Origin of the sequence: Microcystis sp. M061S2 (assembly GCF_020245605.1) — a bacterium.
Classification (GTDB): Bacteria; Cyanobacteriota; Cyanobacteriia; order Cyanobacteriales; family Microcystaceae; genus Microcystis.
The window spans coordinates 57,672-115,342 of record NZ_JADBUP010000018.1 but is presented as its reverse complement, the minus strand read 5'-3'; the positions used below and the strand labels follow the sequence as shown (position 1 = coordinate 115,342).

The window sequence follows — 57,671 nt, the reverse complement described above, 5'->3', positions numbered from 1 at the left end:
AATATTGCTGCTTTTTGCTGATAACTTGCTACCACCGTCGCAGCGGGTAAACCTTGATTAATTTCTTTAGCTAAATTGGGACCGGAAAGAACCACAAGGGGATTAGCGGGAAAAGCTTGATTCCACAGATGAAAAGGGGTACGAGTGGTGATTGGCTCTAATCCTTTAGTGGCGGTGACGATAATTGTGCGAGAATTTAATTGTAATTGCTGTAATTGTTCGATCGTGGGAACAACTCCTTTAATCGAAACTGCTGAAATAATTACCTCAGTATCTGCTATAATAGCCCCTAAATCTTCCCCACTATGACGCGACCAAACCCTAACAGCTAAGTGATTAAGTCTAGCCAAATTAGCCAGAGTTTGCCCCCAAATTCCCCCACCTATAACCGTAATTTTCTTGGCATTTTCTAACAACTTTTATTCCCCTCCTTATTAGTGATCCCTGATCAGTGACTGGTTAGAAAGCATTCGATTTTAAGGTTATGAGTGTTAAATGAAATTATTCACCGATTACCGATAAGTAGGTAGGTGTTAAAAGTTGTCAGACACCCCCCTTATCAAGGGGGGCAGGGGGGATCAGAGGCAAAATCTATCTTCAATTTAATTATAACTACTTACTTAACTGTTCACTGACAACTGAAAAAAATGACAACCTATCGCAATCCTGCCCCTACTGTTGATATTATCATCGAACTGATCGACTCGCCCCACCGTCCGATCGTACTAATTGAGAGAAAAAATCCGCCCTTTGGCTGGGCAATTCCGGGGGGATTCGTGGACTACGGCGAATCGGTGGAAACGGCGGCAATTCGGGAAGCTTACGAGGAAATCAGCTTGCAGGTGCAGTTAATCGAGCAATTTCACGTCTATTCCGATCCTAGCCGCGATGCACGTCAACACACCATTAGTATCGTTTTTATCGCCACGGCAAAAGGAAAACCGATCGCTGCCGATGATGCCAAAAAAGTCGGGATTTTTCATCTCTGGGAATTCCCCCAACCTTTATGCTTTGATCACGATCGCATCCTCAATGATTATCGTCGTTATCGGGACTATAAAATCCGTCCCACACATTAAACCCCAACTTAGCTATAAAAGCAATCCTTGCCAAAAACGTCCCCGAAAAAACTTAAAAAATTATACACTTCTGAGGGCGACAATCGGTTCCAATTTAGAGGCACGATAGGCGGGAAAAACGCCGAAAAAGAGACCAATACCCGTGGAAACGCTCAAAGACAGGGCGACGGCGCTGGCGGAAACAGTGGCAGCCAGGGGAGAGAAACTGGAGACGAGAACGATCGCTCCTGCACCGAAGAGAATACCAAACGCACCGCCGGCGATGGAAACGAGAGTTGATTCAATCAGAAATTGTAAGAGAATATCCTGTTCTCTGGCTCCGATCGCTTTTCTTAGTCCGATTTCCCCGGTTCTTTCCGAAACCGAAACCAGCATAATATTCATCACCCCGATACCACCGACAATTAGGGAAATACCGGCGATTAGAGCCAAAAGTAGGGTTAGACCCTTGGTAATCGTACCGAAGATTTCGATCATCTGTTTAGCAGTTTCGACGCGAAAATCATCCTCAGCGACGATTTTATGGCGTAAACGCAGGAGATTCTGGATTTGGAACTTAGCGGCGCGGATTTCCTCCCCCGATCGCGCGTTGAGACTAATCCAACTCAACTCGACACCGTAGGGGGAGGTTTTGCCCACCAGTTGCGAGTTCATGGTACTAAGGGGAATAATCAGCATTTCATCCTGATTATTGCCAAAAAAGGAGCCTTTCGCCTCTAAAATCCCGATCACCTCAAAACTGAGATTTTTGATCCGCAGCTGTTGACCGAGGGGATTTTGGGTGGGGAAAAGTTGCGCTGCCACTTCACGGCCGATTACCGTTACCCGTTTGTTGCGTGCTAGATCGATATTATTGATAAAACGACCTTTTTCTAGGGTAAAATTGCGGACAGAAGCGTATTCTGAGGTGCTTCCCGTCACTAGAGCCGTCATGTTGCGATTACGATAGGAAATCAGGAAACGAGCGTTTATTTCCGGGGCGACTTCGGCGACGGTGGGAACTTGTTCGGCGATCGCCTGAGCATCGGCTAAAACCAGGGTTTTCGGTAAATCAACGGTGGTATTGCGTGCTTGTCGCGACCCCGGCACCACAAAAATGGTATTGGGTCCCAAGTTAGCAAACTGGTCATTGGCTAAGGTTTGCGCCCCTTGGCCAATACCGATCATGGCCACCACCGAAGCGTTACCGATGATAATTCCTAGCATGGTCAGGCCGCTACGCACTTTATTGGCCTTTAGGGTGGAGACGGCCATTTTTAAACTTTCGATGATAAACATATAGGGAAATTATGAATTATGAATTAGCAAGTGGGAAGTGGGAATTATGAATTATGAATTATGAATTATGAATTGGGACGTATTTTCAGTGAACAGTAATCAGTGAACTGAAAACTCACATCTGATAACAAAGGCCGAATCTAAAACCTAATTTGTTAAGCTAAAAGCTTTTGGGAGAATTGCCCGATTCTGTCTTTTGCCTCTTGCCTGTTGTCTCTTGCCTTCAGAAGCTGATTACTGATTACTGAAACTGCCATATCATAAAAAAGACAATTTGAAGATATTTGTTAAGAGAAATTATTGAGATTTTTTATTAGTTTTCGAGGTATCTTCGGACCCTTCGGGGAGATCGATAAAGACCTTTTCTCCAGCTTCCAAACCTGATAAAATTTGGGTTTTATCGTCTAGGACCAAACCGATCGAAACGGGTTTAAAACTGGGTTTATTTTCGGCATCGGGAACTAAAACCCCTGACTTGCCTTCCCGGGTGACAATGGCTACAGTCGGCACGACGAGGGCATTATCTAACTGCTGGCCGACAAAAGTTACATCCACATTCATTTTCGATTTGAGTTTGTCCCGTCCCGTCACCAAACCGATTCTGACCTCAAAAGAAGTAACATTATTCTCGATAATTGCTTCGGGAGCCACGAGAATAACTCGACCTTCAAAGACTTCTTCAGGAAAAGCATCGGCGACAATTCGCACGGGTTGGCCGCGCTGCAATAAACCCACATCTACTTCCGGCACTTTAGCAATTACTTCCAATCCCGATGCTAGGGCGATAATCGAGGTGGAAGTGGCGGAAGCGGTACTAGAGGCCGAAGTGGTGGGAGTGACAAAAGAACCCTCGGTGGCGTATTTTTGGGTGACGATGCCATCAAAGGGAGCAGTAATGACCGTATCGCGGTATTGAATCTTGATTTGCTCTAAATCGGCCCTGGCGGCCGCTACAGATGATTCTAGTCGAGCCAGCTCGGTTTCTTGGGTTTTTTGGCGTTGTTCGAGGGCAAATTTCGCTTCTGCGATCGCTGCTGCCGCTCCTATCATTTCCTGCTCAATTCCGGCCACTTCTGGGGAAGCGGTTTTATCCGCTTGTTCCAAACGGCGGATCGATTCGTCTAAATTGGCTTTAGCGTTGAGATATTCATTGAGGACGGCATCAAATTGGTCTTGAGCGATCGCCCCTTCCAGGACTAAATTTTCATTGCGTTTAACCCGATTTTCTGCTAGTCGAAAACGGGATTGGGCTGCTTGTACCTGAGCTTGCAGCTGGTCTAAATCTTTAGGAATTCTTTCTTTGGCCTGAGCTAAACGGGCTTCTAATTGCTTATAACTGGCCTGTGCCTGATAAAATCGGGCTTGTAATTGCCGGATATCTTCGGGAATGCTGCGTTTAGCCTGTTCCAGACTGGCTAGAGCTTCCCGCAGATGCGCTTCTGACTGCATCCCCTGGGCATACACCTCTAAATTATCCATGACGGCGAGGGTTTGTCCCTTTTTAACAATCATGCCCTGATCCACCAATAATCGCACTAATCGGCCGGGGTTTTTCGGGCTAATGTTAACACTTTGGATCGGTTCCACCCTACCACTAGCTTTAATTTCCACAGCGAGGGTTTCCCGTTGAGCAGGAACGGTCATTTTCGCCAATTCTAGGGCAGGAGGAGGAGTTTGCAGCAAGCGATAAGAAACCACTCCCACCGCCAGAAAACCACTAGCCATGAGTCCGAATATCCAAAATAGGGGGCGATTTGATTTTCCCAACACGGTTATTGCCATCGATCAGCCAAAAGTAATTGGTTATATACTAACGTCTCTAGAGTTGCCTTTGTTGTTTCTTTAGCCAACAACTCCCAAGCGAGATAGACTGATTAAAAAAGGCCTATCGCGGGGGTAAACTGTGCCAAAACTTCAATTAATCATTTCTTTGCTCATTTTTTTCGTCGCTGGCAGCCCGCCGGCTTTTTCCCAAGCGCTACTCCCCTACGCCATCGAACCGGAGTTAGAACAGATGGAACAAGCGGGAATTGAAATGGCCGAAGATGCCATCCAATTAGCTCGTTTTCGTCGTACCGATGCGGCCCTCGGACGGGCTAAGTTAGCGGTGCAGTTAGCCCCCCATCTCTATCAAACTTGGTTTATTCTCGGTAGTTTATATCTGCAAGACGATCAGGTGCAACCCGGCATTGAGGCATTAAATCAATCTTTGTCCCTTGCTCCCGCCGAGGCCCAAGCTAATATTAAATTTTCCCTCGGTAGTGCCTATTTTCAGAATCAGGATTACCAGTCTGCTATTGCCCAGATTGAAGCGGGTTTGCAAATTAAACCCGATATCTCCCCCGCTCTTTTTGATCTCGGTAATTCCTATCTCAAGTTAGCACAATATCCTGCGGCGATTGCAGCTTACGAAAAAGCTGTTAGTCAAGATAAAAATTTTTGGCCCGCTATTAATAATATTGGTTTAGTTAAATACGAACAGGGTGACAAGGAAGCGGCCCTTAAAGATTGGCGGGCCGCTTTGAAAATCGATCCTAAACAGCTGGAACCTCAGTTAGCTATTGCAGTGGCTGTTTATAGTCAAGGTAAAACCGAGGAGGGCATCAAATTAGCTCAGGCCGCTCTCACTAGCGATAGTCGTTATGTCAGTCTGGAATTTTTAGAGGAAAATCTCTGGGGTCAACGTCTTCTGCAAGACACGGAGAAAATGTTTAATCATCCTAAAATGAAAGATTTTATCGCTCGTTTACCACAACCAACCCCAGAAGCGGACGAAGAAAATTAAGCTGATAGCAGCAAGCATCAAGATAACCCCTTAGTTAATTTGCTAGGAATTCTTGAGGCTTGCTCTAACTAATTAGGGCTGGCTGAATATCGGTAGCAGCTTTGCTAAAAAATGGTTTTGGGACTTTATTAGCAAAACAACAAATTTTTTGCCGCAAACCCCACATACAGTACAATTATTACAGTTAAGGGTTTGAAAGGCCTAGGATGATGGCAAAGCAATCAAGGGCAATTGCGGTGACAGAACATGATAATAAATGTCCCGAATGTCTGCATATCTAAGACTCTGTCTTACATTTCTCTACTTTCTTTGCTGACTACTTTGCCAGACATTACAGACAATTTTCCTGATATAGATGAAGGGTTGCTTCCCCTTGATGACATCACATTTTAGAATGACATAGCTCTGAAATTTTATTGTTATAAATAGATTCGTTCAAAAGGTTCTTTTCGATAACGGCGATAAATATCAAAGTCACTATCTAAGGTAATAATTGCAGAAATATTAAGTCTTTCAGAAATAGTAATTAAAGATAGATCTGCAAAATCTCCTGGTAGGTCAGCGTATTGTTCATTGAGTTGTATAATTCTGGCAAAATCTTGTGGTAAAAGGGGAATACATTGATAAAGCTGGTGGGATAAATCACTTAAAAATTCATTTTGTGTTCGATAATCATGGCTTAAAAGATACATTACTTCTGTTATACAAGCAACAGTTGTAATCAAGTCGCTGGAACATTGTTCAAAAAAGTTGACGACAGCCCGATGATAATTATCTTGGGAACTGTAATAGGCGAATAGAATGCTACTATCTGTAATAATTTTGGGGGGATAATTTGTCATGAATGATCTTGCTGATGATGGTTTTGTATATATTCTGCCACTACTTTTTTGCGGTTTTCTCGCAATGACAAATCAGGTGGGGCATTTTCTAAAAGATGCTGAGGATGACCTCCCCGGCGTTGTAATAAAGTTTTACGCGGTTTTAAGCTTTGCCAATGTTCGTAAATGAGTTTTTTCAGAAGTTCTTCTGAGCTAATATTCTCTTCGGAAATGATGTCTGCTAGATAGTTCTCGGTTTCTCGATCTAGATTAATCGATAACATTGTTACCTCATGGGATAAATCAATATCTTTGATTATAGCTTAAAATCCATGATCGCACTACAGATAATCGCACTCACTCCCCCATCCCCAATTGAGTTTGCTAGAGAAAAATTCGGGGTACGGGCGAAGCATTCGGATAGGAAATCGAGGGTTTCAGTAATAGGTTATTGTCCGAATGCTTCGCCCCTACTTAATCATCTAACAATCCGTCTTAACGCACCACACCTATCATTAATTTAACTTTAATATCTAATCTTTAATCCCTAATCACCGTCACTTTTTTTTGTGTTGTTATCCATTTTTGACTAGGATAATTAGCCGGTTTTAAATTACGAATAGAGCTACCATTTTCATTAATAGTAGTTAGTAATACTTCCAAGGGGTTTTTAGCTTCTTCTAAATTTCTCAATTGCTTAGAAAAATGTGGCTGATCTAAACAAGGTAATTCTAACCAACGAAAATTAGTCGGATCAATAGTCGCAAAAGCTTTAATAATATCTACACCTTGCTTAAATCCTTCAGGAAGACTGGTTTGAAGTGTAATAATATCTTCTTGTCCTGGTTCAAATTCTTCAAATGAGCTAACTTCATCAGATGGATATATTTGAGAAATACTCCAATCTGGCTGTAAGACTAATAGAGTAACATTGAGACGTTTCGATGAATTATTTTTAATCCTCACAATAAACTGTTCATTAACCTTTATGTTTAACATATCACAAGGATTATGTAAGTCAGGACGGATTCCTGCTTGAAAATCGGGAGGAATTTCAAATAAATCGACTTGTAAAGCTTTTTTTAAAGGATTGAGTGAATCATAATTATTCAGTTCGTAAATTCCTTGATATTTTGCTAAGTGAATGAGACGATTAATGAGGGTAGTCGTAGCATTATGATCATTAAACTTTAGAACAGGTCTTAGATTAATTTTTTCTGTTCCTGAGTCCCAGATTTCATATTCTCCTGATTGATTGATAACTATTTGATAATGAGCATTTTCATTCTGTAAAACTAAATCTAACCAATTTGTTTCAGCTATTTTTTGATTAATCGTTTCTAAAAATGGTTTGAAATTGATACTTGAAAAATGGTAAGATTCTAAAAAAAGTAAGCGAACTTTTCGGACTAGGCTAATAGAGTTAGGATTGAGAAGAACCGCTTGATCTCCCTGAGTGATTTGTCTTAGCTGTTGTGGTTGCTCAGATAGAGGCTTAATTATAGCCCAAGAGGATGTTGCTCCCAAACTGGTAATATCAGCGATCGCCAATCGTTTTTCAATGTTAGTAAAATCTGTTCCTGACGGATAAACAGCTAACTGAGAACCCTGAACTAACCCATGTACTTGTCCCCCATTAATTTTAATTTGTTGTTGTTCCTCCTTCACCTCCATTATGGTAACAGCTTGATGTATAGGTCGTTTTTCATATCCAAATACTAAGCGGGTTCCCTCGCCAAATAACATCGGTGTTTGTTTGGAAAACTGGCTGTTAATTTTTGCTAAAAGATAGTCATAAAGAACTTTGTAGGTTAACTCTGGATTGGGATGATCTAAAAACTTTAATAACCAATAAGTCAAGACTCCATTACGTTTATTTTCCTCAAAGGCATACTCATAAGCAGACTCAGAGGGACGACAAGCTGCAAGTAAAACATATCCCTTTGCATCAGGTAACATTCCACCATTGACGGCAAGGTTTCGGGTAGGTGTTGGGCTGAGTTTTTGCCAAGCGGTGATTAATTCTTCTCTAGACGCAACTAAACTCTCACTGGATCGAATGGTCGTATCAATTGCGTTAATTCCTCGAATTTCTGTTTGATTTCCTCTAGTAGCCCCTCCTGAATGACAGCAATCTAGGACAAGTGTAACAATAAGTTGGCGATTGACTAAATTTTCCAGTAGAAAAGCTAGTTCAATATCCCGAATGTATCGGGTGTTAGGATTGCCAATATTAGTAGGCACTAGAGCTTCATCAATACCATCTTTTCCTTTAACCTCTGGATAGAGGGTAGTGGCGCGTCCTCCATGTCCTGAGTAGTGAATATAGACGCTGTCCCCCTGTTGTGCCATGTTAGCAAGCTGCTGAAATTTGGCTACTATATTTTCATAAGTGGGTAACTGTTCTGGTGGTTCAATAGGGTTATTGAATGTGTCCTGAGAAGCAGTAAGCTTGAGTATATTGTCAGACGGTAGTTTAAGCTTGTGTTGAAGAAACGCTTCTACCTGATTAATATCTCGGACACATCCTTTTAAGTTCTGATATAAGCTTCCATCTGGGAGTTGATTGGGCAGATAGTGGTCAATTCCGATAAGTAGCCCATATAATTGTGGAGATTTTTGTCTTGAATCTGTCATAGTAAGGTTTGCAAGGCTCTCTTGGTCTTTGGCAATTATAAAATCAAATCTTGACAGAGGGACAGGCTGTTTAAGATATTTACGTCACAGGCTTTTTGGAGCATGGAGCATTCGATCAAAAAAGTTCGATAAGGGTCAGGTCCTACAAAAATCAAAAATCAGTCAAGCCCATGCTGTGTCATAATTTGGTTGAATTATAGCAAAATTATCCTTCTCTGGAAATTCGCATGATCGAAACGCTGAAAGTTTTAATTTTCGTGCTTATTGAGAAGGAAACTGTGAATTTGGCAAGTTCTGAGATTTTATAAGCCCCTCTGTGACTGTTTGAGGCATCTGAATCCTTACAGGTCGAGGTAGCTCCTTGACAATTTTGGAGAAGTTGAATATAATAGCATCCACATAATGGCTCTCTTGGGTTTTGTCTGTAAAATGTATCATTATAATACATTTTGATAGGAAGCCAGATTTTTCAGGTGGCTAAAAAGCCTTTTTTAATTCAACACTACTGACGGATTAAATCCGTTACATAAAAAAATGATTCCTAAGTTTTGGTCAAATATAGGTGGAATTATTGGGATAGCTGTATGTGGGCTGATCTCGATTTTTGCTCAAAGTTTTTCAATATCTCATGCCATTTTGTTGGTAGCTGGGATTTTAGTTTTTATTGTTCATTCTGTTGAACTCATCCCAAGATTTAGAGAGGTTGTTCTAACAAAAAAAATAAATAGCTTACTTAATTTATCATCAATTTTTAATTTAGGGTTGATTCCCTTTTCTCTTCTCTTATGTTACTATCAAATCATAGGCTGGTTATCTTGAAATTGGTATGATATTTATACTGGATTCCATGGGAATTATTCTATTCTGATAATGATGAGTGTCCCATTTGTTGTTTTACAGGTGCTTGTTTACTTATATATAGGTATGTTTGAAGCCAAAGGGGAGTTTCATTGGTCAAGAGGTGAATATCTGCAAGCCCTTAAAGTGACCAACAGTAACATTGAGCGGTGTAAGTGGGTTTATGGCCAAAAGCATTATAATAGATCGACATTTATTTTTAACTTAGCTACTGTTTATCAAGAAATTGGAGAACAAGATAGTATAGATGTAAGGAGATTAGAAGAAGCCTTGAATAATTATACTAAAAGTAGTTTAGGTTATCGTAAAGATATATTAAAATTCTTATTATATATAGAAAAAAGATTGGATTTAGCTAATTTTTATATTTTGAGAAATAATGAATTGTATGGAAAACAGTATTTAGAAGAAACACTTCATGTGGTTCAGAAAGCATCTAACAATAAATGGTTGTCTCTCTTTGTTAAATTCGCTGTTATTTCGAGCTTAATTGGTCATTATATAACCCTTAATAATATAGATGATTGTCTAAGATTGATCTTCAACAAAGAAACAATAAAAGTTGAAAATGAGATTGAAGAAACTTTAACGCACTCCAAAAATAATTTATTAAAAAATATTTTATGCAATCCTTTTATAATGAGTTTTAAGGAAATAATTATAGCTTTAACATTAATTCTTCCATGTATTTACCCTTATCTAGATGAGAATGAAACTATTAGCGAACTATATATGTTGATTGTTCTTATACCAACTTTCCTACTTGTTCATATTCTTAATTGTTACTGGGATATAGCATATTTTGAATATCGTTTGAAAGTTCAGTTATTTTCACAATTTTTGAGTTGGATACAATTCAAAAATAACTTGGCTTCTATCGGAGAAAATGCTTCATTAATTGAGAAACAATATCAAAAAATTTCTAGATTTATACAAAAAATATCTAAAACTAAATTATTGTTTTTAGAGGCAATTAAAACCGTTATTCTTGCTGAATTGTATGTAATGATAGCTGAGTTAAAATTGAATCAAATTTCACATATTAATTTGTCTTTTCATGTTGCAGATGGAATGATTTATCCATCAAAAAAAATAGCCAAATTTTATCAAGAAGCCATAAAAAACTATGATAAAGCTCTCAGTTTTTATGAAAAAATTAATCACTCAAATATTGCCGAATTAAACATCAATTTATTTGGTGAGCCGAGCAAGCTTTCTGACAGCAAAATGATTTTCAAAAAACAACAATCTATGTCAGAAAGATATCGTACAGGATACGCCGAATGTCTTATAAACAAAGCTCTAGCTTATGCAGAGTTACAGGGTCTTAATGAGGCAGAACCAATAATTACTGCAAACTTTTCTAAAGCAAAGGATGTGTTAGAAATATCAACTAAAACTAGCTCTATAGATAGTTATAATTTTCAGTCTCGATTATCTTTATATGCTCAAGCCTTAAATAAATTAGGTTGGCTCTACTATGGTTCAAAAAGGTATGAAGATGCAGAAATTAAATATCAAGCAGCAGAGGAAATCTGTAACAATTTAGTTTCAATATTCTCTTTCGATTCGTTTTTATCGCCTAAATTTTTGATTGTTTTAAATCAAACATGGCTAGAAATAACGAAAGGCAATGCAGATGTAGCTCTTAACAAGCTTAAAGAGAGTCAACAAAAGTTTGAGCAACTTGCTTGGCTAATGATTTCTATAAGTAATGAGAGAGTAAGGCTAGATTGTTATATTCCAGTTCTTAAAGGTTGTGTATATCTTAGATTTAGTATTATCAATCGTTTTTTGCTTGGAGATATCTCAGAGATTAAGACACTCTTTGAAATTATTTTACAGGCTAAAGGAATCAGTACAGAAGTTCTATTAACTCAGAAAGATAAACTTTTAGAAAAGAAATATTCAAGATTGTAGTCCCAACTTGAGCAACTTAGATTACTCCGCAAACAAATTGCTCATAAAGAAATTAATGGTCTTGCACCATTAGAAACTATAGCTAATTTTAAGAAGACTTTAGAGCTATCTTATCAAGAAAAAGAAAAATTAGAACAACAGTTAGCTGTTGAGATTCCAGAGTTAAATTTAAAATTAAAACTCAAAAATGTAACTTTAACAACAATTAGCAAAGCTCTTCCTAAAAAATATGTTTTGGTTGAATTTGTTGTGTTATATGATCCAATAGAAGCGAAGGAAGTCAGAGAAGAATATTCTGATAATCCTCAAATGCTTTTAGAATATCAACCCTACTTTCGTTATGTAGCGTTTGTTTTATCATCGGAAAATCCTGAGAATGTTCAGATGATTGAAATAGGAGGAAGAGATCGAATTAACAAGATGATTGCCAACTTTAGGTCTTCAATTATAGGAGAATATGAAGAACGTAACTTAGAGGTTATTTCTTCTCAAAAAAACGATAAGAAAAAGCAAAATAGCAGAGAAAGTGGAATTGCTTTGCGTAAAGCTGTCTTTGATCCTTTAGTAAAAAATCTTGGAGATTGTCAACATATATTTATCTCACCTGATGGAGACCTAACGCGCTTACCTTTTGAAATTTTACCAACAGATAATGGTCAACGATTAATTGACAATTATTCTATTAGTTATCTAAGTTCGAGTAAAGATATTCTGCGTTTTGGCTTTAAAACTGATAGACAAGCCACAGATGCAATCGTCATAGCTGATCCAGACTTTGATTATGGTCTAGGTCAACATTCATTGGCAATAGATAAAGAACTAAATTCTTCTGGAAGACAATCTCGTGATTTGGATTTAGAGAAGCTAGAATTTAAAAGACTAGATGGAACTCGTCAAGAAGGAATTGAAATTGCTTCTTTGCTAGGTGTAGAGCCTTGGTTAGCAGAAAAAGCAGTCCAAGAAAAACTAGAATCTATTACCTCTCCCCTAATTTTACATATTGCAACTCATGGTTTTTTTGTAGAAGATCAACCAGAAACATTTCATCAAGAACAATTATTGAGTGCAGGTAAATCGCCAATTACTCAACAAGAAAATCCTTTATTACGTTCAGGTTTAGCCTTTGCAGGAGCAAATTGGAAACAGAAACAGTTTCGTCCTCCTTCAGAAGTTGGCAATGGAATTCTAACGGCTGAGGAAGTTTCTAACCTAGACCTTTCAGAAACAGAATTAGTGGTTCTTTCAGCTTGTGAAACAGGGTTAGGAGATGTTCATCAGACAGGAGAAGGAGTTTTTGGGTTGAGACGAGCCTTTGTCTTAGCAGGAGCAAAAACACTGGTCATGAGTCTCTGGAAAGTTCCCGATCAACAGACACAAGAATTAATGACAGAATTTTATCGTCGTCTGTTGTGGGGTGAAGGACGTGGAGAAGCTTTACGCAATGCTCAGTTAGAAATGAGAAAAAAATATCCTGATCCTTATTATTGGGGTGCTTTTATCTGTCAAGGCGAAATCAGTTCTATTTTGCGTTAAATGTCTATACCTAAACTTTTCTCATATAAATATACTGGTGAATTCACACAGCTAAAATAGTGTAATAGATAAGCTCAACTAAGGAGATCAATCATGGGAAGAGGTAGGCGAGATAAAGTTCATCTGACAGTCGAACAAAGACAAAACTTTTAACAAATCAGTCGCAGAGGATTTGCCCTATACTCCCCTAGAGTGTGAGTGGGTCGCCCAAACCTGGAATGTGCCTCGCCAACGGCGGCTACAGGGGCGCACAGTCACCCCCGACTCTTATCTGCAATTGCTGAAACAAGTGCAGGCGTTGCTCTCCAGCCACCACGCCACCAGCCGCCCCGATGATCCCCTCAACTCCCACCTCGTCCTAGACGGGGAGCAAAAAGTCACCCTCCGGGATTTACTTAGTCCCCTGTGGCGTTTCCCCGAATTGTTGGAAGTGTTTCTCTCCTGTTGTGAAACCGGTCTCAGTTTTGCCACTTCCCGAGATGAAGAGGGAAACCTGCGACGGGAATTACTGGACGAACCCCTCAGCTTGGGTACAGGCTTTCTGCTGGGGGGCGCTCGTGCTGTGATTAGTAGTCATTGGGCGGTGGCTGATCTAGCGACGGCGCTGTTTTCCCGGGAGTACCATCGCGCACGGCGGGCCGGAGAGGAACGCTTAACGGCTCTATATCAGGCTCGTCAAGCGCTGCGGGAGACTTGCCAAAAAGACTGGCGGGACCGTTTAGATGCCGATTTGAAGCAGGCTTTCCAGACTTGGCAACAAATGCGCCAAACTAAGGATCCCAACGTCAATGCTGCTCAAGCCAATTATCAGAAAATCGGCGAATTGATCAAGTGGCTTGACGAATTTGCTCCCGATGCAGTGCCTTTTCAGGATTATCGTTACTGGGGGGCGTTCTACTGTCTGGGACTTCCTTAAAATTATGAATTATTTCCTTGTTGCAAGTAACGCACCACACCTATCCCTTGTTCCAAGGCTCTGCTTTGGAACATAATATCTAAGGCTCTGCCTTAAAGTCGTATTTAGAAAAACCGGAATTTTAGGGAACAGTTATCAGTAAACAGTTATCAGGTAGAACCTGAATCAAGCGTTCCCAGGTTCTACCTGGGAACGAGATAAATAAAAATCTCGCAGCTCCCCACTGCCAACGGTGGGGATTTTTGCTAGGGGTTAACGGACAGATAAAGAGCGATCGCCTCATCAAGAATAGCCGCGATCGTTTTGCCTTCCCTCTCGGCCTTTGCCCGGATAATCGGATCATGCTCCTTGAGAAGCCGCAGAGCAATCGTCTTACTCGATCGAATCCCAGGATATTGATTAATCCCAAGCGGATTGTGAACCGTGCCTTTAGGGACTCCTTTACCAGCCATATTTTTACCTGAAAATCTTTAACACATTCCATACTAACACGGCTAAAAAAAATGTTGATTATTCCTTGCTGACGTGCTATAATAAATCTTATCAAACCAAAAGCAAAGCGAGGGCAAATGAAGAGCCACCGAACCGGACATAAGCGCGAGAGCCTAATCGGTGGTAATCCCATTATAACTACCCCACCCACCCCCAAAAAACCAAACCATCGAATGACTCGATCAATTCCCTAACTCGATCAAATAATCCCACTAACCCAAGCGCAAAAATCATGAACTGCCCACAATGCCAATCCTCAGAAATTTATAGAAAAAGCCTCGAAAGCCTTAACATTTACTGCGATCACTGCGGCCACCAATGGCAAGCGGAACAAGTAAAAAAATCTCTGGCAACGGCACAGAAGCGAAAAAAAGCTATCCCCGCCACCTACTAAATATCGATGTGTATATATGCCCAAGCGATCAAAATAAATACTCTTTTGCCATCAACAACGGCAATGGGATCGCGGCTTTTTACGAATTTGAATCAGACCCATATTTAAGCGGATGCTATGACTCGATCGAGGAAGCATTAGAATGTAGTGGACTGTTTCAGTTACTATTTTCTTGCACTAACATCAGATTTTAACAGGTCAAAAGCCCTATTTTAAAAGGGTTTTACCATTATTCAGCAGACCCTAATTAGGATAAACTCGCCCTTTCCAACCTCCCCCTTGACCGCGCCAATAACGCAGGGCAGAATCGACGGTCATTAAACTATAAAAGAGGGCAATTAGTGGTAAAGTTAAAGCCCGCAGGGGGGATAATTTATATAGTCTTAAAGTCGGGCTATAGGAAAGGGCTATTAGTAATAAAGTGACGGTGCTAATTATAATAATTGATGTTTCTTTTAAGACCAATCCCCAGATTAAGCCCAAGGGGGCGGCTAAATAGGTTAAAAACATCCCGAAAATTGTGCCAATTAACCAAAGTGTTGAGTAATTTAGTTGTGTAAATGCGGTGCGGGCTACCATATTCCAAATGCTGGCTAAATCCGGATAGGGACGGAGACTATAGGTGCTTTCTGTTAATCCTAACCAGATGGAATTCTCGGTATTTTCGGGGTGATTTTGCAGATATTTTTTAACCGCAATCGCCAAAGAACAATCATCGATCAAAGCTTGTTTAAGAATCTCAATACCGCCAATTTTTTCTAGGATATCTCGGCGAATTAAAATGCACCCCCCGGCGGCGGCTGCTATCGGGGAATTAGGATTATTAACTAGGGGAAAAGGATAGAGTTTCTCGAAGAAAAAAACAAAGGCAGGAATAAGAAATTTTTCCCAAAAACTGTCACAGCGTAGCAACACCATCAGGGAAACTAAAGCTTGTTTTTCCTGTACTGCTTTAGTAACTAATTGGGTTAAATTATCTGGCGCGTGGGCAATATCGGCATCGGTGAAGAGAAAATAATCGGGTGCAAATTTCTCGGTAGCCTCTGTTATTCCCTGTTTCATTGCCCATAATTTACCCGTCCATCCTATCTCTAAAGCTTGGCCAGAAATAATAGTTATCTGGTCAGATTTATGAGATTGATCGGCAATTTCTTGAGCAACTGTTCCCGTGTCATCACTGCTTTTATCGTCAATTAAAATAATCGAAAATTCTCCTTGATAATCTTGGTTAAAGAGGGAGGTTAAACTGATGGGTAAAACGTCGGCTTCGTTTCGTGCGGGGATAATTGCCGAGACTTTTGGATAATTTTTTAAAGGAGAAGTGACAGGATTAATTTTTTGGTTAGATAACCAAAATTGTCCCCTGGCTAAGATTAAATATAACCAAATTATCAGCGATAGGAAAGTAACTAATAATAAGAAAAATGTCATAAGCTAGTCGGCTTTCGATGAGAGAATGGGGAACAGTTTAAAAAGAGTATCAAATTTAGATGGACAACAGCTTAACCAGTTTGGGGTTTAACAGAGGGCGATTTAGGGTAAAATAAAAGCAAGTTAGCAAGACTAGGCGAGGGAGTAAATCATGGATTATGATGTCGTAATTATTGGGGGTGGACCGGCGGGAGGTCACTGTGGTAGATTATTAAGTGAAAAAGGTTATCGTGTTCTTTTGGTGGAACAACATTCTAGTTGGCAAGATAATAATTTTTCTAGTGCCGCTTCTCCCCTAGAAATTTTAGAACAATTCAATCTCCCCGAAACCGTGGTGGCTAGGTTTTGGAAAAATATCGAAATCATCTCCACCAGCATACATCATTTTTGGTCATCACCGCAACCTTTAGGGGTAGTTTTTGATTTTGCCAAGTTGCGAGAGTTTTTAGCCGCAGAAGTGCTGCGTTGGGGGGGAGAAGTTCGTTTAGGTTGTCGTTATCTGAAATATCAACAGATGGAGGATCAGCTAACTGTTTTCTTGAAATCAAAAGGCGAGGAAATCGAGACAGTTACTACTCGTTTATTGGTTGATGCCACGGGATATGCTAGAGCAGTTATGTATAAACACAGACGAGAAAAACCTGATTTTCTAAAAGCAGTGGGCATTGAATATTTAATTACTGTGCCAGAAGTAGATTATCAAAAATATCAAGATAATTTAGTGTTTTTTCTAGGTCATAAATGGAGTCCTAAAGGTTATGGCTGGATTTTTCCTATGGATAACCAGCAATTAAAAATAGGAGCGGCTTGGTTAGAGGGAGAACATCCTTATATTGATGAAGTTAAGCCTTTAAAAAGTTATATTACACAAATTATTCAAACCTACATAAATCTCTCTAAATATGATATAATCGACATCCATGGGTCTATTTTAGAATATTCGCTCAATCTGCAAGATATTTATTATCAAGAACCGAATATTATAGCGATTGGTGATGCTGTTTCTACGGTTAACTTTTTAGGAGGGGAAGGTATTCGCTATGCTATGAAAGGAGCCGAAATTGCTTGTCAATACATGGAGGAATATTTACAGGGAAAATCGAGTAGTTTTGCCGCTTATCAACAGAGGATGCAAGAATATTTTCAACCAAAATGGAATTTATCCGATCGCCTCAGTCGCAAAGTTTATTTAGAATATAGTGATGCGCGTATAGATCAAGGAGTATCCTATCTCAAGTATCTTTCCACTCAGGATATAATCGACATTTTATTTTACTACAAATTTGAAAAATACACAAAAGGGTTAGGAGGATTTCTGCTGGGGAAATTACGTCAATGGTGGCACCGAATTTTCCCTAGTCAAAAACCTGAGTAAATAGGCTAGGATAAAGCTAAGGAAACAATATTGGTAAAGACCGTGAGTAAGTTTATTCGCTACAGTACAATTATCACTCTGCTGGGCATTTTAGCAGCCTGTAGTGGCAATCCTGCCCTAGAAAATCGTCTGGCTGCCGATCCTAATCTACAAACAAATCCCATACCAGAAAACTCTCCTAATAACCAGCAATTACCCGCAAATTTTCCCGCAGAAATTCCTCGATATAGTCAATCAAAATTATTATCCGTGCAGACAAATCCTGATAATACCGGTGGGCAAACTCGTTGGCAATCCAACGATCCCAGCAATGCGATCGAGGCTTTTTATCAACAGGAATTAGTGAATAATAATTGGGAAATTATCACTCCCTTTTCTGGGGAAGGAGTCAATAGTACATTGACAGCCCGTCGAGATAATTTAGAATTAACTATTACCATAACTGCCACTTCTCCCAATACCGAATATAGCCTCGATTATCGTCCAACGGGAACCCCGATTGCTTCCCCTAGTCCCTCCCCGATTGCTTCCCCCTTACCCAATCTTAATCCCACCAGTTTTAACGATCTCGAATCCTTACCTAATACCTTAAAGAGCCACATTCAAGACTTAGCTAGATTAGGAGTATTAACAGGTAATAACAATCAGTTTAACCCTAATGATACAATAACGCGCCGAGAATTTGCTCGCTGGTTGTTACAGGCTAATAATGCCATTTATGCTAATGTAGCGGGTAAACAAATCCGTTTAGCTACTCCCAATAGTTCCCCAGCTTTTAGTGATGTTAAAAATAACGATCCCGATTATATTTATATTCAAGGATTAGCGGAAGCGGGGTTAATTCCCTCTCCCTTAACGGGAGATAGTAGCACCCTTTTATTCCGTCCCAATGCTCCTTTAACCCGGGAAGATTTAATCGCTTGGAAAGTGCCATTAGATATTAGAAAAGCTTTACCGAGCGCCAATCTCGATACGATTAAAAATACTTGGGGTTTTCAGGATACTAATAAAATTAACCCGCAGCTGGTGCGCGCTCTTTATGCCGATTTTCAAAATGCCGAACAAGCCAATATTCGGCGAGTTTTTGGTTTTACTACCTTATTTCAGCCAAAAAGACCGGTAACTCGCGCTGAAGCTGCCGCTACTTTATGGTATTTTGGTTTTCAGGGTGATGGAGTTTCCGCTGCCGATGCTTTGCAGGGTCAAGATACACAACAGAGTGGGGTTAATTAAAATTTGTCCATAAAAATTAAGGGTGTGTCAGGAAAATACAGGCACTATTTTTGACATTTCTTCATATCTATTCAGAAAAATTAACAAAGGATTCTTGACCCTGCAGCTGGGGTAATATTTTATTCTAAAGATATAACTCTGCTGCAGGGGATTTTGTTGCTGACTTCCGCTGCTATTAAAATTATGACCCATCAAACTCTCAAACTCGCCGGGATGAGTTGCGCTGGTTGTGCTGATTCGATCGAACGGATAATTAAATCTATCCCCGGAGTGATTCGATGTCAAGTTAATTTTGGCATGGAACAGGTGGATGTGGACTATGATCCCAAGCGTACCGATCTTAACACTATTCAAGCAAAAGTTAGGGACGCTGGTTTCCAAGCTACACCGATAACGGAAATTAATCTCGAATCCAGGCCAGAAAAAGAACTTCTCACTAAACTATCGATCGCTATTGTTATTAGTATTATACTTTTTATCGGTTCTTTGCCGATGATGACGGGTTTATCTCTATCTTTTATTCCCCACTGGTTACACGCTCCCTTATTCCAATTAATTCTCGCTACTCCCGTCCAATTTTGGTGTGGTCAAAGTTTTTATAAAAATGCTTGGAAAGCTTTTAAAAACCGCACTGCCACCATGGACACTTTAGTAGTTTTGGGAACCAGTGCCGCCTATTTTTATTCCTTGTTTTCAACCTTTAAGAGCGATTTTATCGAAAAACAGGGGTTTGATTCCCATGTCTATTACGAAGCATCAGCTATCGTCATTACTCTGATTTTACTCGGTCGTTTCCTCGAAAAACGTGCCAGAAAAGAAACGGCCGCCGCTATTAAACAATTAATGGGATTACAGGCCAAAACTGCTAGGGTGATTAGGGAAGAACAGACGCTAGATCTACCGATCGAAGAGGTGAAAGTGGGAGATATAATTTTAGTGCGTCCGGGGGAAAAAATTCCCGTCGATGGCATAATTATCCAAGGCAGTTCTAGCATTGATGAATCGATGGTGACAGGGGAAAGTTTACCCGTGCGAAAAACCGTCAATCAACAGGTAATCGGTGCGACAATTAATAAAACCGGTAGCCTACAAATGCAAGCGTTACGGGTGGGAAAAGATACGGTTTTAGCTCAGATTGTTCGATTAGTGCAAACCGCGCAAGCATCAAAAGCACCTATACAAAGATTAGTCGATCGAGTGACCGCTTATTTTGTGCCGGTGGTGATGATTATTGCGGTAATAACTTTCTTATTTTGGATTCTCCGCACGGGTAATCTCACCCTCGCTTTGATTACAATGGTGGAAGTCCTAATTATCGCTTGTCCCTGTGCGCTAGGATTAGCTACACCCACCTCGATTATGGTGGGAACAGGACAGGGAGCAAAACAGGGAATTTTAATTAAAAATGCCGAAAGTTTAGAATTAGCCCAGGGTATTACTACTATTGTCCTCGATAAAACGGGAACTCTCACCCAGGGGAAACCAACGGTGACGGACTTCTTGACTCGCGAGGGGGTGAGGGATGGACGAGAATTATCGCTGCTGCAGTTAGTCGTATCGGTGGAGAATCATTCTGAACACCCGCTAGGAGAAGCAATAGTTAGATATGGGCAGTTAAACCAGATTAAAACTCTAGAAGTAAGCGAATTTGACTCAATAACTGGGTCAGGAGTGCAGGGAAAAGTCGGGTCAGATTTCGTGCAAATCGGTACACAACAATGGTTAGAAAGTCAAGGGATCGAAACAAAAGTTCTTAAAAAAGTCGCCCACGATTGGGAATGGCAGAAAAAAACCGTGGCTTGGATAGCGGTTAACGAGCGTTTAGAGGGGTTGATCGCCATTTCCGACGTTTTAAAACCTTTTTCTTCTTCAGTGGTCGCCAAGCTCAAAAAAATGGGCTTAGAGGTGATGATGATGACGGGGGACAACCTCGAAACCGCAGAAGCGATCGCCAGCGAGTTGGGTATCCGGCGCTTTTTTGCCGCACTCCGTCCCCAACAAAAAGCCGAAAAAATCGAATATTTGCAGAAAAAAGGGAAAATAGTCGCCATGGTTGGAGATGGCATCAATGATGCGATCGCATTGGCGCAAGCGGACTTAGGTATTGCCATTGGCACGGGGACCGATGTAGCGATCGCCGCCAGCGATATAACCTTAATTTCGGGAGATTTACAGGGAATTGTGACTGCTATTGAGTTAAGTCGGGCAACAATGCGAAATATCAAAGAAAATCTCTTTTTTGCTTTTATTTATAACCTGATTGCCATTCCCATCGCTGCTGGAATCCTCTATCCTTTTCTGCTCAATCCGATTATTGCCGGTGCTGCCATGGCTTTAAGTTCCCTTTCCGTGGTGACGAATGCCTTGCGATTGCGTCGAGTTCATCCCAGGGTGGGGGGATAATTTTCGTTAACAATTCTTAAGGAAAAACCAGAAAAATTAGCTGTACGGGGGATGATACCGTAGAAAAGGCAATAGAATAATCATCCTGATATGACTGACTCCCCTGAAATACCTTATTTATTACGCGCTGCCAAAGGAGAAATCTTACCCCGTCCTCCCGTGTGGATGATGAGACAAGCAGGACGTTATATGCAGATTTATCGGGAATTGCGGGATAAATACCCCAGTTTTCGGGAAAGATCGGAAAATGCCGATTTAGCGATCGAAATCTCCCTGCAACCCTGGCGCGCTTTTCAACCGGATGGGGTGATCATGTTCTCCGATATCCTCACTCCCCTAGCGGGAATCGGTATTCCCTTTGATATTATCGAAAGTAAGGGGCCGATTATCGATTCTCCCATTCGTACTCAAGCGCAGGTGGACCAACTTAATCCCCTCGATCCCGATCAGTCTTTACCTTTTATCAAAACGATTTTAAAAACCCTGCGTCAAGAGGTGGGAAATAAATCCACTGTCCTCGGTTTTGTCGGCGCGCCTTGGACTTTAGCAGCCTATGCAGTGGAAGGGAAAGGTTCTAAAAGTTATTCTGTGATTAAAGGGATGGCTTTTTCGGAACCCTCGGTACTGCACCAATTTTTAGATAAATTAGCGGATATGATTGCCACCTATGTCCGTTATCAAATTGATTGTGGGGCGCAAGTGGTACAAATGTTCGATTCTTGGGCGGGTCAATTAACTCCCCAAGATTACGATGTTTTTGCCTTACCCTATCAACAAAAAGTAGTTCGTTTGGTGAAAGAAACCCATCCCGATACACCCTTAATTCTCTACATTAGTGGCAGTGCCGGCGTTTTGGAAAGAATGGGTAAATCGGGGGTTGATATTATTAGCGTCGATTGGACCGTCGATATGGCGGAAGCGAGACAGCGTTTAGGTAAATCGATGATGGTTCAAGGTAATATCGATCCGGGGGTTTTATTCGGTTCCCAGCCCTTTATTCGCGAGCGGATTATTGATACTATTCGTAAAGCTGGTAATCAAGGTCATATTCTTAATTTAGGTCATGGTGTTTTGGTGGGAACTCCTGAAGATAACGTGCGTTTCTTCTTTGAAACCGCTAAAGGATTTAGTTATCAATAAAGTTACTCAGGGAACAGGGGATGGGGAAATGGGGAAATGGGGGGATTCAACTAATACCCCAAAACCCTAAAACCCCAACACCGGTTTTTACTTTTTACTTTTGACTTTCACACTGTCCCCTAAATTCTGCCGTATCAATTAAAATAATGAAAAAGATATTTCTAACGGGTGTGAGTGGCTGTATTGGGCATTATATCGCTGAGATTTTACTGGAAAATCCTGACTATGAAGTATATTTTTTAGTGCGTAATCCAGAGAAGTTAAAATTTACTTACCAAGGGCGATCAAATGTTCATATACTTTTAGGCGATATGGAAAATATTGGGGTATATGCGGAGCTTTTAAAAACAATGAATATAGCGGTTTTAATCGCTACCAGTTGGGGAGGAGAGGAGGAAAGTTATCAGATTAATGTGGTAAAAACCCTAGAATTAATTAGTTATTTAGATGCTCAAATCTGCGAGAAAGTCCTCTACTTTTCCACTGCCAGCATTCTCAATCAAAATAATCAACCTTTGCCCGAAGCTGGGGAGATAGGAACTAATTATATCCGCACTAAATATATTTGTTATAGTAAATTTACTGACCTAGAAATTGCCGATAAAATTATCACTTTATACCCCACTTTTGTCTTAGGTGGTGACGAAAATAAACCCTATTCTCATATCTATGGCGGTTTACCGGATGTGTTGAAATATATCGGTTTAGTGCGTTGGTTTCAAGCTGATGGCAGTTTTCATTTTATCCATGCCAAAGATATAGCTCAAGTGGTGAATTATTTAATCGAAAATCCCGCACCAGAAAGCAAAATTGTCCTAGGCAATCAACGGACAACAGCTAACCAAGCAGTGGAGGAAATCTGCACTTATTTAAACAAAAAAATCTACTTTCGCATTCCTTTATCTTTAACCATTGCTAACTTTTTTATCAAAGTTTTTAACTTGCAGATGGAACCATGGGATCGTTTTGCCATGAATTATCGCCACTTCACCCACGTTAAAACCTATACTGCTGCCGATTTTGGTTTAAAAAACTATTGTTCCACCCTTGATGATGTTTTAACCTTGCGAGGAATTCCCCGGGGTTGATCATAGACTAATCTTGAAATTGTCTAGCATGAAATTGAGCGTAACGACCATTAAGATTTAATAACTCCTCGTGATTACCCACCTCGATAATTTCACCCTTTTCTAAGACTAAAATACGGTTAGCTTTTCTGACAGTTGCTAATCGGTGAGCAATAACAAATACCGTGCGCTCCGTCATAATTCTTTCTAAAGCTTCCTGCACTAAAGCTTCCGATTCCGAATCGAGCGCTGAAGTCGCTTCATCTAAGATTAAAATTCTCGGATTAGATAAAACCGCTCGCGCGATGGCGATTCTTTGTCTTTGTCCACCCGATAAATTAACACCCCTTTCTCCCACATAGGTATAGTAACCCTGAGAAAGTTCACCGATAAATTGATGAGCGTTGGCAATTTTTGCCGCTTTTTCTACCTCTTGCAGATTAAAATCTCCCTGGCCAAAAGCGATATTTTGGGCTATAGTGCCAGAAAAGAGAATATTTTCCTGCAAAACTACGCCAATTTGTCGCCGGAGACTTTTTAAAGTCACATCACGAATATCCACCCCATCGATTAAAATCTTGCCGGCAGTGGGGTCATAAAAACGCAATAAAAGATTAACTAAAGTGGTTTTTCCCGCTCCCGATGCTCCCACTAAAGCAATCATTTCGCCAGCGTGTGCAGTAAAATTAATATTTTTTAAAACCTGTCTGTCCTCATTGTAAGAAAAATTTACTTGACAATATTCAACTTCTTTGCTATGGAGTGACAGATCGATCGCGTTGGGTTTTTCGGTAATTGTTGGCAAAATAGCTAACAATTCAAAAATCCGATCCATGGAGGCTTGACCCTGTTTAAATTGATTATAATTACTGGTAATATGGGCGATGGGATCGATTAACATAGCCACCGCCGCCACATAACTAACAAACTCAACACCAGTTAAATTCTTTTGGGAAATTTGCCAACCCGCAAGGAAGAATAAAAAGATAACTCCCATCGCTTGCAAAAATCCCACCACGACGTATTGTAAAGCTTTGGTGGATTCTGATAGGTATTGAGCGCGGCGATTTTCCTCCGCTTCTTGGGCAAAAAGCTGGGTTTGATAATCTTCAGCTGCGAAAGCTTGCACCACACGAATACCGCCAAAAACTTCGGTTAATAACGAAGAAAGATTAGATATTTTCGCTTGGGCGCGACGAGCATATTGTAATAATTTTTCACCAAAAAATCCCACCAAAACTCCCAACAAAGGAGCGATAATAATGACAGCGATCGTCAATTGCCAGTTAACAATAAACATATAGGCAAAGACGACAATTAACTGTAAGGCTGAGGGGATAAAATCATGGAAAAATTTGTTAATTACTTCCCCAATGCGATCAATATCTTCCGTTAAACGATAGGATAAATCACCAGTTTTGGCAGTTTCAAAGTAATTTAAACCGAGGGTTTGCAGGTGAGCATAAACTTTTTTTCTTAATTCGAGGGCAATTTTTAAAGAAGCTTTTGCCATCAGGGAATCTTGCCCATACTGAGACATTCCCCGCAGTAAAAAAACCACTGCCCCCACCCCCGAAAGTGTCGCCAATGCTTGCACATTTCCCTCGCCGATATATCTGGCCATTTGTCCAGCTAACCAAGCTAAAATCGGCCAAAATACCGTAAATCCGATCGTACAGATAAACGCCAAAATAATTGTTTGGGTTTGGGGACGGAGATAGGGAATGAGGTTCCAATAACTAGAGCGAGATTTCAAAATAATTTAGTGCCTTTAAATATGTAGGTAGGTGTTAAAAACTGTCGGCACCCCCCTTATTAAGGGGGGATTAAGGGGGGATCAAAGGCAAAATCTATCTTCTCTTCAATTATAACTACTTACTTATTAAGTATTCCTGCAAAATTAATTTGCTAGTCGAGATAGGAGACAGTTATCAGTTATCAGATTTGAGTTTTAAGTCAGCAGTATTAAATAGAAGTTTCCTGCTGTCTTTTCACTGTTTACTGTTTACTGATCACTGATTACTGTTTAGACAGTCTTGCACTTTGACCAGAGGGTTAGTCAGAGAGATAATTAACTTGGCTTAGGTACTGAAGAAAAGGGGATTAACTAACAAATTTGCTTAAGGGGTTAATCGGGGGGTAGAGACGTTTGTAGTCCACGTCCCTACGATATTTTCCAATAATACAAAGTTATTCTGGGATTAAACCGCCACCGCTTGATGAATGTAGCCTAATTCCGTCAATTTGTTCCAGACTTTGGCGACACTTTCCTCTAAAGTCTCTAAATCGGTGCGGCATTCCACTTCTGGGTTAAAAGGTGGTTCATAGGGATCATCAATTCCCGTAAAAGACTTGATTTCGCCAGCACGCGCTCTTTTATATAATCCTTTCACATCGCGGGCCTCACAGACGTTTAAGGGAGCATTCACGAAAACTTCGACAAAATTGCCGATTTTTTCCCGTACTTCCTCGCGAATCTCACGATAGGGAGAAATAGCCGAAACTAGGACAATCACACCGTGACGGGTGAGCAAATTAGACACAAAACCAATGCGACGGATATTTTCATCGCGATCCTCTTTACTAAATCCTAAACCTTTGGTGAGGTTCGTCCGTACTACATCGCCATCGAGAACTTCAATGGAATAGCCTTCAGCGATTAATTTTGCCTGTAATGCCTCGGTAATCGTGCTTTTCCCCGCACCGCTCAATCCCGTTAACCAAACCGTCACGCCGCCTTGTTTCATAGCAATCATTAATAATACTTAAATCCTGTTTAGCGTACCATATCTCAGTAATCAGTGATCAGGAGTCAGGAGTCAGGAGTCAGGAGATAGGAGATTATTTTATTTATTCTCCCTTCTCCGGTGCTCCCTGCTCCCCAATTCATAATTCATAATTCATAATTCATAATTCCCACACCCCACACCCCACTTCCCCAACCTGATTGAAACAAACAACCTGTCACCACGATCACTGATAATGTATGTTGAGTTACTGTCTTGAATAAGGTAATGTTTAAGAAATTCCCCCCTCACACCCCGCTCATTCTTGGACTAGGTTCTGGGGTTGCGCTTTTTACTCTCACCAGTCTCTTTCTCTTTCACCCGAAAATTCTCCCTTGGCTCGATCGCAATAGTGCCTCGCTTCCTAGCCAAGATCCTAACCAACCCTCTGCCGTGGTTGATAGCGTTTCCTTACCACAAACCGAGCGAGATGTCAAGTTAAAAGATGTTGCCGATGCCAATGCACCCTCTTTAGATCGTAGTCGCGCCCGCTATCTCCTGGCTATGGATTTATTGAGAAAATATGAAGGGGGTCCGGCTTTAAAACAATTAGAAGGCTTAGAAAAACAATATCCTGTCCTCGCTCCCCAGATTCTCCTCAAACAGGGACGCGCCTACGAATTAAGCAACGATAGTGAAAGAGCGCGAGAAATTTGGCAAAAATTACTGGAAACCTATCCCCAATCGCCCGTAGTGGCGGAAGCTTACTACTCTTTGGGCAAATACGACCCCAGTTATCATGAGAAATTGCTCAAGGAATACCCCCGACACCCGCGTACTTTGGCTTTAATTCGCCAACGTCTTCAAGAAAATCCCGATCAATTTCCCCTATGGTTGCAGTTAGCCAAGGCTAATCCTTTTGATCCTACCCTCAATCAAGCCCGCGATCGTTTGGTGAAAGACTACGCCGAGCAGTTAACTCCGGCGGATTGGGCAATGATTGGGGCCGGTTATTGGCAGTCGGGATTGTACGAAAAAGCCTATAAAGCCTATGCTCAAGCCACTCCTAGCCCCGAGCAAGCCTATCGTTACGCTCGCGGGCTACAAATTGCCAAAAAACTGCCAGAAGCTCGCAGCGCTTACCAAAAATTAATTAAAACCTATCCCCAGGCCCCAGAAACCGGTTTAGGATTACTGCGACTCGCCCAAATTTCTCCTAACCGCGATGCTATAGCATATCTCGATCGCATTGTCAAGCAATTTCCCGATCGCGCTCCGGAAGCTTTGGAAGCGAAAGCCAAATTACTGGACTCAACTAATGCCCAGGCCGCTAGTCAAACATGGCAGACTTTATTAAATAAATACCCAAAATCCGACGAAGCCGCCGATTATCGCTGGTTAATAGCCCAAAGAGCCGCTAAATCCGGTGATTACGCCAAGGCGTGGCAGTGGGCGCAGCCAATTGCGGTTAATAATCCCGATAGTCAAACTGCCCCGAAAGCGGCCTTTTGGGTGGGAAAATGGGCGCAAAAACTCGGCAAAAACCAAGAAGCAAAAGAAGCTTTTACCTACACTATTTCTCGTTATCCCCATTCCTATTATGCTTGGCGCTCGGCGGTTTTATTAGGTTGGGACGTGGGGGATTTTACCACTGTCCGCTCCTATAATCCTACCACCGTCAAACCCGCCACTCGTAACGATCCCCCCGCCGGTTCGGAAGCTTTCAAGGAATTATATCGAATTGGTGAAGATACGGACGCTTGGAATCTCTGGCAAGCAGAAATTGTCGATCCTTGGAATTTAACCGTTGACGAACAATTTAACCTCGGTTTATATAAACTCTCTCGCAATCAAAATTTAGAAGGAATTAACCTGATTTGGCGCTTGCGAGAAAGAGATACCCCGGAGGAAAGGGAAGCATGGAAAGCCCTGCGACAAAATGATAAATACTGGCACGCTTTATTCCCTTTCCCCTACTACGATACCATCCTGCAATGGTCAAAAGATAGACAATTAAATCCCCTGCTAGTGACGGCTTTAATCCGGCAAGAATCCCGCTTTGAAAAAGAAATTCGTTCTCCTGTGGGGGCAGTGGGATTAATGCAAATTATGCCCGATACGGGTAAATATATCGCGGGTAATACTGGCAATAAAAGTTATTCTTTAACTAATCCCGAAGATAACATTATGATGGGGACATGGTATCTCGATTATACCCACGATAAATTCGCCGGAAATTCACTTTTTGCCGTGGCTAGTTATAACGCCGGACCTGGGGCAGTTTCCAAATGGAAACAGCGTTTCGATTTTAGCGATCACGATGAATTTGTCGAGAATATTCCCTTTAGAGAAACTAAGGGTTATATAGAATCGGTGTTTGGTAATTATTGGAATTATCTCCAGATTTATAACCCCGAAATTCAAGAGCAAATGAACAGAATTGCTAACCCTTCCTAGGGAATTGATGGGGATGGGTAATTAACTCATTCCCTTACTAACTTTTTTCTTGATTATGCAATCATTTAACTGGCAAACCGTCGATCGAGATTCTCCTTTTACTCGCCTAGATTTTCGGACAAAATTAACCATGATGATCGTGGTTACTCTCATCGCTTTTACCTGGGAAAGTCCCCTCGCTGGCGGTTTACTAACTCTTATTGTCGCTTTAGCTTGTCTCTGGGCGGGGGTAAAATGGTCTTATCTCCTCACCATTTTTAAATTCATGGCTCCTTTTTATCTATTCTTATTAATTACCATGGGATTTTTTAATGTGGAACAGGTAAAAACTTTAACGGGAAAAACTGAATTAACTCCCTTATTAACTGTCGGTTCTGCTCAAATGACTGTCGAGGGAACCCTCTACGGTTTAAATGTGATCTTTAAAACTCTCACCATGGTTTTAATTATTCCTCTCGCTATTTTTACCACTGATATAAATCAGATGATGGTGAGTTTAACTAAAGCCAGAATTCCCTACAAAATAGTCTTTATCTTTTCCTCTACCCTGCGTTTATTTCCTCTCCTAGTAGAAGAATCCCGATCAATTATTTCTGCTCAAAGATTACGAGGATTAGCAATAGAAAAAATGGGTTGGTTACAAAAAGGAAAAATTTACGCTTCTATCGCTGTACCTTTAATTTTAAACGCTATGGCTAAATCGCAAAAATTAGAGGTAGTTCTACAAGCTAAAGCTTTCTCTGGTGATCCCGATCGCACATTTTTACAGGAATCAATCTTAACCAATAAAGACTATTTATTAATTATTGGCTTTCTATTTTTATTGGTTTTGGCAATCATTCTCTATGTAAAATTCGGGGTGGGAAAATTTGCCTGGTTGTTTTAAGCTCAATGCCTATTGTATAGCTCGATCGATCTGAGTATATAAAGCTTCTAAATCCCCGGAATTGTCTAAAACAATATCAGCTAAGGCAATTTTTTCGGCTAAAGGCATTTGATTATTAATCCGAGCGATCGCTTGTTCTCTAGTTAAGTTATTTCTAGTCGTTAAGCGTTGAATTTGTTGCTCGAAACTGCATGAAACCACCCAAATCTCTGTGACTAAATGGGTTAGTTTGGCTTCCAATAATAAAGGAACAGAAAAAACAACTATCGGGGCTTCTAACTGCTCTAAATGCCGCTTAAAACATTCTCTAACGTAGGGATGAATCTGACTTTCTAACCAGATTTTTTCCTCGGGATTATTAAAAATAATCTCTCCTAACTGTTGGCGATTAAGGGAATTATCCTCAGTTTTAACTTTTCTGCCATAACGCTGAAAAATTCTCTCTAAAATTGCCGAACCTTTTTCCACTGCTTCCCGGGCATAAATATCCGCATCAAGGACAGGAATTTTGTAGATATTTTCTAAATAATTGGAAACCGTGGATTTACCACAGGCTATTCCCCCTGTTAACCCGATAATTCTTCTTGACATAAATTATTAAATTGCTAATCTCAATTAAGGTGCGTTACGCGCTCGCTAACACACCCCAAAGTTATAAACTCTCTATCTGTTTTAAAACTCTTGCTTGTACTTGTTGATAGGCAGTTTCCACATCTCCTAAATCGCGACGAAAACGATCCTTATCGAGAATGCGCGCTTGAGCATCCTCTTGGGTTTTATCCCAGAGACGACAGGTATCGGGGCTAATTTCATCACCTAGATAAATTTTGCCCGTTTTATCAACTCCAAATTCTAACTTAAAATCGACGAGAATAATCTGGCACTTATCAAAAAATTCTTGTAGATATTGATTGATTTGCAGGGCTAAATCTCGTAACTGATTGACTTGCTCCTCGCTGGCAATATCGATCACTTTTATGCGATCGGGCGTTAACAAAGGATCGCCCAAAGCGTCATCCTTGAGGTAAAATTCTACAAGAGGAAAAGGTAAAACTTTCCCCTCCTTTAATCCCGTTTGCTTGCACAAACTCCCGGCGGCAATATTTCTGACTACTACTTCCAAGGGAATGATTTTAATCGCCTTGACGCGCATTTCCCTAGAACTAGGGCGATCAATATAATGGGTAGGTATTCCTAGGGATTCTAACCATTGAAATAGGGCAGTGGAGACAGTACAGTTAATTTCCCCTTTGCCGACAATTTGCCCGCGTTTTTGGGCATTAAAAGCCGTGGCATCGTCTTTGTAATAAGTGAGGAGAATATCGGGATCATCGGTTTGATAGAGAATTTTGGCCTTACCTTCATAGAGTTTTTCCATAGTTATCATCCTCGGCAATTGATAAACAAAAATCGATGGTTAATCAGATAGCGGCAGCAGTAAATTTTGGCGATCAACTTAGACAAAAAATTTATATCATCGGGGAGATGATTGTTGAAAAAAATAATGTATAATTGCTGCTTAAAGATAACTGTCAACATTTTGCGACCGAATCTTAACCTATAGCCAAAAAGTGTCACGATCCCCAGGGTCAACTTTTGGCGAATCGGCCCAGTTTTTACTTAAATCCCCAATGATAGCCAACAACTGATATTATCTCCCATTCCCATTACCGAAAAATCTAAAGAAATTCCGCAAAATTACCCGCCGTCGCCCTATGAATCAGAATCCTCCTAACGATGATAACCCAAATCTCCCCGATCGCCGCAAGGAGGATTTTCTCTATCCTCGCGCCCCCTACTATGGAGAATTTAAGCCGGAGAATTTGCTATTTAACGCCAATTTACAGGAATTTGCCCAAAAAGTCAGTTTTATTTGTAATCTGGAAACGGGGGGCAAAATCAGTTCTCTAGAAGCCTATCAAAAAATTAAAGCCCTCTGGAAAGACTTAAAACAGAGCAAAAAAGGCCTAGGCATTGGGGAAAATCCCTTTCAAAAAGATGATGATACCTAAAGGATAATCAGGAAAAATCTCCTCGCTTTAAGTAGTCGTGCAAAATAAATTTCCTAGTGAAGATAGGCAAGAGGCAAGAGGCAATAGGCAAAAGCTTTATCGAAATGTGTAATTAATTTTGCTTAGGTACTTATCAAAAATACTGGGACAGAAATATTTTCTGTCCCCATAGAATTAGATAAGCAAACGCTTAAAAATTACCGTGATTTTGGATGGCAGTTTCTAATTTTGCCACCACTTCCTCGACGCTAATTACTCCTAAATCGCCCGTGGCACGGGTGCGAATACTTAAACTATTAGTTTCCATTTCCTTTGCCCCCACCACTGCCATCACGGGGATTTTTTCAGTTTCAGCATTGCGAATCATTTTAGCCAAACGTTCGCCACTGGTATCGGTTTCGGCGCGAATTCCTAACAATTGCATTTTCGCTGTCACCTCTTTAGCGTAATCTAATTGAGTATCACTAACCGGTAATAATCGTATCTGGACAGGGGCTAACCAAAGAGGAAAATCTCCCGCGTATTCTTCGATTAAAATACCGATTAAACGTTCCAAAGAACCAAAAGGTGCGCGATGAATCATCACCGGACGTTTACGATTACCATCTTCGGCAACGTATTCTAGTTCAAAACGTTCGGGTAAATTATAATCTACCTGTACCGTTCCTAACTGCCATTCTCTTTCGAGGGCATCTTGGAAAATAAAGTCTAATTTTGGACCATAAAAAGCCGCTTCTCCGGGGGCTTCAAAATAATCCATCCCCAAAGTTTGCACCGCTTTTCTAATCGCTGATTCTGCCTTTTCCCAAGCTTCATCGGAACCGATATACTTATCCGATTCGGGGTCACGAAAACTCAATCGCGCCTTAAAATTCTTTAATTGTAAACTCTTAAACACCGTCAAAATTAAATCAACAACGCTTAAAAATTCCTTGTCTAATTGTTCGGGAGTGACAAACAAATGGGAATCATCGACGGTAAAACCGCGAACTCTAGTTAATCCTCCCAATTCTCCCGATTGTTCGTAACGATAAACTGTCCCGAATTCCGCCAAACGCATCGGCAATTCCCGATAGGATCTCAAATCACTTTTATAGATTTGAATATGAAAAGGACAGTTCATCGGTTTGAGCACAAATCCTATTTCCTTACTAGCAGATTCCTCATCGTCTGCCATCATGGGAAACATATCTTCTTTGTACTTTTGCCAGTGACCGGAAATTTTAAACAAATCGACGCGAGCAATATGGGGAGTAACTACGGGTAAATAACCGCGTTTTAACTGTTCTTTTTTGAGAAAATCTTCTAACAAAGAACGAATTAAAGTTCCTTTCGGTGTCCATAAAGGCAACCCCGGTCCGACAGAATCAGAGAAAATAAATAAACCTAATTCTTTGCCTAATTTCCGATGGTCGCGTTTGAGGGCTTCTTGTTTGCGGCGCTTGTATTCGGCTAATTGTTGGGGATTTTCCCAAGCTGTGCCATAAATGCGCTGTAATTGGGCTTTATTCTCATCTCCGCGCCAATAAGCACCCGCTACCGTCTCTAATTCGATCGCTTTCGGGTCTAGTTCAATTGTATTATCTAGGTGCGGACCGGCGCACAAATCCCACCAAGCGTCACCAAGATGATAAAGGGTGATGGGTTCTTGAATTCCCGCCAGAATTTCCAGCTTATAGACCTCATTAATCGCTTTAATGCGCTTTTCCGCCTCTTCCCGAGAAACTTGCTCGCGAATCACCGGCAGTTTTTTATTGATAATTTTGACCATCTCTTTTTTGATGTCCTTGAGATCCTTATCGGTAAAAGGTTCCGGCACATCAAAATCGTAGTAAAATCCGGTTTCAGTCCAAGGCCCGATAGTAACTTGGGCTTTCGGGAATAATTTCTGCACCGCCATCGCCATCACATGGGAGGTGGTGTGACGAATTCGCTTGAGGTGGTCGGATTCGCTGGTTTTCGGTAGTTTAATCGGGGCTTGGTTATCCATATCTCTTGAATTTACACCTTCTCTATTCTCTATTTTAATAGTAAAAGGAGTCTTTAGTCAGGAAAAAAATCAAGATAGATATCAATGCCATTTCCCCCCATCTCTAACCTCTAAACCCTCATCTCTATTTCCCGATGAAAAAACTAATTTTATCCTGTTTATTTTTGGGATTGGTTGCTTGTAATGCTTCGGTTAATACCACCGATAACCAAAAACCCAAGGTAATCTCCACTAGCACAATTATCGCCGATTTAACCGCACGAGTGGGCGGTGAAGAAATTGACCATCAAGACATTTTAAAACCGGGGGATGATCCTCACGTTTATGAACCAGTTCCCGCCGATAGTGTGGCTTTAGAAAAAGCCGATTTAATTCTCTATAACGGTTATAATCTCGAACCGGGGTTAATTAAAATGATCAATTCTACGGCAGTTAAAGCTAAAAAAGTGGCTGTGGGAGAAGCCATTACACCTTTACAACTGGAAAAAGAGGGGCAGAAAGTACCCGATCCCCATGTTTGGGGTTCGGCTAAAAATGGGATAATCATGGTGGAGAAAATCCGAGATCAATTGATGGAATTAAGTCCCGAAGATAAAGAGATTTTTACTGAAAATGCCGCCCAATTAATCAGGGAATTAGAAAATCTTGATCGCTGGATTACTGCTGCTATTAAAACTATCCCCCCTTCCCAAAGGCAATTAGTCACCACTCATGACGCTTTTCAGTATTATGCTCATGCCTATGGTTTAAAAGTTGCAGGAACTTTAATTGGCATTAGTACCGAAGAACAACCTAGCGCCCAAACGGTGAAAAATCTAGCCGATGCTATTAAAAATCTCCAGGTTGCTGCTATCTTTGCCGAGACGACTATTAATCCCGCTTTAATTACCACTGTAGCGGAAGAAGCGGGGGTGAAATTAGCACCACAACAATTATATTCTGATTCGATCGGTGCGGTGGGTACTAGAGGGGATAGTTATGTAAAAATGCTCAGGGAAAATACTCGCTCGATCGTGGAATCTTTAGGAGGAAAAGTACCTCAAGAAGGTCAATAGACCTCTTGTAAAAATCAAAAAATTGTCCTTAGAGTCAGGAGTTAGGAAGGCAGAAATACCGACAATCAGCAATTATCGGTGACTTTTAGATGATGACAAATGGATCAGCAGCTGCCTGTAAGCATCCCACCGAAAAGCTAATGCGCGGGGGGTTTGGGGGCGGCGCCACGCCCCCAACGGGGGGTTTGGGGGGTAGAACCCCCCAAAAGCTTGGATTGAGGGAAAAAATCGAAAGTAATGCCCGACTTTAGCAGAGAGTTTCCCCTTAAAAATCCCAACTTAGTAGATTTACAAAGCGGGGTTTATTTCCCAAATCCTTTACCGCGATTGACAGCAGGTAAACTGAGACAATTGTTAATCTGTTCTTTTAGGGTTTCATGATCGAGATTTTGACCGATAAGAACTAGCTGATTTTTCGGACTACCTTTCCATTCGTCATCTTCGAGAGTGAAACGTTTACCACTGAGGTGGAAAATATGACGTTTAGGACTTTCATCAAACCAGAGAATCCCCTTAGCGCGGAAAACGCTTTCCGGTAACTGATTATCGAGGAAATATTGGAACTTCCGAATCGAAAAAGGTTGGTCACTAGCAAAGGAAATAGAAGTAAATCCATCCACCTCTAAATGATTGGAATGGTCGTGATGATCATGATCGTGATCGTGGTGGTGATCATGGTCGTGATCATGATCGCAATGGTCGTGATCGTGGTGATGATGATCGTGGTGTTCTTCTTCTGTGTCGAAATATTTATCCGATTCAAATAGTCCGACGCTGAGAATTAAGGGTAAAGGGACTTGACTTTTGCTAGTACGAATAATTCTCGCTCCTTCCTTCATGTCCCGGATTCTTATTTCTAAAGAATCCACATCCCCTTCATCCACTAGATCGGTTTTATTGAGAACAATAATATCACCGTAGGTGATTTGACTTAAGGCCGCTTGCGAGTTGAATAAATCGAGACTGAAATTGGCACAATCCACCATAGTGACAATGGAATCTAAACGGGTCATTTCCCGTAATTCTGTACCTAAAAAGGTTAAAGCTACCGGTAAAGGATCGGCTAATCCCGTGGTTTCTACGACTAAATAATCGATTTTTTCGGGACGTTCGAGAACTTTATAAACCGCTTGAATTAAATCCTCGTTAATTGTGCAGCAAATACAGCCATTATTTAATTCTACCATGCTGTCATCACTGCTGATAATCAGTTCGTTATCGATACCGATTTCACCGAATTCATTGACAAGAACAGCAGTTTTTAAACCCTGTTGATTGCTGAGAATATGATTGAGGAGAGTAGTCTTACCACTACCAAGAAACCCAGTAATAATTGTTACTGGAAGACCTTTTTTTGGCACTGACATCGTGTTAATAGCTTCTGATTCGACGGTTTGCATAATGATTTGGGGGTGAGTATTCTGTCACTAAAAAGCGATTTTTCGGGATGAGATAGCTAGTTTTTCTCGATCAAACAGTCTCCACTCGATCGCCGACTATTTTTATTGTAGATATTTTTGGACCACATCCCATCCTGTTAGGGTAACAAAAAGAAAACCCAGAAACAATAAAAGATTAGTGCCGATGTGGAGAGACCGCGCTAGAGGTGGACGAGTTGTAATGTTCAGGCCGCTAATTGCCGAAACAAAAACCAGAAAAACCACCGATAAACCCGCTATCAGGTGGGAAGAGTGGCCTAAACTGCCATAATGACCGATTGTTCCCACTAATCCGATTCCCAGCAGAATTAAGACCAAAGCAACCATGATCAGGCCGCTGAGGAGATGAAAGGGTCTTAACCATTTCGGTCGAGATTGGCCCGCGAGTCGTCGATAACCCATGTTTACCCCCGAAACCGCTAGTAAAAAATAGGCAAAGAGGGTAAATCCCATCGACCAAGCGGCAATTTTCCATAACCAGAGAAAGGAAGGGAGATTCATAGGGGGGGGATTATTGTTAGCAAGGAAAGGGACGACCGATCGTGTTAATTTAAGTTTACCGGAGAAAAATCAGCAAGTTAGGGCTAATATGTCTCATCTCACCATCGACACGGAAAATAATCAGCGTCAACCCTTTGAATTACCGGGGGCTAAACCCCATTATAACCCCGATCGACCCGGACAAGTTAATCATATTTTTCTCGATTTAATTATTGATATTCCCCGACAAAGTTTTCAGGGCAGCTGTCAGATTACCCTCACCCCCATTCGTCAGGGAATTAGCAGTTTAACTCTGGACGCGGTGGATTTAAATATTAATTCTGTGTTCATTGAAGGTATCAGTCAACCCTTTGACTATGATCGGTCTCTCCTGACTATTCATCTGCTACAACCCACTACCGATAAACCGATTATCCTCACGATTAACTATGAGGTTAAGCAACCACAACGGGGATTATATTTTATCGGCCCCGATGAATATTATCCCGATAAACCGATTCAAATTTGGACCCAGGGAGAAGATGAAGATTCTCGCTTTTGGTTTCCCTGTTTTGATTACCCCGGTCAATTAGCTACCTCCGAAATTCGGGTTAAAATTCCCCAACCCTATATCGCTATTTCTAACGGGCAATTAATCTCGGTGGCAACCGTTGGTGAAGACAGAATTTATCACTGGTCACAAAAGCAAATTCATCCCACCTATTTAATGACTCTTGCGGTGGGAGATTTTGCCGAATTATGCGACTCATGGAATGGTGTTCCTGTCACTTATTATGTGGAAAAAGGACGGGAAGAAGAGGGCCAAAGAAGTATGGGTAAAACTCCCCGCATGATCGAGTTTTTTAGCCAAAAGTTTGGTTATCCCTATCCCTATCCCAAATACGCGCAAGTTTGTGTAGATGATTTTATTTTTGGTGGGATGGAAAATACCTCCACCACAATTTTAACCGATCGCTGTTTAATTGATCAAAGAGCCAGCATCGATCATACTTGGACAGAAAGCTTAGTTGCCCATGAATTAGCTCATCAATGGTTCGGTGATTTAGTGGTAATTAAACACTGGTCTCACGCTTGGATTAAAGAGGGAATGGCTTCCTATTCTGAGGTTTTATGGACAGAATCGGAATACGGAAAAGCAGCTGCTAGTTATTATTTATTAGGGGAAGCAAGAAGTTATTTAGAAGAAGATACTTCCCGCTATCGTCGTCCGATTGTTACTCATGTTTATCGAGAAGCGATCGAACTTTATGATCGTCATCTCTACGAAAAAGGTGCTTGTGTTTATCACATGATCCGCTCTATTTTAGGGGAAGATTTATTCGGAAAAGCGATTCAGACTTTTGTGCGAGATAATGCCCATAAAACCGTGGAAACTGTGGACTTATTACGGGCGATCGAAAAAGCGACCGGGTACAATTTATTATTCCTCTTTGATCAGTACGTTTATCGCGGTGGTCATCCCGATTATAAGGTTGCCTACAGTTGGGACAATCAGAATAATTTAGCCCAATTAACTGTCACCCAAACCCAGGACGAAAAGGAACTATTCGACTTGAAAATTCCCGTCGCTTTTGCCTATCTCAACTCTGAAGATCTTACCTACAATCTGCGGATTCACCAAAAAGAACAAACTTTCTATTTTCCCCTAGCACAAAAGCCCGATTTTGTCAAGTTTGATCGGGGTAATAATTTCCTCAAAACCGTCACTCTTGAGTATCCCATCGGTGAATTAAAAGCGCAATTACAACAGGATCCCGACCCGATTTCCCGTATCTATGCAGCCATAGCCATTGCTAAAAAAGGCGGTTTAGAAGCGATCGAAGCTTTAGGGACATCCCTAGAAAATGAGCCTTTTTGGGGGGTGCGTGTGGAGGTGGCCAAACAGTTAGCAACTCTTGGTTTAGATCAGGCAGTTACTGCTTTAATTAAAGGTTTAAACGATGAAAAAGCACAAGTACGTCGGGCAGTTGTCGAGGGATTAAGTGAAATTAAAACCTTAGATAGTTATAACGCGCTTAAATCCCTACTAGAAGCCGGAGATGCTAGTTATTATGTGGAAGCGGCCACGGCCCGAGGATTAGGCTCTATGGCCGTGGGACAATTGCAAAATCAAGAAGGGGAAATTATTGACCTGCTCAATCATATTTTACAGTTAAGAAAGGGGTGGAATGAGGTAGTAAGAGCGGGCGCAATTGGGGGTTTAAGCCAGTTAAAAACCTCGCCGGCGGCTTTGGAGTCAATTTTGACCTACACAGCTTTAGGCACGCCTCAACCCCTGAGATTAGGAGCTATCCGCGCCCTGGGAGCGATTTCTTCCGGACAAAGCACGGATAAATTAACCGTAATTTTGGAACGTTTAGAAACCATTGCCAAGGAAACTTTTTTCTTGACGCAAGTGGCAGTGTGTAACGCTTTAGGACAGATAGAAAATGCCAAAGCTATCGTTATTTTACAAGCTTTGAGCGATCGAACTCCCGATGGTCGCGTCCGTCGTGTAGCCGAGGAAGCAGTACAAAAAGTCCAGAAAAAATTAGGTTCCGACAAAGCAATTCAGGAAATTCGCGAGGAATTAGAAAAAATGAAACAGGAAAATCAGGAACTTAAAAGTCGTTTGACCAAATTAGAGGCGAAAAATAGTTAGTTAAGCTGAGTTATCAGTTATCAGTTATCAGTTGAGTATAGGCTACATATCAGAACAGGCAAAAGGCAATAGGGGCAATAGATAATCAGTTTTTAATAACCAGATTTTAGTATCATTCATTAGTTATCTGTTTACTGTCTTGAGAGAACCATGGGATTAGGAGAAACAGACACCAGAGCCAAATTAATTGACCCCGTCCTGCATCAAAGAGGATGGACAGAGGATTGTCTCAAGCGAGAAGAAACGCCAGGGGCCATTCAAATTATCGATGGGGAAGCCGAACGCGCCAGGGGAAGGATCGATTATACCCTGCGAGTGGCCGTCAGTAGCGACAGCCAACCCTTAGCCGTCGCCCTAATAGAAGCAAAAAAGGAAGATGCGCCCCCCACTGAAGGCTTAGAACAGGTCAAACGCTATGCCAAAGGGTTAAATGTACCGTTTGTGTACTCCTGTAACGGTCATCTTTTTGTCGAATATGATCGCACGACGAATATAACTTCACCCCCTCAACCCCTCAGCCAATTTCCCACCCCAGCCGAACTGAGGGGGACGCTGCGGCATCGTCCTAGATGAAGGGGTGTTATTTCGCACCAATGAAAATGCCTTTGTCCAGAGCAAACGAAAACTATTAAACGACTGTAACCTCTGGTGTATCGTTAGTTTGCCCGCAGGGACTTTTGTGGCTGCCGGTGGGGGTGTTAAAGCTAACATCCTCTTTTTTACTAAAGGCAAACCCACTGAAAAAATCTGGTATTATGACCTGTCCGATGTCAAAGTTACCAAGCGCAAACCCCTGATGATGAATCACTTTCAGGAGTTTCTAGAACTATTACCCAACCGAGAAGATAGTGAGAGAAGTTGGACAGTCACCCGTGAAGAAATCGAAGCCAAAAACTTTGACCTCAAAGCTGTCAATCTTAACACCAAAGTAGATGAAGATAAAAGCACCGCCAAGGAATTGCTAGATTTTATTGAGGAGAAAGGTAAAGAAGTTGCTCTAACTCTATCAGTGCTGAGAAAGTGGGAGCGGTGAAAGTCACTTACAGCCCTTATCCTCAAGGTGAAGTATAACCTAATTTAGTAGAACTCTTGCATAATTTTTTGATGGTAAGTACCTAAGCAAAATTAATTACACATATCTAACCACCTCTTGCCTCCTGCCTTTTGCCTTTTGCCTATCTTCACTAGGAAATTAATTTTGCACGACTACTTATCATACTTGAAAATCCCAATTAGTAGCTGCTCAAAATACCGAGGAAATTATCTGTGTCTTTTGTGGGAAAGGCAGCGGTCATGATTTTAGTTTATTTAATTCCTAGAGGAGTAATTTCGGGGCTGTCAACCAGAATAACTCACACTTGCCTAGGGGATTTTGTTGATTGGGAACCTCTAGACCAATTATTCCCGCTTTTTTGACCGATAATTTTCCTTGAAACTTGCCCCAAACTAGCATTTCCGTCCAATAGCCTAAATCCGGTTCGTGGCCCACCAGTGCGAGCGCGTTTTCCTCTCGCTGATAGTCCGACTTTTGCCACCATTGCACCCAATCTTGAATATTGCCGTTGGGAGATAGGGGATTAAATTGCTCAATTTTACGGCTTAAACCCGCTTTTTGCAAAATTTCGGCGGTTTGCACGGCACGCACCAGGGGAGAGGTCAAAATTAGGTCAAATTTCACCCCCAACTGTCCTAATCTTTGGGCAACTTTAGCAGTTTTGGCCCTACCTTCCTCGGTTAAAGGACGTTCCCTATCGTTGAGATAATCCCCCGATTGTCCTGCTAATCCATGACGCACAAAATAAAGTTTCATATCAGTGTCGGGTCGGTCTTGGTGATGATAATAAATAGCTGAGATTTAATACCTAGGTGCGAATTACCTTTTCATCGGGGTTAACTAGATGGGAAAGTTTCTGTTTAATTTGGGTGTCATACAGTTCCCACTTGAGTTTTGCGTATTCGGCATTATTATTAAAACCACCGAGAAAACCGATAGGAATTTCAAAACCTCCGGCCATATAACGACCACCACCAAAAAAGCGACCTTGGTTATCCTGTCCGAAAGCTTCTTTGAGAAATTCATCGGGATCTAGGGTAATTTTACTGGTACGCATAGAACCGATGACTAACTCGATCTCCTCATCTTCATCGTGAACGATACCATAAACTAAAGCCGTGTGAACATTTTCCTCTGTCACCAAAAAATCTGCAGCTTGGGGAATCGCATCTCGGTCATCATAACGCAAATAACCGACCCCGGCGATCGAATAATTATTTTTAATAATACGGTTTTTCAGGGCCCGTTCAATCACATCCATCACCCGTCGGGATCTGGCCGATTGCAGGACAGCGTTTAATAATTGAGCATCGTAGAAACGACTGAGATAACCAGCAGCGATAAATTCACACTCTTGCGCTTGCATTAAATTATTCGTATCCGATCGCAATCCGTGCATCAAGGCTGTGGCACACTTAACATGGACGGTATCGCTACTATTAAAACTTATTAACCCTTTTTGGATATATTGGGTTAATATCGTCGCTGTTGCCCGGATTTGGGGACGAATATCGACAAATTCCGCCTCTAGCTCCCCTTGGCGAGTATGATGATCAATCACGGCAATAATGGGAATTTTTGCCTGTTTAACCAGAGTGGTTAACTGACTATTGGTTCCCTGACCATCGACAAAAACACAACCCTGATAAACCGAAAGATCTCTATCCTTGAGGGTATGGACTCCCCAACGTTTAGCCGGTAAACCCGTTAGTTTTACCAAGGCGACATTTTCCTGATGGGAGAGAGTACCCGCATAGACTATATCACAGTGAATATCGTACTGTTCGGCGATAATTTGATAGGCCCAGGCACTAGAAAGAGCATCGGGATCCGGGAAATCCTGCATCACCACAATTTGATTTTCGCCACGATGATTTTCCAAAGTACGTCGCAGGCGATCGATCAGGGAAATAAGTAGGGTATCATTACTAACCGTGACTGGAGGAAGGGGACATACTGCCGGTGCTTCCCCTACCACTACATCGGTTTCGAGGGACTTGGCAGGAACTAGACTCAGTAATTCAGCCATCATTTTTAGAAAAGTTTGCTTAAAGGTAGATTCAGTCAGGATTTTTTGAGTTAATTAATTCTAGACGATATTCTCGCTCGATCGGTTCATCTCAATTATTAAGCTTTTCTTGCCCCTAGCTCCTTACTCTGGGGCTATAACTCTAGTCTATCAAAAGACCCCTGCCGTTTGTTCTGGGAGAGGAGTTAGGGGTGAGAGCAATTAACCATCGCTGCCACGCTGCCGGGAGCATCTCACCTTTGCAATGAGCATAAATACTTAGTGGAAAAATTGGCTTTTCGAGGGTAATTCTTGTTTTAATTCTCCATGTACGCAGTCTTTAAAAGCCTCTATTTCGTTCCAAGACACGATTAAGAGTGGCTTTTAGGCTAAGTATAATTACTCATTGCGTAAATGATATGCTCCCTCGCTGCCATTACCTGTGAAAATAGATAATTTAGATAGTCAACAGCTTACCATTAATCATGGATGAACCGATAGATATTGAAGTAGTTAGAACTGAAGCACTAAGAAAGCTGGGTAGAAATATAGTTAATTTTTCAAAGATTGAAGGTATTTTAAAGTATCTACTTTCAGTGACTCAGAGCGAGGAATTATCAACATCAACCCGTAACCAGTTGGTTGACAATTATGAGAGATTTCGTAAGCAACCATTAGGTAGCCTAGTTGGGAAATTACATAACACTGTGCTAGTGGATGATAGTCAGTCTGAACCTCAACTAGACTCTTCTGAGTTAGGTATGTCTTTGTCATTTAAGGTTTCCTATAGTGACCCAGATTTCTTAACTGCTCAGAAACAGGCTCTCTCAGACATTGTGGCGGAACGAAACAAGTTGATTCATGAAGATTTAGCGCTACTCGATACTAGCTCTATAGAAGACTATTATAAGTTAATCAGTTTTTTAGATGAACAAAACCCTCGATTATTAGCTCATCTTGAAGAGCTTGGGTGGATGTTAACCTCATTTATAGAGGGAATAAAAGACCTTCAAGAATTCATTAAATCACCAGACTTTCACCAGTTTATACAAGACCTCTTGCAAAAGTCTTAAGTCGATCCTTGTACAGCAACATTTTTGAAGATTATCAACTACTAATAAATAATTAACTGAAAGTCCCTCCCATTATTGTTTCTATCGTTTGTTTTCGGATTTATGCAAGAGGTCTACACTCTAGCCAATCCGATGCCTAACAAGCGCGTGTACAGGGAACGGCGGCAGACACTATCGGTTATGATGCAGACAGTTGGTCACACCCTGTCCCCAGGAAAAACTTTTTCAGCAAACCCTAAATATTTGCCCTGGTTTTTTATAGTAAAGTTATACTATGAAGGAAGCCAAGACGAAATTCTAGGGTTAAGCAATGGTTAGACAACTCGACGACAGCCCGAAAACCACAATCGTCTATCCCGATAGCGATGGTAAACCGATGGCCGACAATACAAGACAATTTCGCTGGATTACGACGATTAAAGCGAATCTAGACTGGTTATTTGCCAATAATGCCGATGTTTTTGTCGCCGGTGATTTACTCTGGTATCCCGTGGAGGGAGATAATAAGACTCGGCAAGCACCCGATGTCATGGTAGCTTTTGGCAGACCGAAAGGGGAAAGAGGTTCCTATCAACAGTGGAAAGAGAACAATATCCCCCCGCAAGTGGTTTTTGAAATTCTCTCTCCGGGTAATACCCAAACGGAAATGACCAGAAAACTACTGTTTTATGACCGTTATGGTGTGGAAGAATACTACATTTATAATCCCGATAAAAATGATTTGGGTGGCTGTATTCGTCGGGAAAATCGGCTCGAAAGTCTGGAAAATCTCGATAATTGGGTAAGTCCTCGCTTGGGCATTCGTTTTCAATTAGCCCAACCAGAGTTACTCTTGTATTATCCCGATGGTCAACCTTTCACCAGTTACAACCAAGAACGACAACGGGCCGAAACGGAACGACAACGGGCTGAAGTGGAACGACAACGGGCTGAAACGGAACGACAACGGGCCGAAAGGTTAGCGGCAAAACTGCGGGAGTTAAATATTAATCCCGAAGAAACTTAAAAAAATTATCGATTGATGGAGTCGATCGAGATAGTCTCGCTACAATAAAAGTAAATAAATATCAAGTCCTCTAGCTAGAGTCGCAACAGTAAGCCCAGAAAAAATGCGATCGGGCAGGGTTGACTAAATCGACGAAGCAATCGCTAAATAGGGGTAATTTCCGCCCAATTCTCCCCAATCCTGAACGGGAGAGGCAGAACCGAAAATTTTCTATAAAATTTCGGTAAGGGTGGAAAGATCAAGTAAGTTAGCGTTAGGGCTTAATCTTCGCCACGGAAAGTAGAACTATGACAGTTTGTGAATATCGGCCAGGTTTAGAAGGAATTCCCGCCGCCCAATCGAGTATCAGCTTTGTGGATGGGCAAAAGGGAATCTTAGAGTATCGGGGCATTCGGATTGAGGAACTCGCCGAAAAAAGTACCTTCCTCGAAACCGCCTATCTCCTTATCTGGGGTGTTCTGCCCACGGGGGCGGAACTGGAAGAATTTGCCGATGAAATCCGTTATCATCGACGCATCAAGTACCGTATCGAAGACATGATGAAATGCTTCCCCGAAAAAGGTCATCCCATGGATGCGCTACAAACTTCGGCGGCGGCTTTAGGGTTATACTATGCCCGTCGGGCTTTGGATAATCCCGAATATATCCGTCAGGCAGTGGTGCGGTTATTAGCGAAAATCCCGACTATGGTGGCGGCGTTTCAATTAATTCGCAAAGGTAATCATCCCATTCAGCCCAATGATAGTCTTGATTATGCGGCCAATTTCCTCTATATGTTGACGGAAAGACGACCGACGGATTTAGCGGCGAAGGTTTTCGATGTCTGTTTGACTCTCCACGCCGAACATACCATGAATGCCTCGACTTTTTCGGCCATGGTGACGGCTTCCACTTTAACCGACCCCTACGGTGTCATCGCTTCAGCAGTGGGAACTCTCGCCGGCCCCCTCCACGGTGGGGCAAACGAGGAAGTATTGTTAATGTTAGAGGAAATCGGTTCGGTGGCTAATGTTCGTCCCTATGTGGAAAAATGTATCGCCAATAAACAAAAAGTTATGGGTTTTGGACACCGGGTATATAAAGTTAAGGATCCCCGGGCGACGATTTTACAAAATCTTGCCGAACAATTATTCGCGGAATTAGGTTCCGATGAATACTACGATATCGCCCTAGAGTTAGAACAAGCAGTGGTGGATATCTACGGCGAAAGAGGTATCTATCCTAATGTGGATTTCTATTCGGGATTGGTTTATCGGAAATTAGGCATTCCCAATGATTTATTTACCCCGATTTTTGCCATCTCCCGGGTGGCTGGTTGGTTGGCCCACTGGAAAGAACAATTAAATGCTAACCGCATTTTCCGTCCTACCCAAATCTACACCGGAGAACACGAAGTCCCCTATACACCGATCGAACAACGTTCTTAGATTTTATCTCCCATTCTTGATGGAAACACGGTTTCTCGCCTTTGTCAATCTTTCCTAGGCGAGATTTTTTGTCTCATTTCCTGTTATATTGATGGGGCAAGGAAACAGTCCAGCGGCTTTCAGCTTGGTCAGTTTCGGTGTATATAGCCAGGCAAGGTATTTACTTCTAGATAGTCGGACAGAAAAATATTAAAGATTATGGTGAAATTTTGGCGGGGATTAACGGTATTTTTAATTTCTTGTTTATTGCTGATTTCCCTAACTGCTTGTGGTAATCAAGTTAGACGCAATCAAGTGGTCATATCGGTATTAAGTGACCCAAAAACCTTTAATGCTGTTTTATCGGCCGAATCCCCGAATATTTTTGGGTTAACCTACGAAGGACTATTAACAGAAAATCCCATTACTGGCAAAAAAGAACCGGTCTTAGCAGAATCTTGGACAATTTCCGATGATAATTTAAACATTATTTTTACTATGAGAGAGGGTTTAAAATGGTCGGATGGTCAACCCTTAACCGTTGATGATGTGGTTTTTACCTATAAAGACTTATATCTAAATCCTGATATTCCTAACAACTACCGCGATAGTTTAAGAATAGGATTAAAAAAAGAATTTCCAGTTATCACTAAACTAGATAATCGCCGAATCGAATTTAAACTCCCCGAACCTTTTGCTCCTTTTTTAGATGCTGTCAGTTCACCGATTTTACCTAAACACGCTTTAGAAAAAACTATTCAGAAAAAAAGCCCCGATGGTAGGTTAGAATTTCTCTCCACTTGGGGGTTAGATACTCCTCCTGATAAAATTGTTTTTAATGGTGCTTATAAACTAAAAGAATATATCACGGGACAAAGGATTATTTTTGAGAATAACCCTTACTATTGGAAAAAAGATGACCAGGGACAACAATTACCCCATATAACTTCAGTAATTTGGGCAATTGTTGAATCTCAGGACACAACTTTACTACAATTTCGCTCGGGAAGTTTAGATTCTATTGCGGTAACTCCCGAATTTTTCTCCCTCTTAAAAACCGAAGAAGAAAGAGGAAATTTCACTATTTTTAATGGGGGACCTGCCTACGGAACCCAATTTATCGGTTTTAATCTCAACCAAGGAAAACGCGACGGAAAACCCCTAGTAGAGCCAATTAAATCCAGGTGGTTTAATAACTTAAATTTCCGTCAAGCTATTGCCTACGGCATTAATCGTCAAAGAATGATTGATGATATCTATCGAGGATTGGGAGAAGCACAAAATTCTTTTCTTTCTATCCAATCGCCTTTTTACGATAAAAACCTGAAAGGTTACAATTACAATCCCGAAAAAGCCAAAGAATTATTATTAGAGGCGGGATTTAAGTATAATAGTGATAATCTCCTAGTCGATGCCGATAATAATCCCGTTAGATTTAACCTGATTACTAATGCAGGTAACAAAATCCGGGAAGCAATTGGCGCACAAATTAAAAATGATTTAGCCGCAATAGGAATTCAAGTGGATTTTCAAGCGATCGCTTTTAGTAATTTAGTTGATAAACTAAGTAATAGTCTAGATTGGGAAGCACATATTTTAGGTTTTACCGGCGATAATGAACCCCACGCCCCCAATATTTGGTATGTAGATGGAAATCTCCACGCTTTTAACCAACAACCTCAACCCGGCAGCCCGCCGATTCAAGGCTGGCAAGCGGCGGATTGGGAGAAAAAAATCGCCGATTTATACGTCAAAGGTTCCCAAGAATTAGACTTTGAGAAGCGCAAAGTTATCTATAATGAAATTCAACAACTTCAACAGGAATACGTCCCGTTTATTTATCTAGTTAATCCCCTCGCTTTGGGGGCCGTGCGTAACTGCTTTGAAGGAATACAATTCTCCGCCTTGGGTGGTGCATTCTGGAATCTAGAAGAATTAAAGAAAACCTGTGGAGGTGTTTAATGACTCATTTTGGTTTCCTCTGTCCTACAACTTCTGGACATATTTATTCTCTCCTACCTTTAGGAAAAGAATTACAAAAACGCGGTCATAAAGTTACCTGTTTTTTAACTCTTGATGGTGAAGAAATGGTGCAAGCAGCTGGCTTAGATTTTCAGGCAATTGCACCCGACAAATATCCGAAAGGCACATCAGCCAAAAGTTTAGCCGAAATTGGTCAATTACGGGGAACAGCCGCCGTCCGACGCACGGTAGAATTAGTAACTGATTCTACAGCGACCCTCTTTGAAACTATCCCTCAAGAGATGCGTCGCTTGGGAATTGATGCCCTAATTGTCGATCAAGTCTCCGCCTCAGGGGGTACAATCGCAGAAAAATTGGCTATTCCCTTTATCAGTTTTTGTTCGGCATTGGTTTTAAATCGTGATCCGCTTATTCCGCCCTTTATGACCAGTTGGGACTATAATCCCTCATTTATCGGGGTTATTCGCAATAAACTTGGCTATAAACTCCTTGACTCTCTGACTCGTCCTCTGAATGAGTTAATCAACCGGCAACGTCAAGAATGGGGGTTAATTCCCTATCAAAACATCAATCAACGCTATTCCCCCCTTGCCCAAATTAGCCAACAACCTGCCGAATTCGAGTTTCCTCGGCAAAATTTACCCGCTCACTTCCACTTTACCGGCCCCTTTCACGATTCCTCCACCAGAAAAACGATTCCTTTTCCCTACGAAAAATTAACCGGACAACCCTTGATTTATGCTTCCCTCGGTACAATTCAAACTCGCCTACAATCGACCTTTAATGCGATCGCCGAAGCCTGTGCCGATTTGCCGGTACAATTAGTTTTATCCTTGGGCAACACCGACTCTAACATTCAAATAACAACCAAAAACGCCCTAGTTGTTCCCTACGCTCCCCAATTAGAGCTTTTAACCAGAGCCTCTCTGACTATCACCCACGCAGGCTTAAATACTACCCTAGAATCCCTTGCGCAAGCTGTACCGATGGTGGCCATTCCCATCGCTAACGACCAACCGGGGGTATCTGCTCGGATAAAATGGTCGGGGACAGGGGAAGTGATTCCGATTTCCCGTCTAGAAGTTCCCCGTTTACGAAAGGCGATTGAAAAGGTCTTATCCTTCCCCAGTTACCGAGAAAATGCCCTGAGAATGCAAAAAGCACTACAGAAGACTGGAGGAGTGAAAATGGCCGCCGATATCGTCGAAAAAGCCATTTCTACCGGCCAACCCGTCCTATCGGTATAATAACCAGGGTCTGCTAAAAAAGTTTTTCCTGGGGACAGGGTGTCGGGTGTCGGGTTTTAAAAACGTTATCGAAAACAATTGACAAAAATCGCCCTTTATAACCCGTCCATGGCCTAACACAAACCGAAGAACTATAAAGATTAGATTGAACATTTCTGTGATTTCTGTCTAACAGCAATGGTCAGCGGTGATGAATGAACTAGAACATCGCCGCTTCATCGTGTTAGCTGGCTTGTGCTTAGAGTGTAAGTTTGCGGAGAAATCATGCGTATAGTAACTGATTATTAATACTATCAACAGTCAACGTGTTGACTAAAACACCAACCCGTTGCACGACCTCGTAGGCAGTTTTCTGAGGGACAACAATAATTCCACAATGTTCTCTGCCTTCCTCTATGAATTGAAGATGTAATCGTTCAAAATCAACTCGGTTGTGGGTGACAAGACATCTACCTAAAGAAGCGGCAAATTCTAATTGTTCGCTGTCAGTTTTGCCCAAAGTTGACTGCTCAGGAACAGTGGTGACATCTAAACCACGAGAACGCAGAAGTGTTGCAACTAACGCCGACATATCTTCGTCCATGTAAAGCGAAGCAAATATGCTCATAGCTTACCCAAAGCTGCCTTTACAGAAGGATGCACCAACTCATCGGGGACTTGGTTACGTTCAATGTACTCGTTAATTTCTGCTTGATGATCCAAATAAAAACTCAAGGCATCGAACACTTGTGCTAAGGTCAGATGAGGTAAATGAGTTGGAATTTCCTCTGGCATCACACCTAATCGCCACAGACCTACGATTGCGCGAATAGATGTGCGAGTGCCTTCAATAATTGGCTCTCCACCTAAAATCTCATTGTTTCTGGTGACATAACGTGAAAGAGTGATAATCGTCATGGAATTAGGTCTCTTAGGGAAATCGCTAATTCTATTTTAGCCAGGGACAGACATGACTTGATCATGGCATCTAGTCGCTAGAGGCATCGTCGGCTAGATGTTTTTTCGGCAACTTAACCTAAGACTGGCTCTAATAGTTTGACTAGAGAAAAAAGAGGTGCGTTACATTTCATTAACTACCAGAGCGGCGTACTGCTACGCAGTGCCTTCGGCATCGCACTGACACAAACCGAAGAACCATAAAGATTAGATTGAACATTTCTGTGATTTCTGTCCAACGGCAAAGTTAGCCTGCTTTTGGGGCAGGGATTAGCGCAAAGGTGGTGTTATACTCAGACAAAGTGCAGAAAGTCAAAATCCGTAACTTTCTTGAATCCATGCTGACAACTACTGAATTTGCGCCCCTGCTAAAGCAATTGTCTTACTCCGATAAGCTCTTATTACTTAACTTTCTTGTAGCCGAGTTGCTCAAGGATTCTGGTATTGTACCGATGTCTATTGAAGATGATCTCCCTAGACAAGGTTTACATGACTCTTTTGAGGCTGCCGCCATTCTTGCTCAAGCATTAAAAGAGAAACAAGAATTGACTCATGGCTAATAAGGTAAGATTTGCTTTCACTGAGGTAGATCCTAGTCTTGGTGCATTAAGTGCGCTTCCTTATTTACCATTGACATTAACTTATCAAAGTCAATCCTTGAATGTTTCGGGTCTCTTGGATACTGGCTCTAGTGTTAATGTGTTGCCCTATGAAATGGGTTTAGCTTTAGGTGCAGTCTGGGAAAATCAAAGGCTATCTCTGCCATTAGGAGGTAATCTAGCTAGATTTGAAGCTCGTGCATTGGTTGTTAAAGCTACTGTTGAGCAATTCCCCACCGTAGATTTAGCCTTTGCTTGGACACAAGATAAATATGCGCCGCTAATACTAGGACAGATGAACTTCTTTCTTGCCTTTGATGTCTGTTTTTACAGATACGACTTAGCATTCGAGATTAGTCAAAAATAGTTTGACTAGAGAAAAAAGAGGTGCGTTACATTTCATTAACTAAGCAACCAGCGATCGCAGTTTCGCCTCAAGCGATCGCCCTATGAAAAGAGATTAATTTGTCTAAAGATTTGCTAAACTGAGGACAATAATCGCTTATTTTCAAGGTGTTAACTAAATGTGGTGGCAAAGTTCTCGGTTAGACCGTATTGAAGCCAGTCTAGAGGCAAGTCAGCAGCGAATAGAGCGAATAGAAAGCAATATTGACAGATTAGCAGCAATCAGTGAGGCAACGAATCGGCGTATTGATCGGTTTGTGGAAGCTACTGCTCAACAAATGGAGGAATCTAAGGCTCGTATTGACCAACTGCAACAAGGGATGGAACAGCTTCAGCGTGCAGTTGGCTATTTTTTAAGTCAGGACGGTAACTAACGATCGCCTTTTCAAAAATCAAAAAACCCCGTTAGCTTACAATCACTTGCTTCAATGAATGAACATGGTGCTACGGCTAGAGAAAAAAGAGGTGTGTTAGATTTCATTAACAACCAGAGCGGCGTACTGCTACGCAGTGCCTTCGGCATTGCACTTTTTTATTTTATAGACCGCTTGAAGGCACTTAACGAAAATATAGAAAACAAGGAAATAAGTGCAACAAAAACTTGCTGAATTGCAATAGAAAGGGGAGCAAATGCCAGCAAAGCAACTAGAACTAGAGCTAAGATTGAAAAGTAAAATCCAATCAATTGTGATTGCTTATTTTTACTGTAAGAAGGTTGTCCTTGTGTATTCATATTGTAATTTTGTTGCCTTACACTTGCTGGGGTAAATTCTCCATTAAGAGTGGTACTGCTATTGGGAAAGTTGTATTGAACGTTATATATCTGACGTGGTTCTTCTTGGAGATGTGCAATAACGTTACTCAAGATTTGAAAAAGTATTTCCTGATTAGGTTCTGATTTAATAGCTTCACTAAGTTCTATTACTACCTCAGCAACCTCAGGATCTTTCTCCACAGCAATTTCAATCTGAGTTAGGACTTCCCGATAACTTAGTTCTCCTTTCGATTCTTGTTCGACAACTTCTGGGTATTTCTGCTCCATAAGATCGAACAGTTTTTTGCTCAATTCCAGAGCTTTTGCGCTAACTTGATCATCAAGCTTTTTAGTAGCTTCCGTTACCGCTTCCGTGAAGATTATACTAGCAATTGCTGAGGCTGTTAAAGTTAGTGAATCCATAGTAAATTTTCCTTGAAATAATGCAAATACAAAGAGTGATTAAGATTTGGGAGGAAAAATTGATGATAATCTTTCATAAATTTTGTCAAAAAACTCTAAAAAATTATCATAAAGCTCGTCAAATGGAATCCTAAGTAAGGTTGCTAATCCTAAAAGAAGAACAAAGGTACCTACAAGCGGGGAGGTTGAGTACATTATACCCAGACCAATGGCAATAGTGCCTGATGAAGCAATCGTGATGGTTCTTTCCTTCTTGTCTTGGGTTAAACGCTCGTACTCCTGCTGCTTTTGAGCTTCCTCTATTTGCCTTTCCTGCCACTTCTGCCTAAGCGCAATATCTTTCAACTCTAAAAGCTCCCTAATTTTCTCTGCTGACTGCTCTTTTGCAATTAATCCATCCAAGCTTGCTAGAGGGGAGGGAGGCAATGGGACTATAGCACCAACTTCTTCCTGAACAATTGGTAAATTTTCCTTGAAGTCTTCAATTGATCGATCATCTGGATCTTGATACTGCATAGGCTTTGGAATAAGACTCAATAATCTGGTGGTCTAACTGAGAATTACACGGAAACTTTCAGCATATCACACCATTTTAGCACCATCGCCGGAACTTTTCCGCGTATCATACCCAAAAGCGTATTAGCCAGATTAAACAACCTCTTTTAAGTAGATTCCTAACAACAAGCTGAAATAAAATAGACTTTTCGGGAAGTCTAGCACTAATTCTTCAGTCCACCCCACAATTACCTAATTTTCGGGGAAAAAGTGCCAAAATTTTGCCCTCGATCACTCTTATGTTCGGCACTTTTTCAGGGCAAAAAAATCTAAAAATCTTAGCCAACAATGTTTTTAGATTTATTCAGCCAACCCTAAGTTAAATTTTGAGTTGATCGATTAAATCGCGCATAATTTTGGCCGAATTATGTAACTGTTCCGTTTCTCTGGGACTGAGAGCAAGATTCAGGGTTTTAATCACTCCTTTCTCGTTAACCACCGAGGGAATACTTAAACACACATCTTTGAGACCGTATTGACCATCGAGGAGAGTGCTAATAGTGAGAATTCTTTCTTGGGAACGTAAAATCGCTTTAACGATATCTGTGGTAGCTAAACCGATCGCATAGCTAGTATAACCCTTGCGTTTGATAATTTCATAGGCGGCGTTTTTAACCTGAAGAAAAATTTCTGTTAAGCTTTCTTGGTCGGTTGCGCTTAAATCCTGCCAATCTCCTTCGAGTAACCTTGCTCCTCCGATATTGGCCGAACTCCACACAGCAAGCTCACTATCCCCGTGTTCACCGATAATATAAGCGTGGACGTTACGCGCATCTACATGGAGTTGGGTGGATAAAAGAGAGCGTAAACGGGCAGAATCTAGCACCGTACCCGAACCAATCACCCTAGAAGGCGGAAAATGGGTGATTTTCAGGGTAACATAGGTCATGATATCGACGGGATTACTCACCACCAAAATCAAAGCACTGGGGCAGTAAACAGCCACATCCTCCAGAATACGGCGAAAAATCGCCACATTTCGCTCAAGGAGATGTAATCTGGTTTCTCCCTCTTTTTGGGCGGCACCAGCAGTAATAATCACCACATCGGCATTTTGTCCCACATCGGCCACGGTTCCCATTTTCAAGTCTGTGGGTTCAATAAAAGGCATTCCGTGCCTTAAATCCATCACTTCCCCTTCGACTTTATCCGTGGCGATATCTTGCAGAATTAATTCATCAAAACAGTCTTGAATTAACATCGAGTAAGCGCAGGCCATCCCCACCTGACCAACACCGATAATCACCCCCTTGCGAGGACGCAGAGGTGCGGGTTTTTCAGCGTAGGGATTGGGAGTAAATATTTTATCTAGCATAGATTTTTGCAGTTATTGCCTCGGTAAGCTCATTTTAAGGGGAAAAGGTTAATATCAGGTAAAAAGAGACTATCAAGAGATTTTGAGGCCGTTATCGGCAATTTTTTTCTGGTAATTGGTCGGACAAATTTCTTGTCTTTGATTCCCTGACCTCTAGTTTAAGAGAATTGAGGGCCGCTGACAGCTTCAGGCTATATCCTAAAATTAGGGATAAAGTGACAGTAGGAGGCGAACCGATGATCTATCACATCACCACGGAAAGAGGTTGGCGAATAGCTCGTGAAATGGGGGAATATCGGGCGTATTCCCTAAAAAATGAGGGATTTATCCATTGCTCCACCTTAGAACAAATTCCGAAAGTTGTGGCCGCTTTTTATCAAAATCAGCCAGATTTGCTGGTTTTAGCCATTTCTCCTGAACAATTGCAGTCCCCGGTCAAATGGGAGCAGCCCCAACATCCTAACCCAGAAAATGCCACTTTAGAGCTAGAAAAAGAGACCTTTCCCCATATTTACGGTGCTATCAACCTAGAATCGGTGGTTTTTGTCAAACCCCTACAGGAGTTGCTCAATTCCTAGAACTAAATCATCTAACTCTTGGTAATCGGGGAGAGTAGTATCAATGCTCAACCCGCGCCGAATCACGAGACGATCCCACTGTGGTCGCGATAATAGCTCGCTAAAGTAGCGAGCCTTGAAAATTAACAAATTTGCCTCTAGACCCGTCTTAATGCGCCCTAAATGGGGCAATCCGAGCAGATTTGCCGGGGTGAGGGTGACACTATTTACCCAGTCAGCGTAGGGTGTGTCGAGATGGGCAATCCGCACCGCTTGGGTAAAGACTTCTAAACCATCGTGATCCCCAAAACCATAAAAGGGATCGCGACAGTTATCACTGGCAAAAGCCACCGGAATTCCCGCTTTTTTCATCTCTTTTATCTTAGTTGTCCCGCGCCAAAAAGGGGTTTTTTCCTCTTGACGATCCTGTAGGTAGAGATTGCACATCGGCAAGCTAACGATAGCAATGCCCGCATTTTTGACTAAATTTAGGGTTTCTTGGATTATTTCAGGGGATTGTACCGCTAAACTGCAACAGTGACCACAGATGATTTGTCCAGAAAATTGCTCTTTGATGGCAGTACGCGCGATCGCTGCTAAACAGGTAGAATCGGAATCGCCGTTTTCATCCAGATGAAAATCGAGATTTAAACCCCTTTCTTGGGCTAATTTGAAGGTAATATCAATTTGTGACTGTAAATCGGGATTTGTGTAGGCTACTCCCCCTAATATGCCCCCAAATTCGGCGATTTTATCGGCTAAGGCCGCTCCCTCGGAGGTTTGATAGTAGTCAAGGGAAACTAGAGAAACCGCTTGCAGGGTGATTTTACCGGCCCATTGTCGTTGCAATTCTGCCAAAGCAGTTAAGCTAATCTGTGCCTGTTGACCAAAAGAGTCGATATGAGTGCGAATAGCGGCACTTCCGTGGGCATAACTGCATTTAACGCCGAATTCCATGCGACGATACACATCCTCTAAGCGCCACTCCCGTCGGGAATCCTCTAGGGCCATTTTTAAGGCGCCGTCAAAAGTGCCATCACGGTTAGGACAACGCTGCCAACTATGACCTTTATCGAGATGGGTGTGCATATCGATAAAACAAGGAAAAATAATCTTTTTTTTGAGGTCGATGACGGGAATATTATCTTCGGGGGGGATGGTTGAGGTGATGCGATTAATGTTACCGTCATTAATTTCCAGATTAACTAAGGTTAATCCCTCGGAGGTTTGGGGAGAGAAACTCTCATTTTCTAGCAGGGAAACGGGAATATGAGCATTTTTGAGCCAGTAGCGCTCGCTTGAGGGAATCATAAGACCTCTGGTAAAAATCAAAAATTGTTGTTAGGGTTAGGAGTCGGTCGTCAGGCGCTAGGAGTTAGGAGTCGGTCGTCAGGAGAATTAAGAATGAATAATAATCAATTATGCGGTATTAAGTAAGGAGTGTTAAATGGCATTAACAGTGCTATCTTTTCCCTGTTTACTGATCACTGATTAATGATCACTGATTACTGATTACTGATCACTGTTTACTGATAAACCGGTAGGCGTGGCTTTAATTCCCAGCCATAAACTGCTAAAAATTTCTTTAATTTATCGGGGTGTAAATGGAGGTAATCGGGATTAACTTCATCGATAATGCCAATACCGCCTAAATCCCGCGCTCCTGCCGCTAAACAATCCAAGAGAAAAAGAGGATCAGGGATTAGATTTGGGGGAATTTGAATGACAATATCTGGGGGCAAAATTTCCCTAGCTTGTCTAACCAGATCGGGTAATTTTTGCAGATCAAAAGGATTATTTTGCCACTGTTCTCTTTTACCCGGATTGTAGGGTTGTAGGATCACTTCTTGAATATGTCCCCAACGTTGATGAATAGCGGCAATAGTTTCTAAGGTTACTAAGCGATCGCATTCTGTTTCACCAATTCCTAATAATAAACCCGTGGTAAAAGGAATTGCTAATTCTCCCGCCCATTGTAACTGTTCTAAGCGCAAGGACGGCACTTTACTGGGAGCCTGACGATGGACAGTATTTAATAGAGTCACTGTCATTTGTTCTAACATTATGCCCATAGATAGATTGACATTTTTTAGTTTTTCCATCTCAGCAAAAGTTAAAACCCCCGCATTGGTATGGGGATAAAAACCCATATTTAAAGCCAATTCTCCCAAATTATAAATATGCCGAAACCATAACTCTCGATTGGCTGCTAAAGGATGAACTTCCCCGCTAAGAATTAAAATTTCCGTAATTTCCGAACCCTGCAAAGCAGTTAAAATCTCTTTTGCCTTGTCTAGACTTAACCAGCCATCAGTGCCTAAATCCCTGCGAAAATTACAATAACTGCAACGATTGAAACACTCGTAGGTAGGTACAAGGGTATGAGAGGGACTATAGGTGACAATTCTTGACATTTTTTTCGGAATTGGAGTTCATTACGAGCATTCAAGGGCGATAAAATTTGCTATCGTGGGAAGAATTGCTGTTTTATTCACCTAAAAACGCTCTCCCTTTTCGCTTCCTCCTATGATTTTCGATCCTGCCAGTCTTCCCTCCCATCGTCAAACGATTCGTCCGATTAGCGCCACGGCCCTGCACGGAATTGTATTTCAAGATGACAAATTAATCGCCATCGACGCAAAAAACGGCTATTTATACCAAATTGCCCTCGATACGGGTCATACAAGCGTACTTAATTCCCATCGCTGGCAAGAATTCGTCGGGACGACGGGATTGGCAATCGATGATCAAAATAACCTCTGGTTTACCACTCGCGAAAATCTCTACTGCTGCACTCTCGAAGATTTTACCCCGAAATTTTTTACCCGTCTTCCCTACACCGCTAACGGAGTCGCCGTAACTGGTAACACAATTTATGTCACTTGTCAACGTTCTGGACAAATCTTTATATTTGATCGCCAATCGGGACAGGAAATTACTCGTTTGTACGCGCCTGGTATCGGCATCGAAAATATCACCATTCGCGGGGAAGAACTTTGGCTAACGGATACCCTAGAACAAACGGTTTACTGTCTTGATCGCGCCACGGGAGAACAGCTTTTTAGCATGATAACTCCTTTTGAATCACCGACGGGATTAGCATTTTATCGCGATGCAAACAGTGGCAAGGATATCTTATATGTGGCCTATGCTTTCCAAGAACCCTTTATCCGCGATAATCCCAATTCCGAACAGGTTTACGAACTTAGTTATCGTCCGCGTACTTTTGTCCATCCTCTATATTTTCACTACGATCCCGCTAAAAAATACACCCTTTCTAA

At 41.5% G+C, this 57,671-nt stretch carries 52 protein-coding genes and 2 pseudogenes (2 of these 54 cut by a window edge); 30 read left to right on the top strand and 24 right to left on the bottom strand.

Features of this window, described 5'->3' with window-relative positions; genetic code table 11:
• A protein-coding gene (locus IM475_RS03590; protein ID WP_287657931.1) for an NAD(P)H-dependent glycerol-3-phosphate dehydrogenase crosses the window boundary here: on the bottom strand, nt 1–416 show its 5' portion. Its footprint begins 514 nt before the window's first position; only the first 416 of its 930 coding nucleotides appear in the window; its start codon is at nt 414–416; its stop codon lies off the left edge, out of view.
• Nucleotides 417–647: 231 nt separating this feature from the next.
• Here IM475_RS03590 and IM475_RS03585 point away from each other — a divergent pair, with 231 nt between their 5' ends.
• Entirely contained in the window at nt 648–1,079 is a 432-nt protein-coding gene (locus tag IM475_RS03585; protein WP_002753251.1) for an NUDIX domain-containing protein, read from the top strand.
• Between the two features lie 60 nt (nt 1,080–1,139).
• Here IM475_RS03585 and IM475_RS03580 read toward each other — a convergent pair whose 3' ends face one another.
• On the bottom strand, nt 1,140–2,357 hold the full coding sequence (locus IM475_RS03580) for an ABC transporter permease (protein WP_287657934.1): 1,218 nt from the start codon (nt 2,355–2,357) through the stop codon (nt 1,140–1,142).
• A 297-nt stretch (nt 2,358–2,654) separates the two neighbouring features.
• The gene (locus IM475_RS03575; protein WP_287726711.1) at nt 2,655–4,139 is read right to left on the bottom strand and encodes an efflux RND transporter periplasmic adaptor subunit; all 1,485 of its coding nucleotides are present in this window, start codon (nt 4,137–4,139) and stop codon (nt 2,655–2,657) included.
• Between the two features lie 121 nt (nt 4,140–4,260).
• Here IM475_RS03575 and IM475_RS03570 point away from each other — a divergent pair, with 121 nt between their 5' ends.
• Nucleotides 4,261–5,142 (top strand): tetratricopeptide repeat protein, encoded by an 882-nt coding sequence (locus IM475_RS03570; protein WP_287657936.1) that lies wholly within the window; start codon nt 4,261–4,263, stop codon nt 5,140–5,142.
• Nucleotides 5,143–5,561: 419 nt separating this feature from the next.
• On the opposite strand, the gene IM475_RS03565 is transcribed toward IM475_RS03570, so the two are convergent.
• From IM475_RS03565 to IM475_RS03555, 3 genes are all read right to left on the bottom strand, one after another.
• On the bottom strand, nt 5,562–5,984 hold the full coding sequence (locus IM475_RS03565) for a type II toxin-antitoxin system VapC family toxin (RefSeq protein ID WP_287726710.1): 423 nt from the start codon (nt 5,982–5,984) through the stop codon (nt 5,562–5,564).
• Nucleotides 5,981–6,247: a hypothetical protein gene (locus IM475_RS03560; RefSeq protein ID WP_046661765.1), complete on the bottom strand. Its 267-nt coding sequence runs from the start codon at nt 6,245–6,247 to the stop codon at nt 5,981–5,983. The genes IM475_RS03565 and IM475_RS03560 overlap by 4 nt, the downstream gene beginning before the upstream one ends.
• Nucleotides 6,248–6,503: 256 nt before the next feature.
• Nucleotides 6,504–8,600, bottom strand: coding sequence for a caspase family protein (locus IM475_RS03555; RefSeq protein ID WP_287726709.1), 2,097 nt, complete (start codon nt 8,598–8,600; stop codon nt 6,504–6,506).
• A 534-nt stretch (nt 8,601–9,134) separates the two neighbouring features.
• Between IM475_RS03555 and IM475_RS03550 the strand changes: the two genes are divergently transcribed.
• From IM475_RS03550 to IM475_RS03535, 4 genes and pseudogenes are all read left to right on the top strand, one after another.
• Nucleotides 9,135–9,419, top strand: coding sequence for a hypothetical protein (locus IM475_RS03550; protein WP_287726708.1), 285 nt, complete (start codon nt 9,135–9,137; stop codon nt 9,417–9,419).
• Between the two features lie 51 nt (nt 9,420–9,470).
• Entirely contained in the window at nt 9,471–11,378 is a 1,908-nt protein-coding gene (locus IM475_RS03545) for a tetratricopeptide repeat protein (RefSeq protein WP_287726707.1), read from the top strand.
• Nucleotides 11,379–11,612: 234 nt separating this feature from the next.
• Nucleotides 11,613–12,911 carry a CHAT domain-containing protein gene (locus IM475_RS03540; protein WP_287726706.1) on the top strand — a complete coding sequence of 433 codons (1,299 nt, stop codon included), beginning with the start codon at nt 11,613–11,615 and terminating at the stop codon, nt 12,909–12,911.
• A gap of 154 nt (nt 12,912–13,065) precedes the next feature.
• Nucleotides 13,066–13,827: pseudogene (locus tag IM475_RS03535) on the top strand (CHAT domain-containing protein); the annotation flags it as partial.
• A 245-nt stretch (nt 13,828–14,072) separates the two neighbouring features.
• Here IM475_RS03535 and IM475_RS03530 read toward each other — a convergent pair.
• Entirely contained in the window at nt 14,073–14,279 is a 207-nt protein-coding gene (locus IM475_RS03530) for a hypothetical protein (RefSeq protein ID WP_287726705.1), read from the bottom strand.
• A gap of 272 nt (nt 14,280–14,551) precedes the next feature.
• On the opposite strand from IM475_RS03530, the gene IM475_RS03525 reads away from it, so the two are divergent.
• Nucleotides 14,552–14,713 (top strand): hypothetical protein, encoded by a 162-nt coding sequence (locus IM475_RS03525; RefSeq protein WP_106908260.1) that lies wholly within the window; start codon nt 14,552–14,554, stop codon nt 14,711–14,713.
• A 243-nt stretch (nt 14,714–14,956) separates the two neighbouring features.
• Here IM475_RS03525 and IM475_RS03520 read toward each other — a convergent pair whose 3' ends face one another.
• Complete coding sequence (locus IM475_RS03520; protein WP_287726704.1) at nt 14,957–16,144, bottom strand: glycosyltransferase; 1,188 nt, start codon at nt 16,142–16,144, stop codon at nt 14,957–14,959.
• Nucleotides 16,145–16,295: 151 nt separating this feature from the next.
• On the opposite strand from IM475_RS03520, the gene IM475_RS03515 reads away from it, so the two are divergent.
• From IM475_RS03515 to IM475_RS03495, 5 genes are all read left to right on the top strand, one after another.
• Complete coding sequence (locus IM475_RS03515) at nt 16,296–17,519, top strand: NAD(P)/FAD-dependent oxidoreductase (protein ID WP_287656799.1); 1,224 nt, start codon at nt 16,296–16,298, stop codon at nt 17,517–17,519.
• A gap of 30 nt (nt 17,520–17,549) precedes the next feature.
• Nucleotides 17,550–18,752 (top strand): S-layer homology domain-containing protein, encoded by a 1,203-nt coding sequence (locus tag IM475_RS03510; protein ID WP_287726703.1) that lies wholly within the window; start codon nt 17,550–17,552, stop codon nt 18,750–18,752.
• Nucleotides 18,753–18,935: 183 nt separating this feature from the next.
• On the top strand, nt 18,936–21,155 hold the full coding sequence (locus IM475_RS03505) for a heavy metal translocating P-type ATPase (protein WP_287726702.1): 2,220 nt from the start codon (nt 18,936–18,938) through the stop codon (nt 21,153–21,155).
• 90 nt (nt 21,156–21,245) lie between these two features.
• Complete coding sequence (gene hemE, locus IM475_RS03500; protein ID WP_287637046.1) at nt 21,246–22,295, top strand: uroporphyrinogen decarboxylase; 1,050 nt, start codon at nt 21,246–21,248, stop codon at nt 22,293–22,295.
• 146 nt (nt 22,296–22,441) lie between these two features.
• On the top strand, nt 22,442–23,383 hold the full coding sequence (locus IM475_RS03495; RefSeq protein WP_287726701.1) for an NAD-dependent epimerase/dehydratase family protein: 942 nt from the start codon (nt 22,442–22,444) through the stop codon (nt 23,381–23,383).
• Nucleotides 23,384–23,390: 7 nt separating this feature from the next.
• On the opposite strand, the gene IM475_RS03490 is transcribed toward IM475_RS03495, so the two are convergent.
• Nucleotides 23,391–25,118: an ABC transporter ATP-binding protein gene (locus tag IM475_RS03490; protein ID WP_287726700.1), complete on the bottom strand. Its 1,728-nt coding sequence runs from the start codon at nt 25,116–25,118 to the stop codon at nt 23,391–23,393.
• 445 nt (nt 25,119–25,563) lie between these two features.
• Nucleotides 25,564–26,109 carry an adenylyl-sulfate kinase gene (gene cysC, locus IM475_RS03485; protein WP_287656813.1) on the bottom strand — a complete coding sequence of 182 codons (546 nt, stop codon included), beginning with the start codon at nt 26,107–26,109 and terminating at the stop codon, nt 25,564–25,566.
• 267 nt (nt 26,110–26,376) lie between these two features.
• On the opposite strand from cysC, the gene IM475_RS03480 reads away from it, so the two are divergent.
• Both IM475_RS03480 and IM475_RS03475 read left to right on the top strand, forming a co-directional pair.
• Nucleotides 26,377–28,545, top strand: a complete 2,169-nt coding sequence (locus IM475_RS03480; RefSeq protein ID WP_287726699.1) for a lytic transglycosylase domain-containing protein — start codon at nt 26,377–26,379, stop codon at nt 28,543–28,545.
• A 55-nt stretch (nt 28,546–28,600) separates the two neighbouring features.
• Nucleotides 28,601–29,431, top strand: a complete 831-nt coding sequence (locus IM475_RS03475) for an energy-coupling factor transporter transmembrane component T family protein (protein WP_287726698.1) — start codon at nt 28,601–28,603, stop codon at nt 29,429–29,431.
• Between the two features lie 9 nt (nt 29,432–29,440).
• Here the strand turns inward: IM475_RS03475 and coaE are convergent, their stop codons facing one another.
• Together coaE and purC are read right to left on the bottom strand one after the other, a co-directional pair.
• On the bottom strand, nt 29,441–30,022 hold the full coding sequence (gene coaE / locus IM475_RS03470) for a dephospho-CoA kinase (RefSeq protein ID WP_287726697.1): 582 nt from the start codon (nt 30,020–30,022) through the stop codon (nt 29,441–29,443).
• Between the two features lie 61 nt (nt 30,023–30,083).
• Entirely contained in the window at nt 30,084–30,809 is a 726-nt protein-coding gene (purC, locus tag IM475_RS03465; RefSeq protein ID WP_287726696.1) for a phosphoribosylaminoimidazolesuccinocarboxamide synthase, read from the bottom strand.
• Between the two features lie 337 nt (nt 30,810–31,146).
• On the opposite strand from purC, the gene IM475_RS03460 reads away from it, so the two are divergent.
• On the top strand, nt 31,147–31,443 hold the full coding sequence (locus IM475_RS03460) for a DUF7219 family protein (protein ID WP_002743720.1): 297 nt from the start codon (nt 31,147–31,149) through the stop codon (nt 31,441–31,443).
• Nucleotides 31,444–31,633: 190 nt separating this feature from the next.
• Here IM475_RS03460 and thrS read toward each other — a convergent pair whose 3' ends face one another.
• Nucleotides 31,634–33,433: a threonine--tRNA ligase gene (thrS, locus tag IM475_RS03455; protein WP_287726695.1), complete on the bottom strand. Its 1,800-nt coding sequence runs from the start codon at nt 33,431–33,433 to the stop codon at nt 31,634–31,636.
• A 134-nt stretch (nt 33,434–33,567) separates the two neighbouring features.
• Here thrS and IM475_RS03450 point away from each other — a divergent pair, with 134 nt between their 5' ends.
• Nucleotides 33,568–34,488 (top strand): metal ABC transporter solute-binding protein, Zn/Mn family, encoded by a 921-nt coding sequence (locus IM475_RS03450; RefSeq protein ID WP_287726694.1) that lies wholly within the window; start codon nt 33,568–33,570, stop codon nt 34,486–34,488.
• 302 nt (nt 34,489–34,790) lie between these two features.
• Here the strand turns inward: IM475_RS03450 and IM475_RS03445 are convergent, their stop codons facing one another.
• Nucleotides 34,791–35,888, bottom strand: coding sequence for a CobW family GTP-binding protein (locus IM475_RS03445; protein ID WP_287726693.1), 1,098 nt, complete (start codon nt 35,886–35,888; stop codon nt 34,791–34,793).
• Nucleotides 35,889–35,990: 102 nt separating this feature from the next.
• Complete coding sequence (locus tag IM475_RS03440; RefSeq protein WP_045362843.1) at nt 35,991–36,428, bottom strand: DUF4079 domain-containing protein; 438 nt, start codon at nt 36,426–36,428, stop codon at nt 35,991–35,993.
• 88 nt (nt 36,429–36,516) lie between these two features.
• Between IM475_RS03440 and IM475_RS03435 the strand changes: the two genes are divergently transcribed.
• The 4 genes and pseudogenes from IM475_RS03435 to IM475_RS03420 all read left to right on the top strand — a co-directional run.
• Nucleotides 36,517–39,069: a M1 family metallopeptidase gene (locus tag IM475_RS03435; protein ID WP_287726738.1), complete on the top strand. Its 2,553-nt coding sequence runs from the start codon at nt 36,517–36,519 to the stop codon at nt 39,067–39,069.
• Between the two features lie 150 nt (nt 39,070–39,219).
• Nucleotides 39,220–39,642, top strand: coding sequence for a type I restriction enzyme HsdR N-terminal domain-containing protein (locus IM475_RS03430; protein WP_287726692.1), 423 nt, complete (start codon nt 39,220–39,222; stop codon nt 39,640–39,642).
• A 4-nt stretch (nt 39,643–39,646) separates the two neighbouring features.
• On the top strand, nt 39,647–40,102 hold the full coding sequence (locus IM475_RS03425) for an N-6 DNA methylase (RefSeq protein ID WP_287726691.1): 456 nt from the start codon (nt 39,647–39,649) through the stop codon (nt 40,100–40,102).
• A 190-nt stretch (nt 40,103–40,292) separates the two neighbouring features.
• Nucleotides 40,293–40,379: pseudogene (locus tag IM475_RS03420) on the top strand (IS5/IS1182 family transposase); the annotation flags it as partial.
• 5 nt (nt 40,380–40,384) lie between these two features.
• On the opposite strand, the gene sixA reads toward IM475_RS03420, so the two are convergent.
• Together sixA and IM475_RS03410 are read right to left on the bottom strand one after the other, a co-directional pair.
• On the bottom strand, nt 40,385–40,879 hold the full coding sequence (gene sixA, locus IM475_RS03415; RefSeq protein ID WP_287726690.1) for a phosphohistidine phosphatase SixA: 495 nt from the start codon (nt 40,877–40,879) through the stop codon (nt 40,385–40,387).
• A gap of 52 nt (nt 40,880–40,931) precedes the next feature.
• Nucleotides 40,932–42,155: a DHH family phosphoesterase gene (locus IM475_RS03410; protein WP_287726689.1), complete on the bottom strand. Its 1,224-nt coding sequence runs from the start codon at nt 42,153–42,155 to the stop codon at nt 40,932–40,934.
• A 461-nt stretch (nt 42,156–42,616) separates the two neighbouring features.
• Between IM475_RS03410 and IM475_RS03405 the strand changes: the two genes are divergently transcribed.
• From IM475_RS03405 to IM475_RS03385, 5 genes are all read left to right on the top strand, one after another.
• Entirely contained in the window at nt 42,617–43,204 is a 588-nt protein-coding gene (locus tag IM475_RS03405) for a hypothetical protein (protein WP_287726688.1), read from the top strand.
• 310 nt (nt 43,205–43,514) lie between these two features.
• Nucleotides 43,515–44,210 carry a Uma2 family endonuclease gene (locus tag IM475_RS03400; protein ID WP_287726687.1) on the top strand — a complete coding sequence of 232 codons (696 nt, stop codon included), beginning with the start codon at nt 43,515–43,517 and terminating at the stop codon, nt 44,208–44,210.
• Between the two features lie 287 nt (nt 44,211–44,497).
• A complete protein-coding gene (locus IM475_RS03395; RefSeq protein WP_287726686.1) occupies nt 44,498–45,637 on the top strand; it encodes a citrate synthase in 1,140 nt (379 codons plus the stop codon).
• Nucleotides 45,638–45,835: 198 nt separating this feature from the next.
• Entirely contained in the window at nt 45,836–47,578 is a 1,743-nt protein-coding gene (locus IM475_RS03390) for an ABC transporter substrate-binding protein (protein ID WP_287726685.1), read from the top strand.
• A complete protein-coding gene (locus IM475_RS03385) occupies nt 47,578–48,846 on the top strand; it encodes a glycosyltransferase (protein WP_287726684.1) in 1,269 nt (422 codons plus the stop codon). Before IM475_RS03390 ends, IM475_RS03385 begins: the two co-directional genes overlap by 1 nt.
• A 262-nt stretch (nt 48,847–49,108) precedes the next feature.
• Here IM475_RS03385 and IM475_RS03380 read toward each other — a convergent pair whose 3' ends face one another.
• Nucleotides 49,109–49,453: a DUF5615 family PIN-like protein gene (locus IM475_RS03380; protein ID WP_002794977.1), complete on the bottom strand. Its 345-nt coding sequence runs from the start codon at nt 49,451–49,453 to the stop codon at nt 49,109–49,111.
• Nucleotides 49,450–49,743, bottom strand: coding sequence for a DUF433 domain-containing protein (locus IM475_RS03375; RefSeq protein WP_002794978.1), 294 nt, complete (start codon nt 49,741–49,743; stop codon nt 49,450–49,452). Before IM475_RS03375 ends, IM475_RS03380 begins: the two co-directional genes overlap by 4 nt.
• A gap of 377 nt (nt 49,744–50,120) precedes the next feature.
• Between IM475_RS03375 and IM475_RS03370 the strand changes: the two genes are divergently transcribed.
• The 3 genes from IM475_RS03370 (at nt 50,121) to IM475_RS03360 (ending at nt 51,160) form a co-directional block, all read left to right on the top strand.
• On the top strand, nt 50,121–50,342 hold the full coding sequence (locus IM475_RS03370) for a hypothetical protein (RefSeq protein ID WP_287726683.1): 222 nt from the start codon (nt 50,121–50,123) through the stop codon (nt 50,340–50,342).
• On the top strand, nt 50,335–50,748 hold the full coding sequence (locus IM475_RS03365) for a pepsin/retropepsin-like aspartic protease family protein (protein WP_002771473.1): 414 nt from the start codon (nt 50,335–50,337) through the stop codon (nt 50,746–50,748). Before IM475_RS03370 ends, IM475_RS03365 begins: the two co-directional genes overlap by 8 nt.
• Nucleotides 50,749–50,905: 157 nt before the next feature.
• Nucleotides 50,906–51,160 carry a hypothetical protein gene (locus IM475_RS03360; protein ID WP_002755102.1) on the top strand — a complete coding sequence of 85 codons (255 nt, stop codon included), beginning with the start codon at nt 50,906–50,908 and terminating at the stop codon, nt 51,158–51,160.
• Nucleotides 51,161–51,318: 158 nt separating this feature from the next.
• Here IM475_RS03360 and IM475_RS03355 read toward each other — a convergent pair whose 3' ends face one another.
• The 3 genes from IM475_RS03355 to IM475_RS03345 all read right to left on the bottom strand — a co-directional run bounded on the left by IM475_RS03355 (nt 51,319) and on the right by IM475_RS03345 (nt 53,833).
• Nucleotides 51,319–51,963, bottom strand: a complete 645-nt coding sequence (locus IM475_RS03355) for a hypothetical protein (protein WP_287726682.1) — start codon at nt 51,961–51,963, stop codon at nt 51,319–51,321.
• A gap of 39 nt (nt 51,964–52,002) precedes the next feature.
• Nucleotides 52,003–52,479 (bottom strand): hypothetical protein, encoded by a 477-nt coding sequence (locus IM475_RS03350; protein ID WP_287726681.1) that lies wholly within the window; start codon nt 52,477–52,479, stop codon nt 52,003–52,005.
• A gap of 358 nt (nt 52,480–52,837) precedes the next feature.
• A complete protein-coding gene (locus IM475_RS03345) occupies nt 52,838–53,833 on the bottom strand; it encodes an L-lactate dehydrogenase (protein WP_002773766.1) in 996 nt (331 codons plus the stop codon).
• Between the two features lie 236 nt (nt 53,834–54,069).
• On the opposite strand from IM475_RS03345, the gene IM475_RS03340 reads away from it, so the two are divergent.
• Complete coding sequence (locus IM475_RS03340) at nt 54,070–54,411, top strand: DUF952 domain-containing protein (protein WP_287726680.1); 342 nt, start codon at nt 54,070–54,072, stop codon at nt 54,409–54,411.
• Here the strand turns inward: IM475_RS03340 and IM475_RS03335 are convergent.
• Both IM475_RS03335 and cofG read right to left on the bottom strand, forming a co-directional pair.
• Nucleotides 54,388–55,701 (bottom strand): cytosine deaminase, encoded by a 1,314-nt coding sequence (locus tag IM475_RS03335; RefSeq protein ID WP_287726679.1) that lies wholly within the window; start codon nt 55,699–55,701, stop codon nt 54,388–54,390. The genes IM475_RS03340 and IM475_RS03335 overlap by 24 nt on opposite strands.
• Before the next feature lie 215 nt (nt 55,702–55,916).
• The gene (cofG, locus tag IM475_RS03330; protein WP_287726678.1) at nt 55,917–56,804 is read right to left on the bottom strand and encodes a 7,8-didemethyl-8-hydroxy-5-deazariboflavin synthase subunit CofG; all 888 of its coding nucleotides are present in this window, start codon (nt 56,802–56,804) and stop codon (nt 55,917–55,919) included.
• Between the two features lie 112 nt (nt 56,805–56,916).
• On the opposite strand from cofG, the gene IM475_RS03325 reads away from it, so the two are divergent.
• Nucleotides 56,917–57,671 carry the beginning of a transglutaminase domain-containing protein gene (locus IM475_RS03325; RefSeq protein WP_287726677.1) on the top strand. 910 nt of this gene lie beyond the right edge of the window, so the window shows 755 of its 1,665 coding nt (coding positions 1–755); its start codon is at nt 56,917–56,919; its stop codon lies beyond the right edge, outside the window.

Excerpts from the sequence above, each read along its gene's own strand:
- IM475_RS03440 (WP_045362843.1), bottom strand. The coding sequence starts at position 36,428 with ATGAATCTCCCTTCCTTTCTCTGGTTATGGAAAATTGCCGCTTGGTCG.
- IM475_RS03360 (WP_002755102.1), top strand. The coding sequence starts at position 50,906 with ATGTGGTGGCAAAGTTCTCGGTTAGACCGTATTGAAGCCAGTCTAGAG.
- cysC (WP_287656813.1), bottom strand. The coding sequence starts at position 26,109 with ATGAAACAAGGCGGCGTGACGGTTTGGTTAACGGGATTGAGCGGTGCG.
- IM475_RS03430 (WP_287726692.1), top strand. The coding sequence starts at position 39,220 with ATGGGATTAGGAGAAACAGACACCAGAGCCAAATTAATTGACCCCGTC.
- IM475_RS03405 (WP_287726688.1), top strand. The coding sequence starts at position 42,617 with ATGGATGAACCGATAGATATTGAAGTAGTTAGAACTGAAGCACTAAGA.
- IM475_RS03480 (WP_287726699.1), top strand. The coding sequence starts at position 26,377 with ATGTTTAAGAAATTCCCCCCTCACACCCCGCTCATTCTTGGACTAGGT.
- thrS (WP_287726695.1), bottom strand. The coding sequence starts at position 33,433 with ATGGATAACCAAGCCCCGATTAAACTACCGAAAACCAGCGAATCCGAC.
- IM475_RS03355 (WP_287726682.1), bottom strand. The coding sequence starts at position 51,963 with ATGGATTCACTAACTTTAACAGCCTCAGCAATTGCTAGTATAATCTTC.
- IM475_RS03400 (WP_287726687.1), top strand. The coding sequence starts at position 43,515 with ATGGTTAGACAACTCGACGACAGCCCGAAAACCACAATCGTCTATCCC.
- IM475_RS03365 (WP_002771473.1), top strand. The coding sequence starts at position 50,335 with ATGGCTAATAAGGTAAGATTTGCTTTCACTGAGGTAGATCCTAGTCTT.
- IM475_RS03585 (WP_002753251.1), top strand. The coding sequence starts at position 648 with ATGACAACCTATCGCAATCCTGCCCCTACTGTTGATATTATCATCGAA.
- IM475_RS03515 (WP_287656799.1), top strand. The coding sequence starts at position 16,296 with ATGGATTATGATGTCGTAATTATTGGGGGTGGACCGGCGGGAGGTCAC.
- IM475_RS03390 (WP_287726685.1), top strand. The coding sequence starts at position 45,836 with ATGGTGAAATTTTGGCGGGGATTAACGGTATTTTTAATTTCTTGTTTA.
- IM475_RS03560 (WP_046661765.1), bottom strand. The coding sequence starts at position 6,247 with ATGTTATCGATTAATCTAGATCGAGAAACCGAGAACTATCTAGCAGAC.
- IM475_RS03580 (WP_287657934.1), bottom strand. The coding sequence starts at position 2,357 with ATGTTTATCATCGAAAGTTTAAAAATGGCCGTCTCCACCCTAAAGGCC.
- IM475_RS03375 (WP_002794978.1), bottom strand. The coding sequence starts at position 49,743 with ATGACGATTATCACTCTTTCACGTTATGTCACCAGAAACAATGAGATT.
- IM475_RS03505 (WP_287726702.1), top strand. The coding sequence starts at position 18,936 with ATGACCCATCAAACTCTCAAACTCGCCGGGATGAGTTGCGCTGGTTGT.
- IM475_RS03410 (WP_287726689.1), bottom strand. The coding sequence starts at position 42,155 with ATGATGGCTGAATTACTGAGTCTAGTTCCTGCCAAGTCCCTCGAAACC.
- IM475_RS03520 (WP_287726704.1), bottom strand. The coding sequence starts at position 16,144 with ATGACATTTTTCTTATTATTAGTTACTTTCCTATCGCTGATAATTTGG.
- IM475_RS03335 (WP_287726679.1), bottom strand. The coding sequence starts at position 55,701 with ATGATTCCCTCAAGCGAGCGCTACTGGCTCAAAAATGCTCATATTCCC.
- hemE (WP_287637046.1), top strand. The coding sequence starts at position 21,246 with ATGACTGACTCCCCTGAAATACCTTATTTATTACGCGCTGCCAAAGGA.
- IM475_RS03550 (WP_287726708.1), top strand. The coding sequence starts at position 9,135 with ATGATTCCTAAGTTTTGGTCAAATATAGGTGGAATTATTGGGATAGCT.
- IM475_RS03555 (WP_287726709.1), bottom strand. The coding sequence starts at position 8,600 with ATGACAGATTCAAGACAAAAATCTCCACAATTATATGGGCTACTTATC.
- IM475_RS03345 (WP_002773766.1), bottom strand. The coding sequence starts at position 53,833 with ATGCTAGATAAAATATTTACTCCCAATCCCTACGCTGAAAAACCCGCA.
- IM475_RS03370 (WP_287726683.1), top strand. The coding sequence starts at position 50,121 with ATGCTGACAACTACTGAATTTGCGCCCCTGCTAAAGCAATTGTCTTAC.
- IM475_RS03435 (WP_287726738.1), top strand. The coding sequence starts at position 36,517 with ATGTCTCATCTCACCATCGACACGGAAAATAATCAGCGTCAACCCTTT.
- IM475_RS03445 (WP_287726693.1), bottom strand. The coding sequence starts at position 35,888 with ATGCAAACCGTCGAATCAGAAGCTATTAACACGATGTCAGTGCCAAAA.
- IM475_RS03450 (WP_287726694.1), top strand. The coding sequence starts at position 33,568 with ATGAAAAAACTAATTTTATCCTGTTTATTTTTGGGATTGGTTGCTTGT.
- IM475_RS03575 (WP_287726711.1), bottom strand. The coding sequence starts at position 4,139 with ATGGCAATAACCGTGTTGGGAAAATCAAATCGCCCCCTATTTTGGATA.
- IM475_RS03380 (WP_002794977.1), bottom strand. The coding sequence starts at position 49,453 with ATGAGCATATTTGCTTCGCTTTACATGGACGAAGATATGTCGGCGTTA.
- IM475_RS03475 (WP_287726698.1), top strand. The coding sequence starts at position 28,601 with ATGCAATCATTTAACTGGCAAACCGTCGATCGAGATTCTCCTTTTACT.
- IM475_RS03565 (WP_287726710.1), bottom strand. The coding sequence starts at position 5,984 with ATGACAAATTATCCCCCCAAAATTATTACAGATAGTAGCATTCTATTC.
- IM475_RS03545 (WP_287726707.1), top strand. The coding sequence starts at position 9,471 with ATGATGAGTGTCCCATTTGTTGTTTTACAGGTGCTTGTTTACTTATAT.
- IM475_RS03525 (WP_106908260.1), top strand. The coding sequence starts at position 14,552 with ATGAACTGCCCACAATGCCAATCCTCAGAAATTTATAGAAAAAGCCTC.
- purC (WP_287726696.1), bottom strand. The coding sequence starts at position 30,809 with ATGGAAAAACTCTATGAAGGTAAGGCCAAAATTCTCTATCAAACCGAT.
- sixA (WP_287726690.1), bottom strand. The coding sequence starts at position 40,879 with ATGAAACTTTATTTTGTGCGTCATGGATTAGCAGGACAATCGGGGGAT.
- IM475_RS03460 (WP_002743720.1), top strand. The coding sequence starts at position 31,147 with ATGAATCAGAATCCTCCTAACGATGATAACCCAAATCTCCCCGATCGC.
- IM475_RS03350 (WP_287726681.1), bottom strand. The coding sequence starts at position 52,479 with ATGCAGTATCAAGATCCAGATGATCGATCAATTGAAGACTTCAAGGAA.
- IM475_RS03530 (WP_287726705.1), bottom strand. The coding sequence starts at position 14,279 with ATGGCTGGTAAAGGAGTCCCTAAAGGCACGGTTCACAATCCGCTTGGG.
- IM475_RS03395 (WP_287726686.1), top strand. The coding sequence starts at position 44,498 with ATGACAGTTTGTGAATATCGGCCAGGTTTAGAAGGAATTCCCGCCGCC.
- IM475_RS03385 (WP_287726684.1), top strand. The coding sequence starts at position 47,578 with ATGACTCATTTTGGTTTCCTCTGTCCTACAACTTCTGGACATATTTAT.
- cofG (WP_287726678.1), bottom strand. The coding sequence starts at position 56,804 with ATGTCAAGAATTGTCACCTATAGTCCCTCTCATACCCTTGTACCTACC.
- IM475_RS03340 (WP_287726680.1), top strand. The coding sequence starts at position 54,070 with ATGATCTATCACATCACCACGGAAAGAGGTTGGCGAATAGCTCGTGAA.
- IM475_RS03495 (WP_287726701.1), top strand. The coding sequence starts at position 22,442 with ATGAAAAAGATATTTCTAACGGGTGTGAGTGGCTGTATTGGGCATTAT.
- coaE (WP_287726697.1), bottom strand. The coding sequence starts at position 30,022 with ATGTCAAGAAGAATTATCGGGTTAACAGGGGGAATAGCCTGTGGTAAA.